The sequence below is a fragment of the Mesorhizobium marinum genome (genome assembly GCF_040813675.1).
In the GTDB taxonomy this organism is placed as follows: Bacteria; Pseudomonadota; Alphaproteobacteria; order Rhizobiales; family Rhizobiaceae; genus Mesorhizobium_K; species Mesorhizobium_K marinum.
In genome coordinates, this window is sequence record NZ_JBFOCI010000003.1 from 57,221 (window position 1) to 114,891 (window position 57,671).

47 protein-coding genes (2 of these 47 running past the window's edge) are annotated in these 57,671 nt (G+C 64.5%); 19 read left to right on the plus strand and 28 right to left on the minus strand.

The features are described from left to right. Window positions 1-432: the 5' portion of a Gfo/Idh/MocA family protein gene (locus ABUE31_RS11185; RefSeq protein WP_367723681.1), read on the minus strand. 747 nt of this gene lie to the left of the window's left edge; 432 of the gene's 1,179 nt are visible here — the first part of the coding sequence; the start codon lies at window positions 430-432; its stop codon lies beyond the left edge, outside the window. 191 nt (window positions 433-623) lie between these two features. Between ABUE31_RS11185 and ABUE31_RS11190 the strand changes: the two genes are divergently transcribed. Beyond that, on the plus strand, window positions 624-1,667 hold the full coding sequence (locus tag ABUE31_RS11190) for an HlyD family secretion protein (protein ID WP_367723682.1): 1,044 nt from the start codon (window positions 624-626) through the stop codon (window positions 1,665-1,667). Window position 1,668: 1 nt separating this feature from the next. Next, window positions 1,669-3,645 (plus strand): glycosyltransferase family 2 protein, encoded by a 1,977-nt coding sequence (locus ABUE31_RS11195; RefSeq protein ID WP_367723683.1) that lies wholly within the window; start codon window positions 1,669-1,671, stop codon window positions 3,643-3,645. Here ABUE31_RS11195 and ABUE31_RS11200 read toward each other — a convergent pair. Next, window positions 3,634-4,737, minus strand: a complete 1,104-nt coding sequence (locus tag ABUE31_RS11200; protein ID WP_367723684.1) for a cache domain-containing protein — start codon at window positions 4,735-4,737, stop codon at window positions 3,634-3,636. The genes ABUE31_RS11195 and ABUE31_RS11200 overlap by 12 nt on opposite strands. 174 nt (window positions 4,738-4,911) lie before the next feature. Beyond that, the gene (locus ABUE31_RS11205) at window positions 4,912-5,157 is read right to left on the minus strand and encodes a hypothetical protein (protein ID WP_367723685.1); all 246 of its coding nucleotides are present in this window, start codon (window positions 5,155-5,157) and stop codon (window positions 4,912-4,914) included. Between the two features lie 57 nt (window positions 5,158-5,214). Between ABUE31_RS11205 and ABUE31_RS11210 the strand changes: the two genes are divergently transcribed. Beyond that, on the plus strand, window positions 5,215-6,588 hold the full coding sequence (locus tag ABUE31_RS11210) for an FAD-binding oxidoreductase (protein ID WP_367723686.1): 1,374 nt from the start codon (window positions 5,215-5,217) through the stop codon (window positions 6,586-6,588). A 626-nt stretch (window positions 6,589-7,214) separates the two neighbouring features. Here ABUE31_RS11210 and ABUE31_RS11215 read toward each other — a convergent pair. Continuing rightward, the gene (locus tag ABUE31_RS11215) at window positions 7,215-8,003 is read right to left on the minus strand and encodes a glycosyl transferase family 90 (RefSeq protein ID WP_367723687.1); all 789 of its coding nucleotides are present in this window, start codon (window positions 8,001-8,003) and stop codon (window positions 7,215-7,217) included. 295 nt (window positions 8,004-8,298) lie between these two features. Between ABUE31_RS11215 and ABUE31_RS11220 the strand changes: the two genes are divergently transcribed. Both ABUE31_RS11220 and ABUE31_RS11225 read left to right on the plus strand, forming a co-directional pair. Further along, entirely contained in the window at window positions 8,299-9,096 is a 798-nt protein-coding gene (locus ABUE31_RS11220; RefSeq protein ID WP_367723688.1) for a hypothetical protein, read from the plus strand. After that, window positions 9,083-10,219: a hypothetical protein gene (locus tag ABUE31_RS11225; RefSeq protein ID WP_367723689.1), complete on the plus strand. Its 1,137-nt coding sequence runs from the start codon at window positions 9,083-9,085 to the stop codon at window positions 10,217-10,219. Before ABUE31_RS11220 ends, ABUE31_RS11225 begins: the two co-directional genes overlap by 14 nt. 440 nt (window positions 10,220-10,659) lie before the next feature. Here the strand turns inward: ABUE31_RS11225 and ABUE31_RS11230 are convergent, their stop codons facing one another. Then, window positions 10,660-12,939 carry a DUF6165 family protein gene (locus tag ABUE31_RS11230; RefSeq protein ID WP_367723690.1) on the minus strand — a complete coding sequence of 760 codons (2,280 nt, stop codon included), beginning with the start codon at window positions 12,937-12,939 and terminating at the stop codon, window positions 10,660-10,662. A 61-nt stretch (window positions 12,940-13,000) separates the two neighbouring features. Further along, on the minus strand, window positions 13,001-14,125 hold the full coding sequence (locus ABUE31_RS11235; protein WP_367723691.1) for a nucleotidyltransferase family protein: 1,125 nt from the start codon (window positions 14,123-14,125) through the stop codon (window positions 13,001-13,003). 466 nt (window positions 14,126-14,591) lie between these two features. Between ABUE31_RS11235 and ABUE31_RS11240 the strand changes: the two genes are divergently transcribed. The 3 genes from ABUE31_RS11240 to ABUE31_RS11255 all read left to right on the plus strand — a co-directional run bounded on the left by ABUE31_RS11240 (window position 14,592) and on the right by ABUE31_RS11255 (window position 18,878). Further along, window positions 14,592-16,157 carry a winged helix-turn-helix domain-containing tetratricopeptide repeat protein gene (locus ABUE31_RS11240; protein ID WP_367723692.1) on the plus strand — a complete coding sequence of 522 codons (1,566 nt, stop codon included), beginning with the start codon at window positions 14,592-14,594 and terminating at the stop codon, window positions 16,155-16,157. Window positions 16,158-17,031: 874 nt separating this feature from the next. Then, window positions 17,032-17,700, plus strand: a complete 669-nt coding sequence (locus ABUE31_RS11250) for a recombinase family protein (RefSeq protein WP_367723693.1) — start codon at window positions 17,032-17,034, stop codon at window positions 17,698-17,700. 2 nt (window positions 17,701-17,702) lie between these two features. Beyond that, window positions 17,703-18,878: a tyrosine-type recombinase/integrase gene (locus ABUE31_RS11255; protein WP_367723694.1), complete on the plus strand. Its 1,176-nt coding sequence runs from the start codon at window positions 17,703-17,705 to the stop codon at window positions 18,876-18,878. 130 nt (window positions 18,879-19,008) lie between these two features. Here ABUE31_RS11255 and ABUE31_RS11260 read toward each other — a convergent pair whose 3' ends face one another. Genes ABUE31_RS11260 through ABUE31_RS11270 form a run of 3 tightly spaced genes read right to left on the minus strand, consistent with a single transcriptional unit; the run spans window position 19,009 to window position 20,740 of the window. Then, entirely contained in the window at window positions 19,009-20,010 is a 1,002-nt protein-coding gene (locus ABUE31_RS11260; RefSeq protein WP_367723695.1) for a serine kinase, read from the minus strand. Next, window positions 20,007-20,468, minus strand: a complete 462-nt coding sequence (locus ABUE31_RS11265) for a lasso peptide biosynthesis B2 protein (RefSeq protein WP_367723696.1) — start codon at window positions 20,466-20,468, stop codon at window positions 20,007-20,009. The genes ABUE31_RS11260 and ABUE31_RS11265 overlap by 4 nt, the downstream gene beginning before the upstream one ends. After that, window positions 20,465-20,740: a PqqD family protein gene (locus ABUE31_RS11270; protein WP_367723698.1), complete on the minus strand. Its 276-nt coding sequence runs from the start codon at window positions 20,738-20,740 to the stop codon at window positions 20,465-20,467. Before ABUE31_RS11270 ends, ABUE31_RS11265 begins: the two co-directional genes overlap by 4 nt. Window positions 20,741-20,996: 256 nt before the next feature. Here ABUE31_RS11270 and ABUE31_RS11275 point away from each other — a divergent pair, with 256 nt between their 5' ends. Beyond that, window positions 20,997-22,022, plus strand: a complete 1,026-nt coding sequence (locus ABUE31_RS11275) for a formyltransferase family protein (RefSeq protein WP_367723699.1) — start codon at window positions 20,997-20,999, stop codon at window positions 22,020-22,022. Here the strand turns inward: ABUE31_RS11275 and ABUE31_RS11280 are convergent. From ABUE31_RS11280 to ABUE31_RS11295, 4 genes are read right to left on the minus strand one after another with little or no spacing between them, the layout of a single operon-like run. After that, a complete protein-coding gene (locus tag ABUE31_RS11280) occupies window positions 22,019-23,296 on the minus strand; it encodes a nucleotide sugar dehydrogenase (RefSeq protein ID WP_367723700.1) in 1,278 nt (425 codons plus the stop codon). The two genes, ABUE31_RS11275 and ABUE31_RS11280, sit on opposite strands and share 4 nt — an antisense overlap. Before the next feature lies 1 nt (window position 23,297). Further along, the gene (locus tag ABUE31_RS11285; RefSeq protein WP_367723701.1) at window positions 23,298-24,326 is read right to left on the minus strand and encodes an NAD-dependent epimerase/dehydratase family protein; all 1,029 of its coding nucleotides are present in this window, start codon (window positions 24,324-24,326) and stop codon (window positions 23,298-23,300) included. Beyond that, the gene (locus ABUE31_RS11290; RefSeq protein WP_367723702.1) at window positions 24,326-25,573 is read right to left on the minus strand and encodes an FkbM family methyltransferase; all 1,248 of its coding nucleotides are present in this window, start codon (window positions 25,571-25,573) and stop codon (window positions 24,326-24,328) included. Before ABUE31_RS11290 ends, ABUE31_RS11285 begins: the two co-directional genes overlap by 1 nt. After that, complete coding sequence (locus ABUE31_RS11295) at window positions 25,570-26,379, minus strand: polysaccharide lyase family 20 protein (protein WP_367723703.1); 810 nt, start codon at window positions 26,377-26,379, stop codon at window positions 25,570-25,572. Before ABUE31_RS11295 ends, ABUE31_RS11290 begins: the two co-directional genes overlap by 4 nt. Window positions 26,380-26,611: 232 nt before the next feature. Here ABUE31_RS11295 and ABUE31_RS11300 point away from each other — a divergent pair, with 232 nt between their 5' ends. The 6 genes from ABUE31_RS11300 to ABUE31_RS11325 are packed head-to-tail and all read left to right on the plus strand — an operon-like array spanning window position 26,612 to window position 32,663. Then, window positions 26,612-27,817: a glycosyltransferase family protein gene (locus ABUE31_RS11300; RefSeq protein WP_367723704.1), complete on the plus strand. Its 1,206-nt coding sequence runs from the start codon at window positions 26,612-26,614 to the stop codon at window positions 27,815-27,817. Next, window positions 27,814-29,064 carry a glycosyltransferase gene (locus ABUE31_RS11305; RefSeq protein ID WP_367723705.1) on the plus strand — a complete coding sequence of 417 codons (1,251 nt, stop codon included), beginning with the start codon at window positions 27,814-27,816 and terminating at the stop codon, window positions 29,062-29,064. The genes ABUE31_RS11300 and ABUE31_RS11305 overlap by 4 nt, the downstream gene beginning before the upstream one ends. After that, a complete protein-coding gene (locus tag ABUE31_RS11310) occupies window positions 29,061-30,152 on the plus strand; it encodes a glycosyltransferase family 4 protein (RefSeq protein ID WP_367723706.1) in 1,092 nt (363 codons plus the stop codon). Before ABUE31_RS11305 ends, ABUE31_RS11310 begins: the two co-directional genes overlap by 4 nt. Window positions 30,153-30,172: 20 nt before the next feature. Further along, entirely contained in the window at window positions 30,173-30,745 is a 573-nt protein-coding gene (locus ABUE31_RS11315; protein WP_367723707.1) for a histidine phosphatase family protein, read from the plus strand. Continuing rightward, complete coding sequence (locus ABUE31_RS11320; RefSeq protein WP_367723708.1) at window positions 30,742-31,887, plus strand: glycosyltransferase family protein; 1,146 nt, start codon at window positions 30,742-30,744, stop codon at window positions 31,885-31,887. The genes ABUE31_RS11315 and ABUE31_RS11320 overlap by 4 nt, the downstream gene beginning before the upstream one ends. After that, a complete protein-coding gene (locus tag ABUE31_RS11325; protein WP_367723709.1) occupies window positions 31,884-32,663 on the plus strand; it encodes a polysaccharide deacetylase family protein in 780 nt (259 codons plus the stop codon). Before ABUE31_RS11320 ends, ABUE31_RS11325 begins: the two co-directional genes overlap by 4 nt. On the opposite strand, the gene ABUE31_RS11330 is transcribed toward ABUE31_RS11325, so the two are convergent. The 9 genes from ABUE31_RS11330 to ABUE31_RS11370 form a co-directional block, all read right to left on the minus strand. Continuing rightward, window positions 32,660-34,039, minus strand: coding sequence for an adenylate/guanylate cyclase domain-containing protein (locus ABUE31_RS11330; protein WP_367723710.1), 1,380 nt, complete (start codon window positions 34,037-34,039; stop codon window positions 32,660-32,662). The two genes, ABUE31_RS11325 and ABUE31_RS11330, sit on opposite strands and share 4 nt — an antisense overlap. Next, complete coding sequence (locus ABUE31_RS11335) at window positions 34,036-34,896, minus strand: MBL fold metallo-hydrolase (protein ID WP_367723711.1); 861 nt, start codon at window positions 34,894-34,896, stop codon at window positions 34,036-34,038. The genes ABUE31_RS11330 and ABUE31_RS11335 overlap by 4 nt, the downstream gene beginning before the upstream one ends. 5 nt (window positions 34,897-34,901) lie before the next feature. After that, window positions 34,902-35,357: a cyclic nucleotide-binding domain-containing protein gene (locus ABUE31_RS11340; RefSeq protein ID WP_367723712.1), complete on the minus strand. Its 456-nt coding sequence runs from the start codon at window positions 35,355-35,357 to the stop codon at window positions 34,902-34,904. Between the two features lie 40 nt (window positions 35,358-35,397). Beyond that, window positions 35,398-38,076 (minus strand): ABC transporter transmembrane domain-containing protein, encoded by a 2,679-nt coding sequence (locus ABUE31_RS11345; RefSeq protein ID WP_367723713.1) that lies wholly within the window; start codon window positions 38,074-38,076, stop codon window positions 35,398-35,400. Between the two features lie 89 nt (window positions 38,077-38,165). Then, a complete protein-coding gene (locus tag ABUE31_RS11350) occupies window positions 38,166-39,335 on the minus strand; it encodes an ABC transporter permease (protein WP_367723714.1) in 1,170 nt (389 codons plus the stop codon). Further along, window positions 39,332-40,330, minus strand: coding sequence for an ABC transporter permease (locus ABUE31_RS11355; protein ID WP_367723715.1), 999 nt, complete (start codon window positions 40,328-40,330; stop codon window positions 39,332-39,334). The genes ABUE31_RS11350 and ABUE31_RS11355 overlap by 4 nt, the downstream gene beginning before the upstream one ends. 106 nt (window positions 40,331-40,436) lie before the next feature. Next, the gene (locus ABUE31_RS11360) at window positions 40,437-42,317 is read right to left on the minus strand and encodes an ABC transporter substrate-binding protein (protein ID WP_367723716.1); all 1,881 of its coding nucleotides are present in this window, start codon (window positions 42,315-42,317) and stop codon (window positions 40,437-40,439) included. Beyond that, window positions 42,314-44,200, minus strand: coding sequence for a dipeptide ABC transporter ATP-binding protein (locus tag ABUE31_RS11365; protein WP_367723717.1), 1,887 nt, complete (start codon window positions 44,198-44,200; stop codon window positions 42,314-42,316). Before ABUE31_RS11365 ends, ABUE31_RS11360 begins: the two co-directional genes overlap by 4 nt. 121 nt (window positions 44,201-44,321) lie before the next feature. After that, a complete protein-coding gene (locus ABUE31_RS11370; protein WP_367723719.1) occupies window positions 44,322-45,464 on the minus strand; it encodes a DUF3095 domain-containing protein in 1,143 nt (380 codons plus the stop codon). Between the two features lie 134 nt (window positions 45,465-45,598). Between ABUE31_RS11370 and ABUE31_RS11375 the strand changes: the two genes are divergently transcribed. Next, window positions 45,599-46,852 (plus strand): adenylate/guanylate cyclase domain-containing protein, encoded by a 1,254-nt coding sequence (locus ABUE31_RS11375; RefSeq protein WP_367723720.1) that lies wholly within the window; start codon window positions 45,599-45,601, stop codon window positions 46,850-46,852. 19 nt (window positions 46,853-46,871) lie between these two features. Here the strand turns inward: ABUE31_RS11375 and ABUE31_RS11380 are convergent, their stop codons facing one another. The 4 genes from ABUE31_RS11380 to ABUE31_RS11395 all read right to left on the minus strand — a co-directional run bounded on the left by ABUE31_RS11380 (window position 46,872) and on the right by ABUE31_RS11395 (window position 50,397). Then, window positions 46,872-47,381 (minus strand): HPP family protein, encoded by a 510-nt coding sequence (locus tag ABUE31_RS11380; RefSeq protein WP_367723721.1) that lies wholly within the window; start codon window positions 47,379-47,381, stop codon window positions 46,872-46,874. A 127-nt stretch (window positions 47,382-47,508) separates the two neighbouring features. Continuing rightward, window positions 47,509-48,543, minus strand: a complete 1,035-nt coding sequence (tdh, locus tag ABUE31_RS11385; RefSeq protein ID WP_367723722.1) for an L-threonine 3-dehydrogenase — start codon at window positions 48,541-48,543, stop codon at window positions 47,509-47,511. 47 nt (window positions 48,544-48,590) lie between these two features. Beyond that, window positions 48,591-49,778: a glycine C-acetyltransferase gene (locus ABUE31_RS11390; protein WP_367723723.1), complete on the minus strand. Its 1,188-nt coding sequence runs from the start codon at window positions 49,776-49,778 to the stop codon at window positions 48,591-48,593. 139 nt (window positions 49,779-49,917) lie between these two features. Further along, complete coding sequence (locus ABUE31_RS11395) at window positions 49,918-50,397, minus strand: cupin domain-containing protein (RefSeq protein WP_367723724.1); 480 nt, start codon at window positions 50,395-50,397, stop codon at window positions 49,918-49,920. 236 nt (window positions 50,398-50,633) lie between these two features. Between ABUE31_RS11395 and ABUE31_RS11400 the strand changes: the two genes are divergently transcribed. Beyond that, on the plus strand, window positions 50,634-51,740 hold the full coding sequence (locus tag ABUE31_RS11400; protein ID WP_367723725.1) for a mandelate racemase/muconate lactonizing enzyme family protein: 1,107 nt from the start codon (window positions 50,634-50,636) through the stop codon (window positions 51,738-51,740). Between the two features lie 48 nt (window positions 51,741-51,788). On the opposite strand, the gene ABUE31_RS11405 is transcribed toward ABUE31_RS11400, so the two are convergent. Next, window positions 51,789-52,991: an acyl-CoA dehydrogenase gene (locus ABUE31_RS11405; RefSeq protein WP_367723726.1), complete on the minus strand. Its 1,203-nt coding sequence runs from the start codon at window positions 52,989-52,991 to the stop codon at window positions 51,789-51,791. A gap of 214 nt (window positions 52,992-53,205) precedes the next feature. On the opposite strand from ABUE31_RS11405, the gene ABUE31_RS11410 reads away from it, so the two are divergent. Next, entirely contained in the window at window positions 53,206-55,308 is a 2,103-nt protein-coding gene (locus ABUE31_RS11410; RefSeq protein ID WP_367723727.1) for a putative bifunctional diguanylate cyclase/phosphodiesterase, read from the plus strand. A gap of 89 nt (window positions 55,309-55,397) precedes the next feature. Beyond that, the gene (locus ABUE31_RS11415) at window positions 55,398-55,880 is read left to right on the plus strand and encodes a GNAT family N-acetyltransferase (protein ID WP_367723728.1); all 483 of its coding nucleotides are present in this window, start codon (window positions 55,398-55,400) and stop codon (window positions 55,878-55,880) included. Here ABUE31_RS11415 and ABUE31_RS11420 read toward each other — a convergent pair. Continuing rightward, on the minus strand, window positions 55,877-57,671 hold the 3' portion of the coding sequence (locus ABUE31_RS11420) for an oxidoreductase (RefSeq protein ID WP_367723729.1). It continues 248 nt past the right edge of the window; only the last 1,795 of its 2,043 coding nucleotides appear in the window; the start codon falls outside the window, past its right edge; its stop codon occupies window positions 55,877-55,879. The two genes, ABUE31_RS11415 and ABUE31_RS11420, sit on opposite strands and share 4 nt — an antisense overlap.

Here is a 57,671-nt window from a genome sequence, read left to right on the forward strand (position 1 = left end):
CGCGAGCGCCAGCGCCGGCACGCGCCGGTAGTTGTACCAGACCATGCTCGTGACGCCCGCCGCGTCGGCCGCGTCGGCCATGCGCATCGACTCGGCAAGCGTGCGGCCGAGCGGCTTCTCGCTGGCGATCATCTTGCCGGCCTTGGCGGCGGCAACCGCGATCTCGGCGTGTGTGTCGTTCGGGCTGGCTATGTCGATGAGATCGATATCTTCGCGCTCGACCAGCCTGCGCCAGTCGGTTTCATGCGAGCCGAAGCCCCATTGCCGTGCGAATTCCCGCGCCTTCACCCCGTCGCGCGAGCACACGGCCGCGAGCGCCACGCCCGCTTCGCCCGGAAAGAAGCGCTGGACCTGCTGGTACGCATTGGAGTGGGTCCGGCCCATGAAGCCCGTCCCAACGAGCCCGATTTTCAAGCTCCGGTTCGCCGGCACTTCATCCTCCCATGACTGCCAGGCGCGCAATCTTCACGGTCATCGTCGGGGAGTCAACGAAAATTGATATATTAGTGTACGGATTGGCGGAGCTCGAAGCTGAGGCCGGCCGTTAACGACAAATTATCTAGGGGGAACCAAATTGCAGCCGTTGGGGCTGGACAAAACTCGAACCTCTGCGGAGTGTCTTCATGCGGTTTGTCAGGCTGATCGTCGGCTTCCTCGTCATCGCCATCGCGCTATTCCTGATCGCGGGCGAGCAGCTGTCCGGAGCCAGCGCCGACGCCGTCGTCAACGCGCAGACAACCACTGTGCGATCGCCCATCTCCGGCACGCTCTCGCTTGAAAGCCGGACTCTCGGGTCAAGGGTCATGGCCGGCGAGACGCTCGGCTCCGTCGATACTCCGGCCGATGACGATGTCAGGCTGAACGATCTCCTCCTCGACCGCGCCAACGTCGGCGCCGAAGTCGGGCGCCTGAACGCGACAATCGCGCGCCATGAGGCTGCAGTCGCGATGCTGCAGTCGCGAACGGATCTCTATCGAACCTGGCGCATCCGCGAACTCGAAGCCGCGCTCGGCGCTGAGCCTCGGACCGGAACCGATGCCGTGGCTGAAATCGCGCTGGAGGCCGCCCGAGAAGGGACCTTCCTCGGCGACGGCTACAACGACGCGCCGGCCTCCGAGCAGAGGCTCTGGGACCTTTCTGTGCGCCTCGAAGAAATGCGGGCGCAGCTTGACGCCGAGAAGCTGCGGGCTGGAAACCTCGAAAAGCGCATCGACGAGGAGCGGCTGCGCAAGAACCGGCTCGATCTTGCGCAGTTGAAGGCAAACGTTGACGGCAGCGTTTGGGAAATTCTTGCGACCGACGGCGAAACCGTCCAGCGCGGTCAGGACGTGCTCCGGCTGGTCGATTGCGCTTCCACGATCGTTACGCTCAGCGTCGCTGAAAGCACATACAACAGACTGAGGCCGGGCGACTCCGCGATGTTCCGGTTCAACGGAGACGGCCGGTCGTTCCAGGGAACGATCACCCGGCTTGCCGGCGCCGGCGCCGCGACCATCTATCGCCAACTCGCCGTCGCGCCGAGCGGCCGCCACCTCGAGCGGTTCGACGTGGCCCTGCTCGTCCCAGCGCTCAGGCAGGACCCCGATCTTGCCTGCGGAATCGGCAGGTCGGGGAGAGCTTTCTTCGAAGCGAGGCCGTTCGACTTCCTGCGCCGGATCTGGGGCTGAGATGCTACCGCCGGTACTGCTGAGCGAATTGGGCTCAAGCCTGGTCCACATCGCTCTGGTGTTCTCAGCCGGCATCGTCGTGCCGATCGTGCTTAGCCGAAAAAGCGCATTTCATCGCGCGTTTTTGTTCGGCATCGCTGCCCTGCTGTCGTTACGCTACCTCTGGTGGCGCGCCACGGAGACGTTGGCGCCGGCCGGCCTGACGCTGGACTTTGTTGCGAGCGGATCATTCTTCGCACTGGAACTCGGCGCGACAATTTCATCGCTGAGCGCGTACCTCATCCTGTCGCGGCTGCGCATGCGAAGCGGCGAGGCGACCCGCAACCTGAACTGGTGGGGGGATGCAAAGGCGCCGCGCGTAGCCGTGCTGATCGCGACCTACAACGAGGAAAGGGATGTGCTCGAACGCACGATCGTCGGCGCGACGTCCATGAAGTACCCCGACTTCGGGGTTTACGTCCTCGACGACGGCCGGCGCGAATGGTTAAGCCGGTTATGTGCCGATCGCGGCGTTCACTATGTGACGCGTTCCGACAACCAAGGCGCCAAAGCGGGGAACATGAACAACGCCCTGTGGTTGCTGGAAGCCTCGGGAACGCCCGACTTCGTTGCCGTCCTGGATGCGGACTTCGTACCCCACAGCAATTTCCTGACCCGAACCATCGCCCTCTTCCACGACAAGGCCGTCGGCCTGGTCCAGACACCGCAGCATTTCTTCAACGCGGACCCGATACAGCACAATCTCAACCTGAGCCGTTCCTATCCCGACGAACAGCGCTTCTTCTTCGACCACATCCAGCCGGCGCGAGACGGCTGGGGGATCGCATTCTGCTGCGGCACGTCCTCGGTTGTCCGGTGGGCGGCTATTCACGAAATCGGCGGCTTTCCGACCGAGAGCATCACCGAAGATTTCATGCTGACCCTGGCGCTCCAGGATCGCGGCCATCGGACCGTGTACCTGAACGAGGCCCTGTCGGAAGGCCTCGCTCCGGAAGGCCTGAAGGAATACATCACCCAGCGCGCACGTTGGTGCCTCGGCCTGATGCAGATTGCGCGCAGCCGGCTCGGCCCGCTCGGCAGCAACAACCTGCGTCTGCGCGACCGCTGGAGCGTGGTGGACTCGGTGCTGTTCTGGACCACAACGTACAGCTTCAGGATCGCCGCTCTGGGTTTTCCGTTGCTCTACTGGTTCTTCAACATAACGGTGGTCGACGCCACGGTACCCGACGTCCTCAGCTATTTCGGCGTCTATTTCATCTGGGTTCTGGTGAGCCTCAACTTCATCTCCGGCGGCATGGTGGTGCCTATCGTCAACGACGTCAGCCAGTTGCTCGGCGCCTGGCCGATCACGCGCGCCGCCTATGGCGGTTTGTTTCAGCCCAAAGGCCACTCGTTTTCGGTCACGGCCAAGGGCGGCGACCGGACGCGAACCTTCGTGCAGTGGCGGCTCATCGCGCCTTTCGCCGCGGTCTTCGCTTTGACGTTCCTGGCAAGCATAATCGGTATCTTTTCAGATAGTTACGCCTTCAACGACGCGGGCGACGGGAAGCTCGTGATCCTAGTCTGGACGTTCTACAACCTGCTGGTCCTTGCCGTGACAATCATCGTTTGCATCGAGTTGCCGCGCCGTGAGCGGCATCTGGACGAAAAGCCGGAACAGGCGGCGATTGAAGTCAAAGGGCGCATGGTCCGCGTCTGGATCACCGGGCTCACGCAGAACACCGTACGCGTGCGCGGCGCTGCTTTGCCCGACGATCAGCCGGTCTCTATCGACATTGCCGGTATCGGAAAAATCCGGGCGATTGTCTCCTCACCTACGGCAGATGGCGCCCGGTTGTTGCTCGAACCCACGATGGAACAGCACGACGCCCTGTTTCGCCGCTTCTATGGATCGGGTTCCGCGCCCGGCATATCGCAGACCCGCTATGGAACCCTGCTCGCCGACCTTGGCCGCCGATTCTCGTTCTCAAGAGGATGAAGCGACAGCAGGGCTTTCGTTCATCTGATTGTGCTGCAGGCGTGCGATCGCGGCGCTGAGCAGCGCTGCTTCTTCCGAACTTCTCGTTTCAAACGGATAGACCTCATCCCCCCGCAATATGATTGCGGCATTGTTCGCCAGGCGGCGCAGCGGTGACAGGAAGGTGGTCACAAAGACTGCAGTCAACACGCTTAGGAGGAGTCCTATTCCGGCCAGATAGAGGGCTACGTATTGTGAGATCGCCAGGCCACGTTTCGAAAATGCGCCGTCATCGATGCGCGCAACGAGGCTCCAGCCAAACGATGGTAGGTCCGCGTAGCCGAACTTCGGGAGCACCGTCGTGAAATAGCTCTTGCCGTCCGGCCAGGTTTCAAGCGAGGTCGCGGCAGCGCCAAGCTGGGCAGCGCGGATGCTCGGCAGGTCGAGGGCAGTTGCAGGATCGTCTGTGGATGAAAGCATCACGTTGCCGCTTGGATCGACGAGGAAGGCATCGATCCCCATCGCCTTGGCTGACTCGGCCACATGCTTCTTCGCCCAGGCCGCATCCAGATGCAGTCCGAGCACTGCAACGGTATCGTTGCCGATCTTGACGGGCGTGGAAAGGTCGAGGAAGCGGCGCGGTTCACCGTCAATCGACGGGAGCAGCTTCGCCAAAAGCAGTGCGTCATGGACGTCGCCGGCGAAATCCCCTTCCAGGCCGCGCTGAAACCAGGGCCTCGAAGAGACGTCCTGGCCCTCGAGCAGCCCACCTGAAGCGACCGTGACCCGGCCGTCGATCGCCGCAATTCCCGCCCAGGAGACCCGCGACCCGTCGCCGACGACGAGGTCCAGCGATGAACGCACCGCCTCAAGATCGCGCGGCGCTATTTCGCTGGCGATTGTGCGGGCGCCATTCCATTCCTCGTGCAGCGCACGCGCGAAATCGAGCGCAAGCCCTTGTGATCTCATGGTCACCGCTTCGGCCAGCGCATCCTCGGTGGCTGCGTTCAGGCGATCTCGAAGCAGCATCACTGCCGCGCCAGCGGCGATCAATGCTCCGACTAGCACGAAGCCCCACAGTGCCGTGATCAGGGACGTAAGGCGCGGCCGCATTTTTCCTCCGCAACAGTCGCCCCAAGCCCAGCCACCCTTAAACCATCGCAACGGATGACTTGGAATTCTTGAGCGAACAGGTTGTCGTTTCGTGGTTAACGCAGCCGGGAGGCGGTCCCATAACTGCCGCAGCGCCTCGGCTTGTTGCACATCTGGCACTACGTGCAAACAGCTTCACAGCCGAGCACATTCGGATTGGCGTCCGAGACCCCTACCTCGCCTAAGATTCCCCCAGCCTTCGGCCGGATTCGACGGATCCTGATAGAGATATTGCCGAAAGGAGTAGGCAGCGTACCAGCGGTTGTGCTTCTGCGAAAAATCCTGGGCTTCGGGCGGCAAAGCCAGTTCGGGGATATCCCCGCGCACCAGTCCGGTGAATGCGGCAACGTCGACCGGATTGCCGTCCTGGTCTATGGTCATTTATTGGCAGCTTGCTGGGCTCGGGTATTTCGCCGCAGTCTCAATGGGAGCGAGAACATGTCGCAAACACAGATATCGCAGCTTGTCGCCACGCTTTCCAGTTCGTTCAGCGGACGCCTCCTTGTCCCCGGCAATCCGGGTTATGAGGATGCGCGCAAGCTGCACAACGGGATGATCGACAAGCACCCGGCCCTTATCGCGCAATGCCGGAACACCGCCGACATCGTCGATGCGGTGAAGCTGGCGCTTGCACAAGGCCTAGAGATCGCTGTGCGAGGCGGCGGCCACAACGTTGCCGGACGGGCGACGGTCGAGGGCGGCTTGATGATCGATCTGTCGCCGATGCGAGGCATTCACGTCGATGCGAAGAAGCGAACCGCCCGGGTGCAGGGCGGTGCCACCTGGGGGGACGTCAACCGCGAGACCCAGCTTCACGGTCTTGCCGTGACCGGTGGCGTCATTTCCACAACCGGTGTTGCGGGACTGACATTGGGCGGCGGCATCGGTTGGCTGATGGGCAAACACGGATTGTCGCTCGACAACCTCATTTCCGTCGAACTGGTCACAGCCGAGGCCAAGGTGCTGACGGCTGATGCTTCCACCAATGCTGATCTGTTCTGGGGATTGCGCGGCGGCGGTGGAAATTTTGGCGTGGTTACCTCGTTTGAATTCGGCCTGCATCCGGTCGGGCCGATCGTCACCGGTGGCATGGTCGCCCATCCCTTCGCCAAGGCGCGCGAAGTGATGCAGTATTTTCGAGGCGTGACCAAGTCGCCGCCCGACGAGTTTGGCGCTTTCAGCGCGCTGGTGAAAGCCCCCGATGATCCGGGAGCCAAGATGGTGGTCCTGGCTGCGGCCCATTGTGGCGACCTGGCCGCTGGCGAAGCGACGATGCGCCCGCTCAAGGCCTTCGGACCGCCGGTGATGGATGCGATAGGTCCCATTCCCTACAGCACGCTCAACACTATCCTCGATGCCGGCAACCCGAAGGGTGCGCTCAACTACTGGAAGTCGAGTTTCCTCGGCGAACTCAGCGATGCTGCGATAGACACGATGATCGACTGCTACGCCAGATGCCCGGCTCCGATGGGAGGTATGCTGGTGGAACATTTGCATGGCGCGGCCTGCCGGGTTGCGCCGGATGCAACGGCATTCCCGCATCGCGCCGAAGGCTTCAATCTTCTTGTCCTCGGGCAATGGTTGGATCCCGCCGCAACACCGGCCTGCACGGCTTGGGTGCGCGAGACCTATACCGCCATGCAGCCGTTCACGAGTTTGGGGCGTTATTCCAACTATCTTGGCGATGACGAAGCAATCGATGCCGCCGCGGCGGCTTATGGCGTCAACTACCCGCGGCTGCAGAAGATCAAGGCCAAGTATGATCCTGGCAATGTCTTTCACCTGAACCAGAACATCCTGCCGAAGGCTTGAAATGCCATCGCCCATTGGAAGGACAGCGCGGCTGTGAAACCACCGCATCGGGTGGCCCATTTCCTGGATCGCTTTGCAATCTATTCGGAACGCGGCGATCCTGGACCCGATCCCGTCTCGGTCAGCACTCGCGGATTGACCGAGGAAGGCTAATCTGCCCAACGTGCGAAGGCAGGCTGGGCACCAGCGGTCATTCGGTGCGTGCGCAAACCACGCGTCATTTGGGGGATGGCAGCTACCTTTGAGGTTGGGCCCGCTGAAGGGCAAGATGCGGTCCTCGACGCCCAGAAGCGGACGGTCGGACACCGGCCCCGAAGCTGCCTGACCGGAATGCGCCCCCAATCCGGACGTTCGAGGATTCGTGGCTGCGACTTGAAACCGGACGTTCCGGCTAATCGAATGGCGGCTTCACCACCAGTTTTCGGAGTACTTCCACCCAGCCAGCGGGCGCGCGTCACCGCCTTGGTAAGATCGCCGTCACCAAGACCTGTGACGTTGCCCCCAAATTGCCTGACTGCGATGCGTCCTGAGAACGGTTGCCCAATCAATGGTCGTTGACAATTTGCACGATAGCGCGCGAAAGGCGGGGGGCACCAAAATCACGCTGGTCTTGCTTGGCTCAACTCTTAGCGCAAGGCCTTTTCTGTCGCCGTGATCGAACTAACGGCTATCGACGTTTCGCTCTCGAGCGTCATTGTTCTTGCAAATGCTTGCCCATGTGCAGCGATCTCACGAGCGCTGCCGTCGTTGCTGCGGACCCAGTCGATCTGTTCGAGGAGGTCTGAAAGGTCTGCCTTCACCGGGACGTAGTGCTCCCAAGGGCGGATGCGGTCATAGTACCACTGGCGATAGCCTGAAGCACTGTCGACTTTCAGGACACAGCAGCCAAGATGGAGGCGCAGGAGGAAATTGCTCCAAGTGTTGGCATTGCCGTCGATATCGACGGCAAACTTGTCCCCGATCCATGTAAACTGGTCCAGCCATCCCCTCCAAAGCCCGGCCTGCTCAAGCAGTTGCTGGGTCTGCTTGCCGCGAGTGCTATAAATGAAGGCGGCGTCGCATCCCGGCAAATTCTTGAGCATCAATGCCAAGCGTATTCGAGGAAGGACGTCGGCATCCAACGTGATTTTGTCCACCCGGCCCTGACCGGTCGTGCTTCCGCGCCATCGGATGATCTCGGAGCGAGTTGTCCAATCAACCGGATTGTCCTCAATGTACTCACGATAGCGCCTGAACCCGCGCGACCAGAAGAAGTAGGAGTCCGGAAGCGCAGTGACGTTTGGATCGCGCACCGACATCGCGTAGCGCGCGCGCGACCGGCGATTGCCATCCGACAAGTCGCCGAGGATGTTGTCGATCCATGGAGGGCAAAGCGAGAGCCAGTAGAGATAACTATCTATACGGATGATATCCAAGTCAGGCGTATCGCTTACGCGGACCCTGTATCCAGTCTCATCACGACTGATACCGCAATCGTATGGATATTCCGTAGCCCCCGTGATCTCCAGTTTCGGCCTGGGCAGCGCTACGCCACATCCCTGCCAAACTGCCCGGAAATGAGGGCGCAGGATCCAATCGTAACGGAGTCTCGTCAGCAGCCTCATTTCGCCTCAGTACACGGGGATCGTTGACATAAACGGTCCGGATTCGAGAGAACTGTCCATTCGGCTGCTCTCTATCGGCGGGAATGTCCGCGCTTGGGGATCTTGTATGGATGTCTCAGTCAAAGTGTCGTTGCAAGGTGGGCACCAATGGGAATTTGTCGCCGAGGCAGGCAGCCCGATGGTGACCGGGCTGGTGTCTGCTCTGCCAGGCGCCACGGTGGATGCGTCCCTGCCACCTGACGGCCTCATCCAACTTGAGGCAAAATCCGGCGAAAGGCTATTCGTCACGCGTTCGTCGCTCGTTGCCGTCTCGATCACCGAACTCGACAGCCAAGGGCGACATTCCGCTTTTGCCAAACCAACGTTTGCCGGCGCTTCGTCGCCTGCACCGTTCGTGCTGGTCTCCAACTTCTTCACGCCCGGCACGCTTGCCAACCTGCAGGCGGCAATTTCGATGGCCAACTCTTCGCCGATCGCCGCAAACGTTCGCGAGTTTTCACTTGATCGTCTGCCGATCGACGCCGAACGGGCTTTGATCCGCGCGATCGATGACGCGCTGACGGCGTTTGGAATAGAAACAAACGATGCTGATCGTCACCTCAATCTCAGAGCGTTGCAAGCGAATGATAGCTCTGCAGTCGGCTTGAACGTGAGGGGTTCGATTGTCTCTTTGGTCGCCTTGCTACCGCTCACGAAGTCAGCAAAGGTGTTCGGAAGCATAAACCTGCGCGATCAAATAGCTGACGGTGCGTTGGCGGAGGGAGTTCGCCAGGTAAGCTTGGAGTCCAACAATCTGCTCATCTATCCAACGGCGGTAGGCAATGACGCGCTGCACGTGATGAGTGACAATGCCGTGATATTGGAGGGTGTGCTGTGCGGGGGTGGCGCCGTTGGGAGCGAGTGAGTTCCGGCGTCTGTTTCGCGAAACAACGTTCCACCCGGTAAATGGCGGAGGTGTAGTCTACCACCGCAAAGCACGGCGGCTTTTCGCGCTCAACGACGCAGCGGCATTCGTTTGGCTCGGCTTGCGTGATGGAAAGGTGCCTGCAGCGCTCATCGTCGATCTAAGAGAGACGTTTGGGGTGGACGGCACCGTTGCGGAACTATGGGTTGGCCAAGCGATCAGTGACTTCAAGGTCATAGGCGATGTCGCGGTATCGCCGAGCCCGGAGTGGCCGCATCAAGATAAGGCCGAAGTCGGCGCGCGCGGCGTCGACTATCAGTTGCTCGGACAGACGCTTCGCATAGACGCGGGCGTGTCTACTCTAAAGTCAATCGATTCTCTCTTGGGAGGGATGCGGCGCCAAAACTCGGGAACGCCTGATATTGCTGTCGAAATCACAGATGAAGTCGATACTTGCCAGGTCCACTTCCACCAGAATGTCTTCGGCATCGCAACCAGAGATCGAATCGTCCCGGAGATGGAGCGGTTCGTGTACGAGGAAATGGTACCCCGTGTCCGCCATTTCCTCGCGTTTCACGCCGCGCTTATGCAATGCGGCGATATCGGCGTGCTGTTCGCCGCTCCATCAGGTTCCGGAAAGTCGACCCTCAGTGCCGTGCTTTCCTCAAGGGGCTGGAGATACCGTTCCGACGAGATGGCGCTCCTCGACCGCGAACTGGGCTGGCGCGGGGTGCCGCTTCCACCTTGCATCAAATCCGACAACTATTCCCGCATCGAGAAATGGCATCCAAGCCTTCGGGACGTGTCCGAGCACATACGTTATGGACGCAAGGTGAAATACCTGCCGGTTCAGGCAGAAGGAAATGCGGCCGACGTTACGATTGTCGTTTTCCCCCGCCTCGGCGAAGCGGAGGCAGCGGGTCTGACTGCGATCGACCCTCTTGCGGCATTGACGCAACTGCTATCGTTATGTGTGTACGTCCCGCTCGGGTTTACGGAAAGCGATGTTACGCGACTTCTGCTGTGGCATGAGCGAACTCGCTATTTCGAGTTGGCCGTAGCTGACCCGTCTGAGGCTGCTGTAGCGCTGGAAGACCTTTGCATGAATGCGCGAGGGTGGTAATCTAGATGCTGTTCTGAGGGGCTCGCCATGACTGACAGGGAAATCGATAAGGCCAACGCCGAGCGTCGGCTCTTTTTAGAGAAGGCCGGTCGATTTGCGGCGGCTACGCCGCCTGCCGTCGCCTTGATGCTTTCGGCGACCGGTTCGGCACGCGCCCAGGCAGGATCGGCGGGCACAACGACCACTACGGTCACGACGACCACAACGTTAGCGACAACGACAACGATCGCATTCACACCCACGCCTCCGTGAGGGTCAAGCTATGACTGACAGGAATGTGGACAAGGCCGATGCTGAGCGTCGATTGTTTCTTGAGAAAGCTGGGCGATTTGCCGTGGTTACACCGCCAGCCGTCGCCTTGATGTTGTCCGCAACCGGTTCCGCGCGGGCCCAAGCTGGATCAGCGGGCACCACCACCACTACGACGACGACATTGACAATCATTCCAACGCCGTCTGCGGACTAGCGGATTCGGCTGAGTATATCTTTTCTTCGACGATCGTGGAGCCTGTCGCTGCGTTTATTGCCCTTTTTATCGCGGCGCGCTCGTCGTTCAAACGATAGACGCTTCGGGCAAGTTCCACGAAACCGGCATCGAATAAGCCTTGGCGCTCGTAGCCTCGCAAATCATCCTCGACGCGCCATAGCGTCTCATTGACCGCTTTTAGCCGCTCTCTCAGTTCGTTCAGTCCGTGATCAAGAGGCTGAAGGGCCGAGATTGCCTGATTCAGGGCTGCAAGCTCGGTTTCAACGTTCTTCAATGTCTGCCCTGTCTTCGCGTGGCGCGCCTTGATTTCTAGTATTGTGGCCTTGTCCAAGCACTCGCCCCAAGACACAGGAACTCGCGCCACATGCGGGGTCGCGCCTTCCGGCTTGGTTCGCGGCCGCGCCTGTTCCGCCAGCCGAGCCTTCAGTTCGTTCGCCATTTCTTGAAATACCCCGTCCCAGTCCCCGCGTGTCTTCTGACGGAAGAGCCTGGCATTGGCGTACCACGACGTCTCTCGACCGGAGCGGCGCCACCGCCACTCTGGAGCCTCGTTGAGGGCGATCCAGACCTCCTTGCCAAGGCCGCCGGCCAGATGGGCCATCGACGTGTCGCAGGTGATGATGAGGTCCAGGTTGGTTATCGCCCCCGCGGCATCGACAAACCCGTCGTCGCCCGCGTCGAAATCGACGCCCAACGATTCCACCACCATCCCTGGGGGCAGCGTGTCGAGTTGCTCTTCACCCTTGCCGATTTGCAGGCTGATAAGGCGGACGCTAGGCAGTTGCGCGACAGGCATCAGTTGATGCAGCGGATAAGATCGCTCCGATTGCTGGCCGGCATAGACTGCTCCCTGCCAGGCGACGCCGACTCGAAATCCCTCCGAACCAATCACCTTCGACCAGCGTTCGATCACGTGCGCTTCAGCTGCCAGATACGGCGGGTGAGGTACGGGCCAGCCCTTTTCGTGAAAGCGCCACGGAAGGCTCGCGAGATGGCATTGGTAGTCGAAGCGGCGGTCGAGCGGAAACTCGCTTAGAAACTCTGCGGTTGCTGAAGTGGTTTTCAGCAAGTGCTCGAGTCGCTTGGGCCCGATATAGGTAATCGTGGCGCCTGAATGGCGCGAGAGCGGCTCCAAGTATCGGATAAAATGAAAGTAGTCGCCGTTGGCCTGTTCACCAAGGACGACAATGGATTTTCCCTCCAGGTCTTCACCGCACCAAGGCGCGGCGAGCAATTCCTTTCGGACGGTCGTGTCCTTGTCGTAGAACCGAAATTCGTAGAGCGGCCAGCCTTCGTCTAGGCGCCCCATTGAAAGGTACAAGGTTGCAAGCGTGAACTGAGCATTGCGCGACCACGGTTCGATCGTCAGCGCCTGCTTGCAGATTTCGATCGCCTCCTCCACGCGACCAAGGCCGGACAGGCATATTGCCAGGTTGCAGCGGGCGACGACCGAGGTTGGTTCGATCGCTATTAGGCGACGGTTGCAGGCGCTTGCCTCGGAATATCGACGCAGATCGAGCATCACGAAGCTCAACTCCGAGAGCACCCCAACGTCGTCCGGGTGCCGTTCGGCCAGCGCCGTCACGGTGGACACCGCTTCTGCTGCTCTCTTCAGATCGCGCAAAACACTGCTGAGCGCAACACCAGCGTCACGGTGATCCGGTCGACATTCCATCGCCCTGCGGAGAAACTCGATTGCTTCCTCGCTTCGCTTCAGTTCTGCCAGCGCCTTGCCGCATTGGAAAGCGGCGTCAGCCGAAAGGGGATCGGATTCCTGCGCCCTGTTCGCCTGCTGCAGGGCAGCCTCGAACCTTCCGGCGCCACGCAATGCCGCAGCCAAGCCGCAAAGGGCGGCGACGTCGTCCGGATCAGGCCCAAGCACGTCCTCAAAATACACACGAGCTTCGGGAAACCGCGATTTTTTTAGATGCGCCTCGCCCAGGCCAAGCTTTGCCGACCGGGGGTCGGCGCCAAACTGAAGCGCCCGCTCGAATGCTTGGACCGCGTCATCGTGCTTGCCCATCGCAGCGAGGACCGCTCCGAGTTCTGCAGCGGCGTCACCGTCGTTGCCGCGGGCTGCAAGTATGGCACGCCATACCTCGGCCGCCGCCGCGTTGTCGCCGCTGCGGCTGAGGCCCCACGCCTTTCGGCGCATGTCCATGTTGAGCGGGTCTACCGCCTCCGCGCCACCCGCGACAGCACTCGACGCTCCGGGTGGCATGGCGATCTTCATGGCGGTCTCCGGAAAGCAGTTGGCGGCAACGCTAGACACTGCTCTCGTCGCCCGCAAGACTTCACGCTCCCTTCAGAGAGCGAGCGAGCATGCTCCTGATACGGTCAATCCGGCGCCTGTTGACCTGGAGATGAGCGTAAAAGCCACGCTCATCTCCCAGGCCGAGAGCGTAGCTGTCGCGCTGCCAAGCGAGTGCCCGGCGAAGGACGCCCAGGCGACCCATTCCACCTTCCAGCGCCGGCCAGCGCCTCTGGAAAAGGCAGCGCGCGGCATGCCGACGCCCGCGGATGTCGTCGGCGAATACATCCGGAAGCGGAGCGCCCGTGAACTGCGATGCCTTGTGCAAAGCCCCGGAAAGCATCGGGAAGAAACCCCTTGCCCGAGCGGTATCCAAAAGCGCCTGCCAGTTGATCTCGTCGCTGTAATCAACGACCAACCGCGATACATCCAGACTATCGCGGAGACTTACGGTGCCGCCAAAATAGTCGCCATTGACGATTTCGGCGTGGATGACCGCATGGGTCAAGCGATGCGTCGGCGATGGAATGGCAAGGCCTCTGGCAACGGGTCGCCCATCCTCGAGTACCTCGACAGCTGGCAAAAGGCTTGTGCGCGTCGCGAGTTCGTAGTGGACTTCTACGTTGACCAAACCATTGGGAGTTGCCATCGGAGCCTCATGGATATGGCCCGGCTCGCGGATCAAATTCGGGACGTCACGATAGCCGCGTTCGCGCAATGCAATACGAACCGTATCAGCCCGCCTGCGATCGACGAGTAGATCAATATCGCGGACCATCCTGTCGGCGACGGCCGGCCCCGCGTCGTAAAACCAGGCTGCGCCCTTGAGAAGGACGCCTTGCACGCCAACAGCGGCGAGTGCGCTACCGATCTCATCGCATTGCCGGCGTATCTCGACGTTGCAGCGTGCATTCTCGGTATGAAGCATCTGCAGGTAGTCCCGAACATCGGCGGGTAGCGCATCGGCAATTCCCAGGTCCGAGAACGCCTGCGACAAGGCCGGTCCGACGAAATCCCCGTTGGCGCGCCTCACGGTTGCCATCCAATCAACGACAGCATCCGAGAGGTCGATCGCGGCAGTAGGGGTGCGCCGCACAAGGACGCTGGAAATAAGCGCCTCGCTAAGACGTTGCCTTGGAGTAGAGGTTGAAACGGACCTGATTGTCATCTCGCATCGGTACGGTACCACACAAGGGCCCCTTCGAGCACTGGCAGCCAGCGTCGATCAGAAACCAGGCATGCTAGCGCGCAATGGTGCAGACGTCGAAGCCGATCGAAACTTGATCCAGCCGTCAGGTTCAACCAAGCCGCGCTTGGNTACACAATGGCCCTTCGAGCACTGGCAGCCAGCGTCGATCAGAAACCAGGCATGCTAGCGCGCAATGGTGCAGACGTCGAAGCCGATCGAAACTTGATCCAGCCGTCAGGTTCAACCAAGCCGCGCTTGGTGCAGTTGGAGGATTTTGGACCTGCCGGGAGACTTCCGCCACGAGGCTGAGAATTAGCACGGCTAGGGCTGGCGCAATTTTTTCAAGCGCAGAATTTGCCACCTGAAGGTGTCGGGCAATCGTTTGATCAAACTGTGCCGACCACTGCTTGCAATGGGTGGAGAGCCTCGCGCAAAGACCTAGTGTATGCTGCGCGACGGGATCCGTCATTCGCAAAGGATCGTCATGGTCGGTTCGCCAACAACTGCTACCCTTGTCCTCAATGACAGGGTTGTCATCGACCTGGAAGGCGAGACGCTCCGTCTTGGCAACGGCGACGCAATCGCCCTTAGGCCGCAGGCCTTTGCCGTCCTTCTTCACCTCGTCCAGAACGCGAACAGGCTGGTCAGCAAGGCGGAGTTGCTTGAAGCTGTATGGGGTGGCACCGCCGTTACGGACGACAGCCTCGTCCAATGCATCCACGAGATCCGGCGAGCGCTCGGCGACGAACGGCATGCGGTCTTGGCCACGGTTTCGCGGCGGGGCTACCGTCTGCTGCTGGAGCGTGGTGACGAGAGTACACTCGGGGGCCCTTCGATCGCCGTTCTGCCGTTCGCCAGCATGGGCGGCGACGAACCTCATGATTACTTCGCCGATGGCCTGGTCGAGGACATTATTACCAACCTCTCGAAGATTCCGGGCTTGTTTGTCATCGCTCGCAATTCCTCTTTCTTCTTCAGGGGCGAGAAGGCTGATCCCCGCACAATCGCTGCTGAACTACGCGTTCGCTACCTGCTGCAAGGCAGCTTGCGGCAGTCTGGAGGAAGACTGAGGATCAATGCGCAGCTTATCGATGGCTCATCGGCCACTCATGTGTGGGCCGACAGGTTCGAGGGCGCAGCAACAGACGTGTTCGACCTTCAGGATCGGCTAACGGAGCAGATTGTCGGATCGATCGAACCGAGCGTCCGCCGTGCAGAAATCGAACGTGCGCGCCGCAAGCGCCCTGAAAGTCTGGACGCGTACGATCTGTATCTTCGAGCACTGCCGCACGCACATGCAAATTCGCCCGTCGAGACGGACAAGGCCTTGCAACTGCTGGCGCGCTCGATTGAGCTTCAACCGGACTATGTTGCTGCACATGGCTATGCTGCATGGTGTTACGAACAGCGCTACCTCCGAAATGGGTTGAATCCTACAGACAAAGCGGCCGCGCTCAAACACGCTGACATAGCATTGGGCATCAACAGCGACGACCCACAGGCGATGAGCATCGGCGCATTCGTCCGCGCGAACCTCACCCGTGACTACAACGCCTGCATCGAAGTGCTCGACCGGGCCATCGCATTGAACCACAATTCGGCCTTAGCCTTCGGCTTCAGCGCGTTGGTCAGTGCCCACAGCGAGCGGCACAAGCGGGCGGTCCAACATGCGCACAAGGCGCTGCGACTGAGCCCTCTCGACGATCCGCTGAGCTACCATCCTTACTGCGCCCTCGCGCTTACGTACCTCTTTGCCGGCACCTTCGCCGACGCGGCCAGATACGCCGCGCTGGCGGTCCGTGCCAACCCCGGCTTCAGCATCCCCTACGCCTATCTGGCCGCCAGCCACGTCGGCCTTGGCAATGTCGAAGCTGCTAACGCAGCGGCAAAAAGACTAATCGAGGTGGCGCCGAATTTCACGGTCGGCAGCTACGTGCGAACGAACCTGTTTCGGCCGGACTTGATGGAAGCCCTTGCAACTGCGTTGCGGACGGCAGGGGTCCCTGAATAGGCTCTGCTATCGTGGCTGAGCCGAACACGGGTAACGACGGCCCCACCCCGCTGTTTTCCAACTGCCTTCTCGACCATGTGCTCCGTCAGGCACATCGACCCATTAGGCCGCGATACAGATAACCTTCTGAAGCGCGACAATTGGTCGGAGGAAGATGCTGATCGGGGAAATTTCGCATTTTGATCGGAATCCGTTCGTTACATCCGGAAGGACCTCACTCACATTTGCTAGCGGACTTGCGATCTGCCGTCTCGGAAAACGAAAGATGAATCGCGCTTGCCGTTTCTCAGCTATCGTGGCGACGCTGTCTTGCTGGAATGACGCGGCCGCCCACGACAGCAAGTCAGGATGGACCTATCCACCCGCTTGTTGCCAAGGAGACAAGGAGCTAGGCGATTGCCAAGAAATTCCGAACGCCAGCGTGAGAGCCGCTCCTGACGGTTTCAGAGTGCTGCTTAATCCGGGCGACCATCACCTCGTCACAAAGCAACACTTGTTCCGAATTTCATATGGCGACGTCATTCCCTCCGGCGACAGCCATTTTCACATTTGCCTGCATCCAACAGAAGATTACGCGAACTGCTTCTTTGCCCCTCCCGACGGATTTTGATGCGCGTGGCATCGAACACGCCGCTTCGCCGCTCGTCGAGCGGAAGCTCCAGGCCACGAGGTGGTACGGAACTCTGACTTTGCCCTTACGACCGACCACATTGGGTCGGCTGCTGACCGGCAGCTAGTCCCGAATTCCTGTCCATACCGGACAGACCGGATACGGCCCCAAACCGGACATTTCTCGAAAAGCCTATAGACCAAGAAACGGCTATTGTAAGGATTTTAAACAGGCATATAATGTCCTTACAAACGAGGTAAGGACATGTCCGAAGCCATTGCTTACATCCGCGTCTCTACTGCCCAGCAAGGCAAGTCTGGGCTTGGTTTGGAGGCTCAGCGGGCAGCTATAGCAAAATTCGCCGCGTCTGAGGGTATCGACCTGATCGCGGAGTTTCAGGAGATCGAAACCGGAAAAGGCTCGGACGCCCTCAATAAACGCCCGCAACTAGCGGCGGCGCTATCACTGGCAAAGCGCAAAGGCTGTGCGGTGGTGGTTGCGAAGCTCGACCGGCTTTCTCGTGATGTGGCTTTCATATCATCTCTAATGGCGAAAAAGACTCCCTTCGTTGTGGCGGAGCTCGGCGCGGACGTCTCTCCATTCATGCTGCATATCTATGCAGCCGTCGCAGAACAGGAACGAGCGATGATCTCTCAGCGGACAAAAGAAGCCTTGGCAGCCGTCAGGGCTCGGGGAGTCAAGCTAGGCAACCCTAACATCGGTCCAGCGCAGAAAGTGGCTGCTGTACGGCGCTCGGAGATCGCTGACGATTTTGCGGCCAACGTGCTCCCCATCATTCGCGAAATCCAGTCTGCTGGCCTTTCGATGCGGAAGATCGCTGCTGCACTCAACGCACGTGGCATTCCTACAGCACGAGGCGGCACTTGGGCCGCAACACAAGTTAGCGACATCTTGAAGCGAGCTGGAGAATAGAAATGTCGATCCGCAAACGCAGATGGATCAACGGAAGCGGCAACGAAAAAGAGGCTTGGGTTGTCGATTATGTCGACGCCAAAGGAAAGCGAAGACTGAAAACTTTCGGTCGTAAGAAGGATGCCGATGCGTTCCGTGATCAAGCAGGCGTCGAGATCAGGCAAGGTATTCACGTGGCGGATAGCCAAAGCGTAAAGCTTTCGGTCGCGGGCGAATTGTGGATCAGAGGCACAGAGGAAGATGGACTCGAGCGCGCCAGCGTCGCGGCCTATCGGTCGCATCTGGACCTGCACATGAAACCATTCCTCGGCAACGAGCGGCTTTCTGACCTGAACGTCCCTGCCCTGAGAAGCTTTGAGGATATGCTGCGCGACAATGGTAGATCGCCGGCAATGGTGCGGCGCGTCATGGTGAGCCTCGGAACGCTCCTAGCCGATGCTCAGGAGCGCGGTCTTGTAACGCGCAATGTAGTGCGGGATTTGAGAGGTCGCCGCCGCCGTGGAGAACGCCTGGATAAACGCCACAAAGGCAAACTAAAGGTTGGCGTGGACATTCCGACTCGGGACGAAATAAGAGCTATTGTGCAAGCCGCAGCGGGGCGGTGGCGACCCTTGCTACTCACAGCCATATTTACCGGTCTCCGCGCGTCTGAATTGCGGGGCCTTCGGTGGGAAGATGTGGACCTCGACAGGCGGGACTTGAGTGTCCGTCAACGTGCCGACCGGTTCAACGCCATTGGCAAGCCAAAGTCAGTTTCCGGAGAGCGTTCGGTTCCACTGCCTCCAATGATCGTCAACACGCTCCGCGAATGGAAACTGCGTTGCCCCCGCGGGCAACTCGATCTCGTTTTTCCAAACGGCAGTGGTAACATCGAGGGTCTAAGCAACATCATTCGTCGCGGTCTAATCCCGACACAGATCGCAGCCGGTGTAACAACTGTCGGCGCTGACGGGAATAAAGCCGCAAAATATACGGGCATGCACGCCCTACGGCACTTCTACGCTTCGTGGTCCATCAACCGGCAGCAGGACGGCGGCTTGGGGCTTCCTCCAAAGATGGTCCAGGAGCGCATGGGCCACTCGACTATTGTGTTAACGATGGATCGCTATGGCCACCTGTTCCCTCGCGGTGATGACGCGGAAGAAATGGCGGCTGCGGAACGCGCACTACTGAGCTGATGCGACACACACGCGACATGAGCAGAAATAGCTGAACCTTTTCAAACGTCACTCACGGTTTTGTAAACCGAAGGTCGGCGGTTCAATCCCGTCCGGGGGCACCAGAAATTCCGATATCGTCGATTTCAGGCTACGGGCCAGACGCAGCTTTTGCACGGCCGAGCGCCTCGACGATCGCGGAGGCGGCCGAACGCGGCTCCGAGCCGACCGTCAGCCTGTAGGTCGGCACGGTCGAGGCCAATCCAGCCAGGCAGGCGAAGCGGCGACGATGCGAGGCCAGCAGGCCCGCCCTGCCCGTCCTCACATTGTCGGCGGCGAGCGAAACCAGCGTATCGGTCTGGCTCATCGGATCGGCCCGGCTTCCGGCGGTCTCGCCGCGCTCCAGCATGAAGATGCCGGCGATCGGCCGACGCTCGGCCTTCTCGATCCTGACGCGATCGGAAAGCGCGGCGCGCGTGAGCGCCTGCTCGTCCTCGTCGTTCCATTTGTCGCCGAGATACTGGTGCAGCCAGGGCATCATCGCCGCCGTGTTGCGATGCACCTTGAGGTCGCGCGGCAGGCCCCAGCCCGTCGCCCGACCGTCTTCGAGGCGGATCACCATCGTGTCGTCAGCGCAGAGGCCGAAGCCGCGATCGGCAAGGGCCAGCGACGTGGTCGACTTGCCGGTGCCGCTCGGCGCGAAGACCAGGACCTGTTCGTCGCGGCCCGGAAGCGTCAGGCCCGCGGCATGGAGCATGAACTGGCCGGACTCGTCGATAGCCGCGTCGAGCGCCAGCACGCCGGCCGTGGCGCCCGCCCGCGCGACATCGTTTTCGGCGACGACGATCTCGGCCGCCTTGCGGTGCGGATCGACGACCAGCGACACGCGGTCGGGAAACAGCAGGTGCAGGCGGTCGCCGTCGGACACGTAGGTGCAGTCGCCCTCCCAGAAGACCGGCCCTTCATAGACGAGCACGGCCGAGGCCGGGATCGGCGCCGGCGCCCCGCGCCTCACCGAAAGCGTAAATGCCGGGTTTCGCGCCGGCTCGACATCCATTCCCCGCATCAGGACGGCGAAAGCGTCGACCAGCGCCTGCTCTTCGGCCTCGACGTTGAGCGTCGATCCGATCAGGTCGAATCCACGAACGATCAATGGACCGCTCCGCCGCTTTCCGGCCCGGACTGCGGGGGGCGGTGTATGAAGATTGTCACCTGGTCGCCCTGCCGGTCGCCGACCACCGGCCTGCCGTCCAGGCAGACCCAGCAATGCGCGGAGATCCTGTCGGAGGCAATCGAGTCGGGATCGACCGCGAAATGCAGTTCGGGGTCATATCCGGCCCTGCGCAGGAATTCGAAGCCGAGAAGGCCCTCGCGCAGGCAGCGCCGGTCGCGCATCAGCCAGGGGCGGCGCACGGCCTTGCGCACCCGCCGCGAAACATAGTCGACCGGCAACCCTGCATAGTCGACCCGTCCGCCGGGCGTCGCCATCGCCAGGATCTGCTCGAACGACTTGCCGGCGACGCGCCAGGGCAACGATTTCGCGGCGAGCCAGAGGTCGATGCGAAACCGGCAGGCAGTCAAGCGGTTGGCGGGCCGTGCAGAAGCTGTCATGTGCCGCTGACGATCACACCTTCGTTCTTCAGATTGGCAGCTAGTTCGGCGAGATCGGCCTCAAGCACGTCGCGTTCGACCTCATACTCGTCGGCCATCAGGTCGACGATCTCGGCGAGCGTGCGCTTGCCGTCGACATGGCGCAGGAACGCCTGCGAGGTGTCGTTGCACGAGTAGAGCTGGCCGCTGTCGGCCAGGAGCACCACGGCGCCGTCTCCCACCGACTGGAACGACGCCACAGGCGAAAGCGTCAACACTTCATCGAGCGACATCAGGACCATCCTCAGGCAGGCGACGTGCCCTCGTGGCGTCTATTTTCGTAGGCCCGAGCGTCGGCGGGCCCTGTCAAGATCAATCCACCACCCCTGACGGCAGCGGCTTGGCTGCGACCGCCGAGATAAGCTCGCGCTTGACAAGCGCCGGTGTCACATATTGCTTCTTCACGCTAGATCTCCCCGCTTTCCCTAACGCTCCCCCTATAATCTCCAAGGGGCGTCGCGGTCAAACCCATAGAGGAATGCCAGATCCTTGGCGGACGAACGCCCAACTGCCTTCACAGCGGTGTTTTTCCTGCACCTCTCGGCAACCACCCTCGCGACGATGCAGGCCTGGCTCGACGCCGGTCACCGTATCAGCGCCGTCGTCGCATACCGGCAGGGGCGCCCCAGCCCGCTGACGTCGCCCCGGAAATGGGTCACCTTCCAATGGCGCATCGTCAGGATGCTTCGTCGCCACCGCATTCCGCTGGTCGAGCCTGAAAGCCCCCTCGACTGGGACCGGCTGCGCGCCGACCTTGAGGCAGGCAAGCCCGACGTGGCGATCACCTACGGCTTCATGCGGCTCGTGCCACAAAGTGTCACGTCGCTCTTCCCGCTCGGCGCGCTCAACTTCCATCCGGCACTCCTGCCCTACTATCGCGGCCCGAAGCCGTTCCACTGGCTGGCGCTCGACAATGCCTGGCGGCGCCACGGCGGCGTCACGCTGCACGAGATGACCGGCGGCTTCGACGAAGGGCCGATCGTTGCCCAGGCGGCGATGGCGGACGCCGGCAGGGTCGGCGACGCCTCCGGCTTCCTCCACGACGCGATGGTGCGCATGGTGACGGAAGTCGTCCCGCGCTATTGCTCGGGCGCGCTGCGCGGATGGCCCCAGCCGCCGGGCAGCTATCCCTATGCCCGCATGGACGCCCCTCGGCCCGTCGTCCAACCGCACTGGACGCGGGCGCAACTCGCATCGATGTGCAGCGTGTTCCGCAAGCGGCCGGGCGTGACGATCGAGGTCTCGGGAAAGCGCGTTCGCCTGCTGGCGGAGGCGCGAAGCCTGGGGCGGCCAACAGGCGCGCGCCCATCGGCGCGCCTGGCAACGGTCGAATTCGACCTCGCGGACGGGCGCGTGGCCTACTGGCGGCATACGCCGCTCACCAAGTTCCTCAACGAGGCTGTCTGGCGCGGCGGGAGCGCGGATCCCCCGGGACAAGCGACGCCGATCCGGCTCGGGCCGTTCGACAGACAGGATGAGGCGCACGAGGCGACCGCCGGTGGTTCCGGCTCCTAGAGCCGGCCGTCGGTCTCGTCCTTGGCGAAGATGCCCTTGACGTCGTAGAGCACGGCGTTCTCCTTGCCCAGCGCACGAATTCCAGTTGCGCCGCCCGCGACGAACTCGCGATGGCCGACGGCCACCACCACGGCGTCGTAGACGCCGGCTCCCGGCAGCGCGGCCAGGCAGTCGAGCCCGGTCTCTTCCCGGCAGGCGCCGGCCGATATCCAGGGATCCCAGATATCGACGGCGGCATTGAACTGCTGCAGCTCCTTCACGATGTCGATCGCCTTGGAATTGCGGATGTCCGGGCAGTTCTCCTTGAACGCCAGCCCCATCACGAGGATGCGGCTGCCGACGACCGGAAAGCCCCGCTTCATCATCAGTCTCGCGACCCGGTCGGCCACATAGCGGCCCATGCCGTCGTTGATGCGCCGCCCGGCGAGGATGACTTCGGGATGATAGCCCGCCTCCTGCGCCTTGTGCGTCAGGTAGTAGGGATCGACGCCGATGCAGTGGCCGCCGACCAGGCCCGGCCTGAACGGCAGGAAGTTCCATTTTGTCTGCGCGGCCGCCAACACCTCCAGCGTGTCGATGCCGAGCCGGTTGAAGATGATGGCCAGTTCGTTCATCAGCGCGATGTTGAGATCGCGCTGCGTGTTCTCGATGACCTTGGCGGCCTCGGCGACCTCGATGGAACCCGCCTTGTACGTGCCGGCGGTGACGATCGAGCCGTAGAGCGCGTCGATCGCGGCGGCGGCTTCCGGGGTCGATCCGCTGGTGACCTTGACGATGTTGGTCAACCGGTGCTGCCGGTCGCCGGGATTGGCGCGCTCGGGGCTGTAGCCGACGTAAAAACCCTCGTTCAGCTTCAGGCCGGAGAGCTCCTCGAGGATCGGTACGCAGATCTCGCGCGTACAGCCGGGGTAGACCGTCGATTCGTAGATGACGACGCCGCCCTGCGCGAGCGCCCTGCCGACCGTCTCGGTGGCGCGGATCAGAGGCGCCAGGTCGGGACGGTTCGCCGAGTCGATCGGGGTCGGAACCGTCACGATGAAGATGCCGCATTGCCTGAGCGCGTCGGGATCGTCGGTGAATTCCAGCCGGCTGGCGCGCTTCAGTTCCTCGGGATCGGCCTCGAGCGTGGAGTCGCGCCCGTCCAGAAGTTCGTCGATGCGGCTGCGCCGGATGTCGAAGCCGACCACCGGCCGCGTCTTGCCGAACTCCAGCGCCAGCGGCAGCCCGACATAGCCGAGGCCGATGACAGCGATCGTCTTGCCGTCGAGGTCCATCTCAGCGCGCCGGCCCCGCCGAAGGATGCATCTCAGCCACGTACCAGTCGACGAAGCGCGTCATGCCCGCTCGGATGTCCGTCTCCGGCTGGTATCCGGTCAGCGCCTCGAGAAGCGCCGCCGACCCGGAGGTGCGCATGACGTCGCCGGCCTGCATCGGCAAGAGGTTCAGCCGCGCCTTCTTGCCGAGAATCTCTTCGATCGTCTCGATGTAGCGGATCAGGCCGACGGTGCGGCCGCCGGCTATGTTGACTTCGCGATAGGGCGCGATCGCCGACAGCGTGTCGACCACGCCTTCCGCGTCGACCGGCCGGCCGATCTCGGGAATGCAGCCGGCCAGCCGCGTCACCGCCTCGACCAGGTCGCCGACATAGGTGAAATCGCGCTCGTGCACGCCATTGCCGAAGACGTCGATCGGTTCGTCGTCGAGGATCGCCTTGACGAACTTGAAGAGCGACATGTCGGGGCGACCATAGGGGCCGTAGACGGTGAAGAAGCGGCACACCGTGGTGGGAATGCCGAACAGGTGCGCATAGGAATGCGCCATCACCTCGCCCGACTTCTTGGTCGCCGCATAGAGCGATACCGGTCGGTCGGTCGTGTCGGTCTCGACGAATTCGGGCTTGTCCGACATGCCGTAGACCGAACTGGTCGAGCCGAACAGAAAATGCTTTGGCTTCACCTCGCGGCAGAGCTCGAGCACGTTGACCATGCCGACGAGGTTTGCGCTGGCGTAGGCGTGCGGCTGTTCCAGGCTGTAGCGGACGCCGGCCTGTCCGGCCAGGTGGACGATGATGTCGGCCTTGGCGGCCTCGGCTGCTGCCCGCAGCGACGGCGCGTCCTCCAGCATCGCCTCGACGGCGACGAAGGCCGGATACGTGCCGAGGATTTCGTGTCGCCGCCGCTTCAGGCTGACATCGTAATAGGGCGTCATGCCGTCGAAGCCGACTACCGAGTGCCCGTCGTCGAGCAGGCGCCGCGCAAGGTGAAATCCGATGAACCCGGCCGTCCCCGTGATCAGGAAGCGCATCACCGGCCCGCCTCCGGCGCGAGCAGGTAGTTGGCGTGGCCCTTGTCCGGGAAGATGCGTACGACGTCGTAGCGCGCGCCGTCGAGCCAAGCCGTCAGGGCCGGCGTGTTGTCGTTCGCCACCTCGATGAAGATCAGCGGCCTTGAGCGCTCGATCAGTTGCCGTGAGCCTGCCAGCACGCTCATCTCCATTCCCTCGACGTCGATTTTGAGCAAATCCACGCGATCCGATACCATCGAATCGAGCGTGGCAACACCGATTTCGCCTTCCGGATCCGGCGCCAGCCCGGTCGCTCCGAGCCCCCCCTTCTCCGAGCGGACAAACCTCGCCCGCCCGGCAACGTCCGAGATGCCGATCCCAAGTCGAGAGAGGTCGACATTGGAAAGACCGTTGCGCTCGACGCCGGCGCGCAGGGCGGCGATCGCCGCGGGCATGGGCTCCAGCACGAGCACCGACTCAGCCTTCATGGGGCCGGCAAAAAAGATCGCGTGGTTGCCGGTGTTGGCGCCGACGTCGACGACGCGCGCTCCGGGCCTGACCATCTTGCGCAGTTCCTCGAGTTCCATCGCCTCGAAGAACCGGCCCCGCGATTGCTCGCGCTCGATGCCCGCGTTCATGCCGGTATAGGGCAGTTCGTAGACCACGTCACCGTGCACGACAGGCAGGAAAACCGGGTGTCGCGCAAGACGTTTCAGCACCTGCATCCGGCCAGAGGCGTCCAGGGGCCGCGGCTCCGAGTCGAGATCGAGCAGTGGCTGCGCCGATTTCAGGCAGCGGGCCCTATCCCAGAGGTCGAACAGGTAGTCGAGCCTCGGATGCGTGCCTGCGCGGACGTCAATCCGCCCGATCGTGTGCGCCGCGACCTCCGTTCGCACCAGATGGGCGTCCGGCATCCACCAGTTCAGCAGGGCGTGCGGCAGCCTGTCGGGCGTATCGAAGGCGAGCCTGGTCAGCTTCGCCACGGCTTGCGGGCTCCCGCGCACATGGGCCGAACCGAAGATCGCGTCGTAGCGCCTGAGACCCGGGGCAACCAGTTCGAACGCGTCGTCGCGCAACGCCTCGCCCGGCCCCAGCAGAACCATCCAGTCCGCCCCGGCCCGCTCGGCCATCTCGACCGCCGCCTTGCCCGCCTGCGGGCCGACCGCATCGTGCGCCAGGGACAGGCGAAGGACGGCGTCGAACGCGCCGGCCCTCGGCAGCGCCGGGGCCTCCGCGCCCGGCATCGACACGACGGCGACGCTGCTCATGCGTGCTCCGCCGGCCCGTGGACGATGCTCGGATCGACCGCCGCAAAACTGTCGGAGCGGCTGTAGTTGTCGTGATAGGCGACCAGCGGTCCATCGATCTCGTCGCTCGCATAGACGCCGAGCTTGAAGTACGGGCCCTTGATCTCGTTGCGGTAGCCGAGCGGCCCCTCGAACCGGAACATCGGCTCGCCGCCGAGATAGGCGTCGATGCGCGAATCGCCCGTGCGCGACCAGTGGATGCGGAACACGAAATCCATCCAGGTATCGTGCGGTATGTCGGCGATCTCGTGGAAGACGTAGCGTATCTCCGGATCCTGGGACGCCATCTCGTCAAATGCCCCGGTGAAGCGCAGCGTCCCGTCGAGATAGCGCATCGCGAGCGGCGGCTTGCCGGCGGGGTCGCCCAGTTCGGCCTGGTCATGCCATTGCGCGAGCACCACGCCGACCCCTTTCGGCGGCGCGAAATGCGCTGGCAGGTAGGTCGAGAAGCCGTACCAGGTGTCTGCCTCGAACGGCGCGTTGTACCAGTCGCGCAGTTCCGCCCGCAGCCCCTGCGAGACGCGGTCGCCCGGCCTGATCTCGAAACGGCAGGCCTTGGACCCGGTCCGCACGACCTCGCCCTGCACGACCGCCGAATAGTCCCTGGCGAGACGCCTGACGCTCCAGCCGGTCAGGTCGCCGGTCTCGAAGTCCAGCCTTACGCTGCTGCCGCCACGCGGATCGGATTCGAGGGCTCGCACGATATCCTCGTGCTCCTCGGGAGTCCGCCCCGATGCAGCGATGCGTTGGGCATCGGCTCTGACCATGCTTGCCTGCCTTCTGGATCGTATGTAGGGTTCCGAAGCCGGCCCTGTGCGGACCCGCCTCGGTCATTTAAGGCCTTGGCGGCAATAGTGAAAGGCCCTCTGCCGCCCGCGAAGTTGCAGGCGCGTTTGCCCGAAGCTATTCACAAAGCGATGGCTGGCGTCTAATGGTACCGTTACCCTGGGGGGAACGGATTTCCATTGCACGGCCAGTTGATACGAGCGGAACCAATGCATGCGTGACGGAGTCCAGCAGGCCAACCGTGCGCCGCACATCCTGCTCTACAGTCACGACACGTTCGGGCTCGGGCATCTGCGGCGTTCGCGCGCCATCGCGGAGGCGCTTGTCTCCTCGATCGAGGGCTCCTCGGCGCTCATCCTGACCGGATCGCCGGTCGCCGGCCGCTTCACCTTTCCGCCCGGCGTCGACCACATCCGCATGCCCGGCATCGTCAAGACCGTCGACGCCGAGTACATCTCCGAGTCGCTCAACCTTGACATCGAGCAGACGACGGCGCTGCGCGCCTCGGTTATCCTGGCGGCCGCGGTCACGTTCAATCCGGATCTCGTCATCGTGGACAAGGAGCCGGGCGGATTTCGCGGCGAACTGGTCACCACGCTCGAGATCCTGAAGGAGATGGGGCGGGCCAAGATCGTCCTCGGCATCCGCGACATCCTCGATTCGCCCGAAGCGCTCAGCCACGAGTGGGAGCGCAAGGGCGCGCTGGAGATCGCCGACAAGTTCTACGACCAGTTCTGGGTCTACGGCGACCAGAGCGTCTACAACCCGCTCCAGAGCCTCGACATCTCGGAGGACTTCAAGCGCCGCCTGCACTACACGGGCTACCTGCGCCGCGTCGTCCCGCACGAGACCCCGGCGGCGCTGCCGGACAAGCCCTACGTGCTGGTCACGCCGGGCGGCGGCGGCGACGGCGAGGCCCTCGTCGACTGGACCCTGCGCGCCTACGAGAACGATCCGACCCTGCAGCCCGACGCCCTGATCGTCTACGGCCCGTTCCTGAACGGCGAGCGCCGCATGGCCTTCGACCAGCGCGTCGCTGCGCTCGAACCGCGCGTCAGCGCCGTCGGCTTCGATTCGCGCATCGAAGGCCTGATGCAGAACGCCATCGGCGTGGTCGCCATGGGTGGCTACAACACCTTCTGCGAGATCCTGTCCTTCGACTGCCGCGCGGTGATCGCGCCGCGCACCGTGCCGCGCATGGAGCAGCATATCCGCGCGTCCGTCGCCGAGCGGCTCGGCCTCATCCGCATGCTCGACCGCGAGCGCGACGGAAGCGGCCCCGAAGTGATGGCCCGGGCCATCCGCGAGCTTCCCATGCAAAGCCCGCCCTCCGGCAAGGCCCCCCCGGGTTTCATGGACGGCCTCGAGAAGATCATCACGCTGACCAAGTCGCTGATCAGCGCGCCCGCCGAAGCATGACCGAACGGACATCGTCGGCGGGGCGGCTGGCCATCGTTCTCAAGGGCTGGCCACGGCTCTCCGAGACTTTCATCGCGCAGGAACTCGTGGCGCTCGAAGCGCAAGGCCTCGAATTCGAGGTCTGGTCCATGCGCCACCCAACCGACAAGAAGCGGCACGCGCTGCACGACGCGCTGAAGGCACGGGTCCGCTACCTGCCGGAATATCTCTACCAGGAGCCTTCGCGGGTGCTGAAGGGCCTCGGTCATGCGATGCGGCTGCCCGGCTTCGGCAGGGCGCTGCGGCTGTGGCTCTCCCACCTGCTGCGCGACCCGACGCCGAACCGCGTGCGACGTTTCGGCCAGGCCGCCGTGCTGGCCCGCGAGGCCGCGCCCGACCTTGCGTTCGTCTACGCCCATTTCCTGCACACTCCGTCGTCGGTCGCCCTCTATGCGAGCATGATGCGCGGCGTCGGCTGGGGGTTCTCGGCGCACGCCAAGGACATATGGAAGTCGCCGGAATGGGAGAAACGCGACAAGCTTGCACGCGCCACCTTCGGCGTCACGTGCACCAGCCTCGGCGCGGAACATTTGCGCGACCTGTCCGTCGATCCCGCCCGCCTCTCGCTCGTCTATCACGGGCTCGACCTGACCCGCTTCCCGCCCCCGCCCCCGCCGCGTCCCCGCCGCGACGGGACCGGCGAACCGGTGACGGTGGTGTCCGTCGGCCGCCTGGTGGAGAAAAAGGGCTACGACCTGCTGCTCGAGGCGCTCGCCATGCTGCCCGAGACGACCAGCTGGCGTTTCGTCCATATCGGCGGAGGCGACCTCTCGCAGACGCTGAAGGACAAGGCGTCGAAACTCGGCATTGCGGACCGCATCGAATGGCGCGGCGCACGCGACCAGGGCGAGGTCATCGCGGCGCTGCGCGAGGCCGACCTCTTCGTGTTGCCCTCGCGTATCGCCAGCGACGGCGACCGCGACGGGCTGCCGAACGTGCTGATGGAAGCCGCCAGCCAGGAACTGCCTATCCTCTCGACCAGCGTTTCCTCCATTCCCGAGTTCATCGAGAACGGCAGGCAGGGCGTGCTGGTCGCCCCGGAGGCCGACGCGCTGGCGGCCGCGCTCGCTGGCCTGATCGCCGATCCCGAACGCCGCGCCGAGATGGCGACGGCCGCCCGCCTGCGGCTGGTCGAGCGTTTCGGCATGGATGCCGGCATCGGCCTGCTTGTTGGCAGGCTGCGCGACGCGCTGGCAGCCACCCGATGAGCGTCGTCGCCTTCTACGCGCCGATGAAGCCGCCGGACGATCCGGTTCCCTCAGGCGACCGGACCATGGCCCGGGCGCTGGTGGCGGCACTCGATACCGCTGGGCTCGGCGAGGTCCGGCTGGTCAGCACGCTGCGCAGCCGCGACGGCGCGGGCGAGGCGTCGGCGCAGGACCGCATCTTCGAGGCGGCCGAAATCGAGATCGAACGGCTTTCTTCGGGTCCCCGCCCCGACCTGTGGGTGACCTATCACAGCTACTACAAGGCGCCAGACCTTCTGGGGCCGCGCCTGGCGCGGCTCTGGGGCATCCCCTATGCCATCGTCGAAGGCACCCGGGCGTCGAGCCGCCTACGGGGGCCCTACGCGCGCTTCGCCAAGGCCGCGGAAGAGGCCTGCGACAGCGCCGACGTCATCTTCTACCTCACGGAATACGACCGCGAGGCGCTGGAACGCGACCGCGTACGCGACCAGCGGCTGGCCAGGCTGCGGCCCTTCCTGGCGGCGGAGACGCTGCCCGCCCTGCCCGAGCGCGCGCATTCCGACACTATTCGGTTACTTGCCTGTGCGATGTTCCGCGCCGGGGACAAGCTGGCGAGCTACCGGGCATTGGCCGAGGCGCTGGCGCATGTAGGATCGCCGGACTGGTCGCTGCGCATCGTCGGCGACGGGCCGGCACGGGCGGAGGTTGAAGCGCTGTTCGAACGCTTCGCAGGCAAGGTGCGCTTCCTGGGCGCGCTTGACCAGGATGGCGTGGCCGCGGAGTTCCGCGGCGGCGACCTGCTCGTCTGGCCGGGCGTCGGCGAGGCGTTCGGCATGGTCTACATCGAGGCGCAGGCGCAGGGCTGTCCGGTTCTCGCCGAAGACCGGCAGGGCGTGCGCGACGTTGTTGGCGACGGCGGCTGGCTGGTTCCCCCCGGAGACCGGCTTGCCTACGCAAGCGCCATCGACGCGCTCGCCGCCGATCCGGACAGGCGGGCCGCGACAGGGATTGCCGGGCGCAGGCGGATTGCCGCCAATCACCTTCTTCCCGCGGCCCGCGCCACCCTTCGTGGCGCGCTGGCGCCGCTCATCGGGGGACGACCCAGCTGATTGCCGCCCGTCTTGCGCTGTTGCGCCACGGCCATACCGCGTGGAACCGCGCCGGCCGAATACAGGGCCGCACGGACGAGCCGCTGGACGCCGAGGCGCGCCAGCACCTTTCGCGCCTGCGGCTGCCTGACGAGTTCGCCGGCGCGACGCTTTTCTCCAGCCCCCTCGTGCGCGCGGCCGAGACGGCCCGGATCGTCGGCCGGAGCGAACCCGTCATCGTCCCCGAACTGATCGAGATGGACTGGGGCCAGTGTGAAGGCCAGTACGGGGTCGAGATGCTGAAAGACCCGGCGTCGGGCTATCGCCACATCGAGGAGTGGGGATGGACCTACCGTCCGCCTGGCGGCGAGGCCCCGGCTGCGGTCTGGGAGCGGCTGGAGCCGTGGCTCCGCACCCTGGAGGGCGAGGCCGTGGTGGTGTCGCATATCGGCATCATGCGCGTCCTTCTGGCGCGCGCGACCGGCTGGGATTTTGAGGGCCCGCCACCGTTCAGGATCAAGCGGGATCGGCTCTACCGCATCGACGTGCAAGACAGCGGAGCGCTTTCCCACGACGGCAGCCCCGTTCGCCTCTTGGAAGTCCCCGGCTCATGAAGCGCGTCACCATCCTCGTCACGCACCTCCTGGGCACCGGGCACCTCAGCCGCTCGATGACGCTGGCGCGCTCGCTTCGCGACGCCGGGTTCGCGCCGCTGGTGATTTCGGGCGGCATGCCGACCAGCCACCTCGACCTCTCGGGGCTGGATTTCGTGCAACTGCCGCCGGTCCGCTCGGACGGCGCCAGCTTCACGCGGCTGCTGGACACGGCCGGAGAGCCGGTTTCGCCGGAATTCATGCAGGAGCGCATCGAGGCGCTCGAGGACGCCCTTCGCCAAAGCCCGCCCGACGTTCTGATCACCGAGCTTTTCCCGTTCGGGCGCCGGGTGTTGCGCCAGGAATTCGAGGCGGCGCTCTCGCTGACGGGCAGCCTCGACCCTGCTCCGCTTGTCCTCTGCTCGATCCGCGACATCCTCGCGCCGCCGTCCTCCGAGAAGAAGGCGAAGCAGACAGAGGCCTGGCTCGCCCAGTATTACGATGGCGTCCTTGTGCATTCGGATATCGATGTCGTTCCCCTGCAGGCGAGCTGGCCGGTGACACCGGCCATCGAACGGCTGCTCCACTACACCGGCTTCATCGCCCCGCCCCTGCCCGCGATCGAGCCGGCCGCCGGCGAGGGGCTTGGCGAGATCGTCGTCACGGCAGGTGGCGGGCCGGTCGGCCGCAGGCTTTTCGACACCGCCATCGAGGCCGCAAGGCTCGGCGAACGACGCTGGCGCCTGCTCGTCGGCGGCGGCGATGCCGCCGAGGTCTGCGCCAGGCTGAATGCAGCCGCCGCCGGCGCGCCGGCCTTCGCCGAGCCGTTGCGGGCCGACTACCGGTCGATGCTGACGCGCTGCGCCGCGGCCGTCGGGCAATGCGGCTACAACACGGCGATCGACTGGCTTCAGGCGGGCGTCCCCGGCGTCTTCGTTCCCTTTGCCGAAGCCGGCGAAGTCGAGCAGACGCTGCGCGCGGCCTCGCTTCGGCAGCGCTACGGTTATGGCTGCATCGCCGAGGACGAGCTGACGCCGCAGAACCTGGCCGACGCCGCGGACGCCGCCGTGCGACACGGGCGCGTCAGCGTCAACGGCCTGAAATTCGGCGGCGCGGCGCAGACCGCGCGGATCCTCGACGAACTCCTGCGGGCGCGCCGATGACCGCTCCGCTTGCAGCGACCCGCGTCGAACTGGCGCGCTGGCGCGATGCGGGCCTGACCCTGCCGGTCTGGTGGCGAGACGACGACGCGGTCGCGCCGACCCCAGCGCTGGAACGGCTGCTCGGTCTCGCCGGTCGCCTCCAGGCGCCGCTGCACCTTGCCGTGATTCCGGCGACGGCGACGCACGAGCTTGCGGATCGCCTGAGCGACGCCTCCGGTGTCTTTGTGCTCGTGCATGGCTGGCAGCACGCCAACCACGCGCCGCCCGACCAGAAGAAGGCCGAGTTCGGGCCGCATCGCGACACCGAAACGATGTGCGCGGAGATCGCGTCGGGACGAAGCTTGCTCAAGGAAATCTTCGCGGACCAGATGCTGCCCGTCTTCACGCCGCCCTGGAACCGGCTGTCACAAGACGTCGCCGACCGGCTCGGCGCGCTCGGCTTCCTGGCGCTTTCCACTTTCACGCCGCGCACGGCGAAATACGCGGCCCCCGGGCTCGTCCAGGTCAACACCCACCTCGACCCGGTCGCCTGGAAATCCGGCGGCGGATTGCTCGACCCCGGCCTGCTCGACGCGCAGATCGCCCGCCAGCTCGAAGCGCGCAGGAGCGGCGACGCCGACAACGCCGAACCCTACGGGCTCCTGACCCACCACCTCGTGCAGGACGACCCGACCTGGTCGTTCACCGAATCCATCGTCGAGACCCTGCTTGGCAGCGGCGCGGCACGCTGGACCCCACCGCTTCACGAATGCGCCCGGAGCCGACCGGACGCCTAGGGCGACGATCGCTCCGTCCTCGAAAGGCCCCAGGCGACCACCGGCGTGTTGCGCGCGACGCCCTCGATGCTGGCCGCGATGAAGTCCGGCCGATGCCGGGGGGCGTAGCCCTGCTGGATGGCGGTGTCGTAGGCATGCCTGGTGGCCACTGCCTCGGTGCCCAGGATCTTGTTGGCCTTCTCGAGCTTCGCCGAGAGATTGACGCTGGCGCCGATCACCGTCACCTCGAGACGGTCGCTGTCGCCGACCGCGCCGAAGACGATCGGCCCGGCCGAAACGGCGATCCCGATGCCCTGCCTGGCGACCGAGGCGAGTTCGCTCTCCTGCGGCCAGTCGCCAATGTCCCGGCGGATCGCCTCCATCGCGCGCAGCGCGTCGGCGGCATAGCTGTCCGTCGGCCGCACGGCCCCGAAGGTCGCCATGATGCCGTCGCCCATGAACTTGTCGATCACGCCGCCATGCGCCTGGATGATCGGCACGACGCGGCTCTGATAGGCCGCGAGCATCGCGATGACCTCCGACGGCGGCATGTGCTCGACAAGGTTGGAAAAGCCGCGAATGTCGACATTCAGGATCGCCGCCTCGCACGCGCGCCCCTCGCCTGGCGCGAGCGGGCTTTCGCCCGAGCGGATGTCCTCCACGACGCTGCTGTCGAAGAAGCGCGAAAGCTGCCTGACGGCGACCGTTTCGGTGGTGGCGCGGATGAGCAGCGACCTGCCGCGGTAGAGCGCCAGCGCCAGGATGCCCGTCACCAGCGCCATTGCCAGGATCTTCTCGAGTTCGGCGGTCGGCAGGATGACATTTCCGGTGAAATAGTCGGCAAAATTGTTGGCGATCACGGCGCCCGGGTCCGCCAGCGCGGCATAGGCCACCATGATCAGCCAGCCCAGCACGGCCGTTCCCCCGGCCACCAGCACGAAAGCCGGCTGGAACCGCAGCGCGCGAAGCGTGATGAACACGAAGACGAAGGCAAGCGTCGGGGCTTTCAGATACAGCGCCGCCGGCTGGTCCGCGAGCACGTGGAAGCGCCAGATCACCACGTAGAGAAGCGTCATGTCGAAGACGATGGAGAAGTAGACCGCCCAGTTCGGCAGCCGCCGCCGCATCGCCCAGAACAGGCCTATCCCGTTGACGGCGACGTAGATTCCGAGCGCGTAGGGGATGACGACGAAACCCTCCTGGCGGACCGGCGTCGACAGGAGGTAGAGCGCGCCCCAGGCGGCGGCGATGACCAGTTGGACAACCTTGGCCAGCACCTCGCCGCGATTTTCCTGCTCTAGGATCGCGACCTCGACGCGCGTCGGCATGGCCTTCGTCGTCCGGGGCCCGAGGATGGGCACCAGCCAACGCCGGTAGCGCATCGGCAAGGCAATCACGTGCCCGCGTTCTCCGTCCTTGCGGCGAGATGGAAGTGCTGCCCCTGCCGCACGGCAAAGGCGTTCGGGTATTCCTTGCGCGCGGCGTCCTCGATCGCCTGCTGGTCGATGTCGGCGCGCATGTGCATGTGGTGGAACATGCCCCATTCGCGCACGCCGGCCTTGGCGCAAAGGGCGCCGCAATCCCGCCAGGTCGAGTGGCCGAATTTCACGTAGCGCGGATATTCCTCGGGCGTGTAGGTCGCGTCGAGCATGGCAAGGTCGGCGTTGCGGGCCAGGCGAACGATCTCGGCGTCGCCCGCGCCGCCGTCGTGTTCGAAATCGGTGAGGTAGCAGAAGGTCGCGCCCTTGCATTCGACGCGGTAGCCGACCGCCCCGTTGGGATGGGTCAGCGAACCGGTGACCAGCCGCACGCCGGGCGACGGCTCCAGCACGTCGCCCGGCGTGAACTGCCGGTACTCGACGTCGGCGCGCATGTACTCCTTGGTGATCGGGAAGTAGGGCGGCCGGAAGATGCCGTCGACCAGTTGCTCCGGCGTCGAGCCGTCCTGCATGTGCCCGGCCCAGATGCGCAGCCTCGCCTTGTTCCAGAAGGCCGGCAGGAAATAGGGCAGACCGATGATGTGGTCGTAGTGGACGTGGCTGAAGAGGAGGTTGATCTCGGTGATGCCCTCCTCGAGCAGGGCCTTGCCCGCCGGGATGATCCCGCTGCCGGCGTCGAACAGCATCAGGCTGTCGCCGGCGCGCACCTCCACGCAAGCGGTATGCCCGCCAAATTCGAGCGCATCGGCGCCGACCATGGGGAACGTTCCGCGCGCGCCCCATACCCGTATGTCGATTGCAGACTGCGATTCCATGCCAATCACGCCTTTGCGGCGGACCGTAGATTCGCCAGCTCGCTGGTGGTTCGGGCCAGGCGGTCGGCAAGCGAGCGCATGACCTCGACGGTTACCTCCGGGAACTCCTTGAGCAGGTTCAGGAAATCCTGCTTGCCGATGCGCAGCGTCGAGACATCGGATACCGCGGTAACGGTCGCGGTGCGCGGCATGTCGCGCAGGATCGCCATCTCGCCGACGATGTCGTTGCGCTTGAGCCGCGCGACGGTCGCGACGCCGGACGGCGTCTTGATCTTCACGTCCGCCTCGCCGGAAACCACGATGAAGGCTTCGTAGCCCTCGTCGCCTTCCACGCACAGGTCCTGGCCCGAGGCAAACAGCACGCGGCTCGACGCCAGCGCCAGCAGTTTCAGACGCCGTGGCGCGACGTTGGCGAAAAGCTCCACTTTCGCGAGAAGCAACGCGTCTTCTTCGAGGCTCATGCGACCCTCCTGCATGCAGGCGGAATGTTCATCGGTCTTCTCATGCTGTCGTCTCGTCCGAAATCAAGGCACCGCGGGAAAACTTCAAAACCCTGTCGAACAGGGGCGCCTGGGCTTCCGAAGACGTGATCCAGAGCACGCCAAAACCGCCGGTGTTCGATTTTGCCATGTCCAGAATGCCCCGGACAACCTTTTCCACGGTCCGGTTGTCGAGCGCGTTCAGGCCTCGGTTCACGATCAGGAAGTCCGGCCGCCGGATCAGGACGCGCGCAAGGCCCAGTTGCTGGCGTTGCGACAGCGAGAGCCGGCGACCGCCCGACCCGATCTCGTATTTCAGGCCACGCTCCAGCACCACGTAGGAGAGCGAAAGCTCTTCCAGGATCGCCCTGAGAAGCGCGTTGACCCTGTCGACCGCGCCGGCGCGGCTGTCGACGATGCGGCCGAACAGGATGTTGTCCTGCAGCGAAGCATAGGGGTTGATTTCGTCGGGATCGTGGAACGAAAACTCGGCCGCGACATTGGGCGGGACTCTTTCGCGGAAGACCATGCGCGCCCGAACGATGGCCTCGCCGAGTTCGCCGGTCATCAGATCCAGTCGGTGGCGAGGCTCGTTGTAGCTCAGCGCAACGCGGATGAACCGCTGCTTGTCCGCAGCCGCCACGTCGGCGAAGGCGACGCCTTCCGTGCGCCCGAGCGCCGCGCTGTAGTCGGGCAGCTTGGTCGGGTCGATCAGGTCGAGGCGCTCGAGGATCTTGATGTTGTCAGACACTTCGCCGAACAGGTCGACGATGACGGCCGAGGCTTCCCGCCCGAGCCTGTAGAGCTGCTCGTCCAGCCCGTCATTCTGCAGGAACTGCCACAGCGGCGAGTCCGCGGGGAACTCGTTGGGTATCATGTCGGGCGACGAGGCCGCGCCGAACACGATGTTCTGGAACAGGGTAAGCTGCGAATTGAACTGCGTCAGCACGAACGGCTCGACGTCGGCCGCGTTGTCGCCGCTCGTCAGCCGCTCGAGGAACATGCGGCGGGCGTTGAGGAACATCTCCTCGCCGTCGCCCTCGGTCGCATCGGAAAGCTTGGTGCGCAGGCCGAAGGCGTAGAAGTCCTCCTCGAGATTGACCAGCGCGAGCACCTGGGTGATGCGCTTGGCCAGTTCCTCCTCGGTGGTCGCGCCGGTCGCCTCGTAGTCGATCCAGTCGGCCCGCCGGTCGAACGGCGGATTTCCCGATGCCGCGGCCTCCTTGAGGATCAGCGGCGTCATCGCCGAACCCGGGGGCGGCGGACGGAAGGGCGCGTGGCGAAGGCCGCTGAGCAGCGCCTCGCGCGCCGTGCCGTGCGCGAAGAAGGGTTCCGGGCCGACATAGCCGATGCGCCGGCCGGTCTGCCATTCCGGCAGCGACGAAAGCGCCGTGGAGCCGATGCTGAGGGTTCCCCCCGAAATCGGCGTCAGCCGGGCAAGCAGCTCGCCGATCACCTCCGCGCCGTCGCCGGCCGCGCCGATGGCGATGACGTTCTCGCGCAGCTCGATCGTCAGGTCGACGCCGCTCAGCAGCGTCTTGCCGGTCTCGTCCGCCGCCGCCACCTGGCGGAACACGAACGGCCCTTCCAGGTGCGGCACCCGGCTGGTCTGCAGCTCCTGCGAGTTCGCCGGCGCGAGCGGCGTGATGTCGAAGGCGTTGACCACCTGCGTGTATTTCACCTGCACGTCGAGCCGCTGGTAGTCCCAGTCGATCAGCTCCTTGATCGGCCCCGGCAGGTCCTTGTAGGCGGCGATGACGGCCACCAGCTGGCCGATGTCGAGGTTGCCGCGGATCGCCAGGATGCCGCCGCCGAGGTAGAAGACGAAGGGCGTGAACTGGGCGAGGAAGTTGTTGATGAACTTCACCATGAACTTCCACTGGTAGAAGTCGAAGCGAATGAAGAAGATCTTCGCCAGCCTGTCCGAAATGTCGGCCCGCTCGAAATTGGTGTTGTCGTTCAGGCGGATGTCGGTGGCGCCGTCGACGATCTCGCTGACGCGTCCCGACAGGTCGCGGGCGGTGAGCTGGCGCTGCAGGGCCAGGCTGCGCAGCCGCCCGCGCAGCTTGGGGATCAAAAGCGTCTGGATCATCAGGATCGCCAGCGTGACGAGGCCGAGCGCCCAGCTCTGAAGCATGATGAAGAGCAGCGCCGCCAGCGCCTGGCCGGTGAGGAAGACCGGCGTCGCAAAGGCTTCGCCGATGAAGCCGCCCAGCGGGTCGACCTCGTCCTTGATCATCGTCGCGATTTCGGAGCTGCGCACGCGGCGGTACTGCGGGAACGGAAAACGCAGCACCCGGTCGACAAGCTGGTAGCGCAGCCGGCGCAGCATCCGCTCGCCAAGCCTGCCCTTGTAGGTGTTGATGTAGAGCTTGAACGCGCCGTTGATGATCACGTAGCCGAGGAAGGCCAGCGAGAGCGCGATGAGCGCGCCCATGCGGTCGAGTTCGAAGCCGCTGAACAGGGTGAACGACTGGTCGCCGAACGGGTTGCCGATGGTGATCGGCAGCACGTTCTGAGTAGCGTCCGGAGACTCGAACCCCCTGCCCTGGATCGGCCCGTTGACGATCAGCTTGGGAATGTCGAAGGCCAGGAAGTAGGTCGGCATCGACAGCAGGACGATGCACAGAATCCAGACCTGCTGGCGCTTTGAATGGCTCCAGATGTATCTGAAAAGATTCTGCTCCATGCGGTCGTTCATAGACGGTTCGCCCAGGTCCGGAGTCGTCTTTCGCAAGCTTTCAAGGCCGTCCGCAGCCGGCCGTCATTGACCCAATTCCCGCCCCAGCCTCACTTGTAGGGGTCCGCGGCGTCGCGCAGGCCATCCCCGAAGAAATTATACGCGAGGACAACCAGAATAACCGGAAGCACCGGCCAAAGCAGCCAGGGATAGAGCGCCACGGCGTTGATGTTCTGCGCCTCCGACAAGAGCACGCCCCAGCTGGTGATCGGCGCCCTGAGGCCGAGCCCCAGGAAGCTCAGAGTCGTCTCGCCGAGGATCATGGTCGGGATGGCGATCGTCGCGGTGGCGATCAGGTGCGAGGCGAAACCGGGAACCAGGTGGCGAAACACGATGCGGCTGCTGTTTGCGCCCATCACCTGGGCTGCCGAGACATAATCCTCCTCGCGCAGCGCCAGGAGTTTCGAACGCACCGTGCGCGCAAGACCCGTCCAGTCGAGCAGGCCGAGGATCACCGTGATGCCGAAATAGACGAAGATCGGCGACCATGTGATCGGCAGGATCGCCGCCAGCGCCAGCCAGAGCGGGATCGAGGGCAGCGACTGGATGACTTCGATCAGGCGCTGGCTCAGCACGGCGAACAGCCCGCCGTAGTAGCCGGCCATGCCGCCGATGACGATGCCGAGCACGAGGCTGACACCGATGCCGAGCAGGCCGATCGTCAGCGAAATCCGGGCGCCGTAGATGATGCGGCTCAGCACGTCGCGGCCGAGGCGATCGGTGCCGAGCAGGAACAGCGTCCCCTTTTCGGCCGGGCAGACGATATGGAACCGCGCCTCGAACAGGTTCCAGAACTCGTACTTGTCGCCGCTGCAGAAGAAGCGGATCGGCTGGACCTTCTCGGGATTGGGCGCGTACTCGCGCTTCAGGTTCTCCATGTTCAGCTTGAAGTCGTAGCCGTAGACGAACGGCCCGACGAACTCGCCTTCGTGGAACAGATGGATCGACTGCGGCGGCGCGTAGATGTGGCTCGCGTTGCGCGTCTCGAGGTTGTACGGCGCCAGGATCTCGGAGATCAGGATCGAGAGATAGAGAAGTGCGAGGAAGATGCCGGAAATCAGCGCCGGCTTGTGGCGCTTGAACTTCCACCACATCAGCCGCAGCTGCGACGCCTCGAACAGCGCCTTCTGCGCATCCGTGTATTTGTAGATGGCGTCCGGATCGAACGGCAGGTCCGAGACCGTGTGCGGCAGGCGTGTCGCGTTTGCGGGAAGGGTCATTTGCGCGCTCCGCCGCTCAGCCGGATGCGCGGGTCGAGCCAGGCAAGCGCAATGTCGGAAATCAGGACGCCGACGACCGTCAGCAGCGACAGGAACATCAGGAACGATCCGGCCAGGTACATGTCCTGCTGCTGCAGCGCCGAAATCAATAGAGGGCCGGTGGTTTCCAGCGAAAGCACGATGGCGACCACTTCCGCGCCCGAGATGACCGCCGGCAGCAGCGAGCCGATGTCGGAGATGAAGAAGTTCAGCGACATGCGCAGCGGATACTTGACCAGCGCGCGGAACGGATGAAGTCCCTTGGCGCGCGCGGTGGTGACGTACTGCTTCTGCAGTTCGTCGAGCAGGTTCGCGCGGATACGCCGGATCATGCCGGCGGTGCCCGCGGTCCCGATGACGATGACGGGCACCCAGATGTGCTCGAGCACGGAGACGAACTTCGCCCAGCTCATCGGCTTGTCGATCAGCGCGGGATCGACAAGCCCGCCGATGGAGGTGCCGAACCAGACGTTGGCGAGATACATCAGGATCAGGGCGAGCAGGAAGTTCGGCGTGGCCAGCCCGAGCAACCCGAGGAAGGTGAAGCCGTAGTCGCCCCAGCTGTACTGGTGCGTCGCCGAATAGATGCCGATCGGGAAGGCGATCAGCCAGGTGAAGATGATGGTCGCCATCGACACCACGATGGTCAGGAACAGCCTGTCGCCGACGACCGCGGTGACCGGCAGCTCATAGGCGAAGGAGTAGCCGAAATCGCCGACGAACATGCCGCCGACCCAGGTGAAGTAGCGCTCCACCGGCGACTTGTCGAAGCCGTATTCCTTGCGCAGGTATTCGATCCGGGCGGTGTCGACCGCCTCGCCCTGCGCCTTCAGTTCGGCGATGTAGCTCTCGAGATAGTCGCCCGGCGGCGCCTCGATGATGGCGAAGATCAGCGCGCTGGTGATCACCAGCGTCGGGATCATCATCAGGACCCGGCGGAAGATGTAGTACAGCATCGCCTAGGCCACGCCTGCGGCAAGCCGGAAGGCTCCGCCCCCCTGCGCCCCGCCGGCGGCGGGGCGTGCGATAGGAACCACAAGGGGGCGGAAGGACTGCATCGCCCTAATCCATCCAGAAGGCGTCCATCTCGTGGACGCCGAAATACCCGTAGGGATCGAAGCTGGAGATGCCCTCGGCGGGCACGTTGTGCAGCTTGTTCGAGATGACGACGGGCACCAGCGTGGCGGTGACGATGCCGATCGAGAAGACCTGGTCCGCGTGGATGTCGAGGATTTCCGTCCAGATCTTGTGCCGCGTCTCGGAATCCTCCGAAACCAGCCACTGCTTGTAGAGGTCGACCAGCTTCTGCGCCGACGGATCGTCGATGCTCTGCCCGGCCGTGCCCTGCGTGCTGACATAGGTTCCCCACATCGGCCACTGCAGCTGGTAGGGGTCGCTCGGCACGAACTCCTGCGGGCTGAACTCAGCCGTCGGCGCGCCGTTGTCGACGCCGGCCCAGACCGACATGTTGGTCTCGCCGGCCGCAACGCGGCTGCGGAAGATGTCGCGCTGGCTGGTGCGGGTCAGAAGCTTGATGCCGAGCTTGGCCCAGTCGCTGGTCACCAGTTCGAGAACGTCCGCCTCCATGGAGCTCTCGCCGGTGCTCTCGACCACCAGGTCGAGCGGGCGGCCGTCCTTCATCGTGCGGATGCCCTTGGCGTTGCGCTCCAGCCCGATCTCGTCGAGCAGCGCGTTCGCCTTGTCCTCGTCCAGTTCGGCATAGGCGCTGCCGAGTTCGTCGCGGAACAGCGAGCTGCCGGGCAGGACGGTGCTGGCGCCTTCCTTGGCCAGGCCGGCAAACAGCACCTGGTTGATCTGCGAGCGGTCGATGCCGAGCGAAAGCGCGCGGCGGAAGCGCACGTCGCGGAACAGTTCGCGCCAGCCGGCGTCGTTGGTGTTGAGGTTCGGGAAGAGCGCGACGGCCGAGCCCTTGCCGACCGTCCACAGCCTGACGGTGTAGTCGTTGCGCTTCTCGCCTTCCTTCAGGAAGGTGTAGTCGGCGAAGCTCAGGTAGCGTTCCTGCAGGTCGGTCTCGCCGGACCCCGTCTTGGCCGGAATGATCGAGCTTTCGGCGATGTTGACGACGACCTGGTCGACATAGGGCAGCTGGACGCCGTTCTGGTCGACCCGATGATAGAAGGGGTTGCGCTCGAAGACGTAGCGGTTGGCGGGCGAATAGGTCCTGTTCGTCCAAGGCTGCAGCGTCGGCAGGTCGGGGTTCTCGAAGCGGTAGCTGCGCCCCTTGCGGATCTGCAGCCGGGTCCAGTCCTTGACCTTCTCCTTGGCAACCTCGGCGGCCAGCGCGTCGGCATCGGCGTATTTGGCGTGGAACTGCTTGAGGTAGGCCGAGGCGCTGTAGATGTCGAGCGGGCGGGCGCCGGCCAGCGCCGGCAGGAACAGCGGGTTCGGGTCTTCCCAGGTGTAGCGGACCGTAACCTCGTCGATGACCTCGAACTTCGGCGGCTTGCCGTTGGCCAGCAGTGCAGAATCGAGCCCGCCGCGATCCATGTCCTTGTCGGTCAGGATGTCTTCCCAGTGGAAGCGGAAATCCTCCGCGGTGAACGGCGAGCCGTCCGACCATTTGTGGCCCGGGCGCAGGTGCAGCGTGAACACCTTGTTGCCCTCGTTCTCGTAGCTCAGCAGGATGTCCGGCTGCATTTCGAGCGAACTGTTGTAGGCGACCAGTCGGGCATAGCCGTAGACCGTCATGAGCCGAAGGTCGCCCTGCTCGGCCATCAGCGTGCGGATGGTTCCGCCACGCTTGCCGGGAGTGCGGCCCGTCGAGTCGTCGATGGCCATCACGCGCGGTTCCTTGGGCAGCCGCTCGGCTTCCGGCGGCAGCTTTCCGTCCTTCACGAGAGGGGCGAGCAGCGGCGCTTCCTCGGCCAGGGCCGGCGCCGCCAAGAATGCCGCGAGGGCAAGAACTACAGCGAAGATTCTCATGCGTGAAACTCCCTGATATCCACCGTCTGTCGCGCCAGGACCTGATGTCCCCCGCCGAGGTCTATGGCTGCAAGATCGTCCATGTCGCCGCGGAATGCGTCCGGCCAGTTGCGCGGATCCGACGAACCCTTGAGCACGAGTTCGTCAAGCACCAGCGGGCGGTCGAGGTCGGCGAAGGGCACCGCCTTCAGCAGCGCCCGCGTGTATGGGTGCGTCGGCGCCTCGAAGATCGCGCGACTGGGTCCGATCTCGACGATGCGTCCGGCGGCCATCACCGCGACACGTTCGGCCATGTAGTTCACGACCGCAAGGTTGTGCGCGATAAAAAGATACGTAAGCCCGAGTTCTTTCTGCAGGTCCTTCAGCAGGTTCAGCACCTGCGCCTGGACCGACACGTCGAGCGCCGACACCGGCTCGTCGAGGATCAGAAGATCGGGGTTCATGGCGAGCGCGCGGGCGATGCCGATGCGCTGGCGCTGGCCGCCCGAGAAGCTGTGCGGATAGCGGTTCAGCGCGTTGGCGCCGAGTTCTACGGCCGTCAGCAACTGCTTGGCATGGGCTATCTGTTCCGAACGGCTGCCCTGGTTGTGGATCTGCATGGGCTCGCGCAGGATGTCGGCGATGGTCATGCGCGGGGACAGCGAACTCACCGGGTCCTGGAAGACCATCTGGATGTGCGGGCGAAAGGCCTTCAGGTCCTTTTCGTTGAGCTTCAGCACGTCGACCTGGCGCTGGCCGTCGTCGAAGACGACCGATCCGCTGTCGGCGGTGATCGCGCGCGTCAGGATCTTGCTGACGGTGGTCTTGCCGCTGCCGCTTTCGCCGACCAGCCCGAGGCATTCGCCCCTCCGGATGGTGAAGCTGACGTCGTCGACGGCGCGAATGACCCTCGCCTCGCCGCCCAGCAACGAGGCCTTGCGCAGATGATAGACCTTGCTGAGGTTGGAGACGGTCAGCAGCGGCCGATCGCTCGGCTGCTCGCGCTTGGCCCCGTTCTTCTTCGACTGCAGCATCTCGCGCTGGCCGCCGCGCAGCGCCACGAGCCGCTGGTCCGGCGCCATCTCGAAATGCGGCGCGGCGTTGAGCAGCGCCTTCAGGTAGTCGTGCCGCGGGTCCCTGAATATCTCGTCGACCGGTCCGGCCTCGACGACGCGGCCGTCATACACCACCACCACCTCATCGGCGAGGTTGGCGACCACGCCGAGGTCGTGCGTGATGAGCAGGACCGCCATGTCCAGCTTTGCCTGCAAGTCCTTGAGAAGTTTCAGGATTTGCGCCTGCACCGTGACGTCCAGCGCGGTGGTCGGCTCGTCGGCGATCAGGAGCGAGGGCCGGCAGATCAGCGCCATCGCGATCATCGCGCGCTGGCGCAGCCCGCCCGACATCTCGAAGGGATACATGTCGTAGGCGCGGTGCGGGTTGGGAAACCCGACCAGCCCGAGCGTCTCCTCGGTCGCAGCGCGCAATTCGGCCCGGCTCATGCCCTTGCCGAGCGCATGGATGCGCAGGCTCTCCTCGACCTGGTTGCCGACCGAATGGACCGGCGACAGCGAGGACATCGGCTCCTGGAAGATCATCGAGATCGCCGAACCGCGCAGCGAGCGCACGACCGGGCCGTTGGCCTCCAGCGAGGCCATGTCGACGATTTCGCCCGTCTTCGGCCGGAAATCGATCGAGCCGCCGACGATGCTGCCGTTCTTCGGAAGGATGCGCATGATGGCCTGGGCGGTGACCGACTTGCCAGAACCGGACTCGCCGACGACTGCCGTCACGGCGCCGGAGCAGACGCGAAAGCCGATCCCCTTTACGACTTCGACCGGCGACCCGTTGACGTCGAACGCCACCCTCAGATCGTTGACGCGAAGAACCTCACCCTCATCCAACTCGTCGTTCCCCAAACCCGCTGACGATGCGCGACCGCATCGACTACCTCAGGTGGCGGCTGATTAGGCAATCATGCCCCCCTGCAACCGCTTTGCGCACCTCTCGAATGTCGGCTTATGGTCAGGACTTCATGTTCTCCGCTGCCTGCGCATAGCCTCCGCCTGCCCCGTCGAGGAAATGAAAATGTGAATCCGACGTCGCAGATGGCACGTAGCAGGTCAGGATTGCACTATCTTGAACGCAAAGACCGTAGCGAAGTCGCTTCGCCACGCGTTCACCCTCAAGGAACTCATTCAGTCTGGCCAGTTCAGTCTCCCCCAACGATGCGGTCACACGCAATCCGTCCTGGAATTTTCTATAGTCCGTGTTGAGAGATGTAAATTCCCTGTAGTGCCTTGCGTTGAACGATCCGACGTTCAGGCCGAACGTCAGGATGATCCAGGCGAACAGTGTCCAGACGTAGAGCGCGATCCTGCGCAGGGCCAGCGAACCTTCGCCACGGGTAGCCCGCGCCTCCATTTCCAACCCCTCGGGCGGCCAGCGGCCGCTCGGCCCCTGCTTCGGCACCGGCGAACCGCCCCCGGCCATCTGCATGCCCACAAGGTTGAGCAGCGTTTCGGCCATTGCGGGAAAGCTGTCGCCGGCGGCTTCGCCGGGCTCGATGATGATCGAGACGATCTTGCCGTCATCCGGCTTTATCGGCGACCAGCGGCAGGAAAGGCCTGTCAGGTCGGGCCGGCTTCCGGGCGGCGCCGGTGCGACGGCATACTCGCCCTTCTTCATCAGCGCCTCCGCGCGCGACAGCCCGCCGCCCCGGAACGCATAGTTGTTGACCGCCTCGGACACCCGCGTGGCCTGCACCTGCACGTCGTAGCCCTCGGCCCTGACGACCGAAACCGGAACGAGCGCGGCGCGCAATTCCAGCCCGAGATCGTCCCGCACCCATGCCGCGGTTCGCGCCATCGCATCGGCAACGACGTCGCGGTCGGCTGGAGAGCAGATGATGGCGGCACCGTCGCCGCCGAAGATGTAGGGAAGCTGCTGGGTCTCAAGAGCGTTCATCAACGCGCTGATCAGCGCCACACCTGCCATGTTGACGGCCTTGTACCGGCCCGCCGCGATCGCCTTGCGCGATCCGACCACGTCGCTCACCGCGATCAGCCAGTCGTCCGGCGCCGGCCGGTACAGGTCGCCGTCGAGCACGGCGCGGAATTCGCCCCCAACCGGCAGCGATCGGGTGAAGATTGCGGTATCGGGCGTCACGGCGCGTTCTCCGGCTGAATGTCAGGATATACGAAAAAACTGCAGTCTCGTTTCGCCGGCGCACTTAAAAAAGCGGCTTGGCGATGCCACATGGTGTATTCGCGGACGGGTAGCGGATTCTCCTAAGGCCATTCATGACAGACGCAACGCTGGTAACAGGCATCAACGAGTGGCTGGTCGATCAGGCGCTGGGCTCACCTGACATCGTCACGATGTTCGAGGGGTTGTGCAACCGCATCCATGCGATCGGCGTCCCGCTCGGCCGCGCCAGGCTGACCTGGCCGACGCTGCATCCCCTGTTCCAGGCGGAGACGATCCTGTGGACCCGCGGCAAGGAGACCGAGTTCGAGCAGTTCGTGCACCAGGAGACCGCGTCCGAGGCCTGGCTGCGCAGTCCCATGAAATACATGATGGACGCCAACATCGACCTGTTGCGCCGCAACCTCGACGGGCCGTCGCGGCTGCTCGACTTTCCGGTCCTCGAGGAGGTCGCCGCCAACGGCATGACCGACTATCTGGTCATCCGCACCGGCCTGTCGGTCAAGAACGACACGGCCACGACCGGCCAGATCGGCATCATCGGCACCTGGTCGGCCGACCGCAAGGGCGGCTTCACCAACTCCGAACTTGAGGCGCTGCAGAAGATCCAGCGCCGTTTCGCAGTCGCCTGCAAGACCGTCATCCAGGCGCGCATCGCCCGCAACATCTCGGAAACCTATCTCGGCCGAGAAGCCGGCAGCCGTGTGCTCGCGGGGTCGATCCGGCGCGGCGACGGCGCCGAGACCCGCGCGGTCGTCTGGTACAACGACATGCGCAATTCGACCGCGCTCGCCGACACCATGGCGGGCCAGGACTTCATCGAGCTCCTCAACGAATATTTCGACTGCACGGCGACGCCGATCATCGAGGCCGGCGGCGAGGTGCTCGACTTCATCGGCGATGGCGTGCTGGCGATTTTCCCCTACAACGACGCCGACGAGCAGAAGGCGGCGGTCGGCGCCGCGACGACGGCGCTGCGCAACGTGCTTGCCGCGCGCGACCGGCTGAACGAGGCGCGGCGCGAAAAGGGCCTGTTCCCGGTCAGGTTCGGCATCGGGCTGAACACCGGCACCGTGATGTTCGGCAACATCGGCATATCGCAGCGGCTGGCGTTCTCCGTCATCGGCCCGACCGTCAACGAGGTCTCGCGCATTGAAGGACTCACCAAGGCGACCGGCGTCGACGCGCTGGTGACGCGCGACATCGTCGCGCTGCAGCCGGACCAGTGGGTCAGCATCGGCCGCCAGCGGCTGCCCGGCGTCTCCGAGGAAATGGAGCTCTTCACCTACGCCAAGCAGCCGATCAGCCTTGCGAGCGACCGTCAGCGCATCGAACTGACGACAAACTGACTGGAAAACGACGCCGGGATCAATCCAGCGGGATCTGACGCGGGTACTGCGCACGCGGCGGCAACCGGTGATGCACGACCGCCAGGCCGACGAGACTGACGCAGGCGATCAGGATCGTCGGGAAGAGCGTCGTTGCCTCCAGAGGCGACGCCAGCGCGACGAGCGGCACTGCGCCGGCCGGCGGATGGGTGATGCGCAGCATCAGCATGCCCGCGATCGCCAGTCCGACGGCAATCGCCGCGACCCACCACAGCCCCGGAAACAGGACCGCCGCCGCCACGCCGACCACGGTCGCCAGGAGGTAGCCGCCGAAGATGTTGGCCGGCTGGGCCAGCGGACTCGCGGGCTGTCCGAAGAGCAGCACCACGGTTGCCCCGAGCGGCGCCAGGAGCAGCGGCAGGCCGGTCGCCACCGACAACCCGCCGACGGCGCCGATGCCGAGCACGGCGCCCGCGCCCGACTTGAGATTCGAGAGCACCTGCCCGCTTGGCTCGTGCCGCGCGGTGTAGGTGCGGATATGTCGGCGCATGCAAAGCCCCAGGACCAGAGGACGGCTGAATAGCAGGAGACTCGGCGTTGCGGCAGGGTACCAGTTTGCGAAGTTCGCCCTGAAAGCGAAAAATCCGGTCACGGCCGCCGGCGACCGGCGGCAGGCCTCACCAGTCCATCACGACCTTGCCGGAATTCCCCGATTTCATCGCCTCGAAACCGGCAATGTAGTCATCGACGCCGATCCGGTGCGTGATCAGCCCCGAGACGTCGAGTGGCCCCTGCACCAGGGCGATCATCTTGTACCAGGTCTCGAACATCTCGCGGCCGTAGATGCCCTTCAGGTGCAGCATCTTGAAGATCACCTTGTTCCAGTCGATCTCGAAGCCGGTCGGGGCGATGCCGAGGATGGCGATCTTGCCGCCGTTGTTCATCGTGTCGATCATGTCGCGGAAGGCGTTGGCGGAACCGGACATCTCCAGGCCGACGTCGAAACCCTCGCGCATGCCTTCCTCGCGCATCACGTCGGCCAGCCGTTCCCTGGAGGCGTCGACCACGTGGTGGACGCCGAGCTTCCTGGCCAGCGCCAGGCGGGTCGGGTTGATGTCGGTGATCACGACCTTGCGCGCGCCGACGGCCTGTGCGACCAGCGCGCCCATGATGCCGATCGGGCCGGCGCCGGTGACCAGCACGTCCTCGCCGACCAAGTCGAAGGAGAGCGCCGTGTGCACCGCGTTGCCGAGCGGGTCGAAGATCGCAGCGATCTCGTCGGGAACGTCGTCGGGAATCGGCACCACATTGTGCTGCGGGATGGCGAGGTATTCGCCGAACGCGCCAGGCCGGTTGACGCCGACGCCCAGCGTGTTGCGGCACAGGTGACCCCTTCCCGCCCGGCAGTTCCGGCAATGGCCGCAGACGATATGTCCCTCGCCGGAGACGCGCTGGCCGATCTTGTATTCCGTTACCGCCGCGCCGAAGTCGGCGACCGTGCCGACGAACTCGTGGCCGGTCACCATCGGCACCGGCACAGTCTTCTGCGCCCACTGGTCCCAGTTGTAGATATGGACGTCGGTGCCGCAGATGGCGGTCTTCTTCACCTTGATCAGCACGTCGTTCGGCCCGATCTCGGGGACGGGCACCTGTTCCATCCAGATGCCGGGCTCGGGCCTCGCCTTCACCAGCGCACGCATCATGTTGGACATTCAAACATCTCCCGAATGCCTTGTTTGTGAATCCCTTTTGCCGGCGTTCAGGAAATGACGCCGAGTTCCCTGCCGACCGCCGCGAACGCCTTGATCGCCCGGTCGACGTCTTCGGGCGAGTGCGCCGCCGACATCTGCGTCCGGATCCGAGCCTGCCCCTTCGGCACGACGGGGAACGAGAAGCCGATGACGTAGATGCCGCGGGCGAGCATTCTTTCGGCCATCTGCTGCGCCAGTGTCGCTTCGCCCAGCATCACCGGGATGATGGGATGGTCCGCGCCGGCGAGCGTGAAGCCGAGCCTGGTCATGCCGGCGCGGAAGCGCTCGGCATTCGCGTAGAGGCGACGGCGCAGCCCATCGCCCCCGTCGAGCATGTCGAACACCTTGAGCGAGGCTCCCGCGATCGCCGGCATCAGCGTGTTGGAGAAGAGATAGGGGCGCGAACGCTGGCGCAGCCAGTCGACAACCTCGCGCCGGCCGGAGGTGTAGCCGCCGGACGCGCCGCCGAGTGCCTTGCCGAGCGTACCGGTGATGATGTCCACCCTGCCCTCGACCCCGCAATGCTCGGCAGAGCCGCGCCCATGGCGACCCACGAAGCCGACCGCGTGGCTGTCGTCCACCATCACCATGGCATCGTATTTTTCCGCGAGGTCGCAGACGCCCGCGAGGTTCGCGATGATGCCGTCCATGGAGAACACGCCGTCGGTGGCGATCATCCTGAAGCGGCTGCCCTCGGCCTTCTTCAGTTCCTCCTCCAGCGCCGCCATGTCGTTGTTGGCGTAGCGGAAGCGTCTTGCCTTGGAGAGGCGCACGCCGTCGATGATCGAGGCGTGGTTGAGCGAGTCGGAGATGATCGCGTCTTCCTCAGACAGGAGCGTCTCGAACAGCCCGCCATTGGCGTCGAAGCAGGAGCCGTAGAGGATCGTGTCCTCCATGCCGAGGAAGCCGGAGATCTTCGCTTCGAGCTGCTTGTGGACCTCTTGGGTGCCGCAGATGAAACGGACCGACGCCATGCCGTATCCGTAGCGGTCGAGAGCGGCCTTGGCCGCTTCGCGCAGTTCCTCGCTGTCGGCGAGGCCCAGATAGTTGTTGGCGCAGAAATTGAGCAGCCTTTGACCGCCGACCTCGATCTGCGCCGACTGCGGCGAGGCGATGACGCGCTCGGACTTGTAGAGCCCTGCCGCCTTGAGCCCCGCGAGTTCGTTCGAAAGATGGTTCAGGAACGTACCGGTCATCACGCGCTCCGCCGTGCATGGAGTCCGGGCGGACTGTTGCGCGATGCGCGGCAAAAATCCACGAAAATCCCGTCAGACGGCAGAATGGGCGAGACGTTGGGACGCCGTCTCGCCCATCCGCGCCCCTTCCCCGCCCTGGCTAGGTAAGGGGACCTCCGATGATATCGATCCCGTTGCGGGCGCAGGCGTCCCTGAGCGCCGCGATCATCGCCGGCGTCGGCTCCACCTGCGGCGGCAGTTCGGCGTTCAGCGCCGGCTCGCCCATCTCGCGGATCATCTTCTCGAGGTCGCCGCCCGACGTGATCGTCAGGCAGCGGGCGCCCTCGCGGGACTCGACGCGGAAGGAATGCGGCACGCCCTTGGGTGCAAGCACGGTCTCCCCGGCGCGGGCCACTGTCTCGACGCCGTCGATATGAATGAGGATCTCACCCTCGAGGACATGGAACACCTGGTCCTCGTTGCGGTGGATATGCAGCGGAGGCGACTTCCCGTAGGGCATCAGATGCTCGACCACGCTCACGCGGTCCTCGCCCGCATGCCAGGAGAGCCGAACGTTCACAAGCGTGCCCCTGAACCAGAACAACTCACTCGAATCACCGATCGTCGTATGGACGGTCATTTGCCTTTTCCTTCCCGTTCCGAACCGGAACCCCGCCTTCATAAGGGGTAGACCCCGGCTGTAACCGTTCGAACGTGACTGGAATCGGAGTTCGTATCCGTGTCCGATACAGTCTGGCAGGACCAGTTGGACGGCCGGGGCATGTTGGAAATGCGACGCCCAGGACCGCCGTTTCCTTCGCACCGCCGCACCGGGTTCGCGGCTAGCCTGACTCAGTCCACGGGGAGTTTCGCGCGATGACCATCTCCAGCATCACGCTGTTCAGGCAGTGGCAGCCGTTTCGCGACGGCACCTACCGATGTTCGGGCGGGCGCAGCGCCGAAGGCTTCGATTCGACCATCGTCGAGATCGTCTCGCGCGACGGCGCGACCGGATATGGCGAGATGGCCCCGCTCGGCAGCTTCTACGACCCGGCCTTCGCGGAAGGCGCGCGCGCTGCGATGCGCGAACTCGCGCCCAGCCTCGTCGGCGAACCGGCGGATGGGATCGACGCCCTCAATCGCCGCATGGACCTGCTGCTCAAGGGCCATCCATACGCCAAGTCGGCGATCGACATGGCGCTCTGGGATCTCGCCGGCCGCCGCTCCGGCCGGTCGCTCGCCAGCATGACCGGCGGCGCCGAAGGCGTGAGCCTGCCGCTCTACCGCTCGCTGGCGCAGGAGACGCCGGACGCGATGGCCGCGCGCGCAAGAAAATACGTGACGGAAGGCTATCGACGCCTGCAGGTGAAGGTCGGGCTCGACGTTCGCGAGGACATCGAGCGGCTGGAAGCGGTGCGCGCCGCCGTTCCCTCCGACACGGTGCTGATCTGCGACGCAAACGCAGCCTGGGGCACGGCCGAGACCAGGCAATTCCTGTCGGCCACCCGCGCCACCGACTATGCGCTGGAGCAACCCTGCGCGTCCTATGAGGAAAATCTCGCGATCCGCGCCGCCTGCGACCGGCCGCTCATCCTGGATGAGAGCATCGACGGCGTCGAAGCGCTGCTGCGCGCGCTCGCCGACGCGCTGGTCGACGGCATCACGATAAAGCTTGCCCGCGTCGGCGGCCTGACCAGGGCGCGGCTCATCCGCGACGTCGCCATCGCGCGAAACCTGAAGGTGACGATCGAGGACACCGGCGGGGCGCAGATCGACACCGCCGCCTATGCGGGGCTCATGCTGTCCACGCCCGAGGGCCTCAGGCAGCACACGGTCGACTTCCACAACTGGGTGACGGTAGCCAACGCGAAGGCCGATTTCCGGATCGCTGGCGGCAGCATGGCACTGCCTGGTGGTCCGGGCCTGGGGATAGAGGTCGACCGGAACGCCCTAGGCGACCCGGTGTTCAGTGCCTCAGCTTAGAAACGCCTCCGGCCGGGCTGTTGCCGGCCGGACCATTCCAGGAACGGCTTAGAAAAACGCCTGCAGTCCCGTCTGGGCGCGGCCGAGGATCAGCGCATGCACGTCGTGCGTGCCCTCGTAGGTGTTGACCGTCTCGAGGTTCTGCGCGTGGCGCATCACGTGGAACTCGATCTGGATGCCGTTGCCGCCGTGCATGTCGCGCGCCTGGCGGGCGATATCCAGCGCCTTGCCGCAGTTGTTGCGCTTGACGAGGCTGATCATCTCGGGCGCGAATTTGTGCTCATCCATCAGCCGGCCGACGCGCAGGCTTCCCTGCAGGCCGAGCGCGATCTCGGTCTGCATGTCGGCGAGCTTCTTCTGGAAGAGCTGGGTTCCGGCCAGCGGCTTGCCGAACTGCTTGCGGTCGAGGCCGTACTGCCGGGCGCGGTGCCAGCAGTCCTCGGCGGCGCCCATGACGCCCCAGGAGATGCCGTAGCGCGCGCGGTTGAGGCAGCCGAACGGCCCCTTCAGGCCGGAGACGTTGGGCAGCAGCGCCTCTTCGCCGACCTCGACGCCGTCCATCACGATTTCGCCGGTGATCGAGGCGCGCAGCGAGAGCTTGCCGCCGATCTTCGGCGCGCTCAGGCCCTTCATGCCCTTGTCCAGGACGAAGCCGCGAATCTGGTTGTCGTGCGCGGCCGACTTCGCCCAGACCACGAACACATCGGCGATCGGGGCGTTGGAGATCCACATCTTGGAGCCGGTCAGCCGGTAGCCGTTCGCCGTCTTCTCGGCGCGCGTCTTCATGCCGCCGGGATCGGAACCGGCGTCGGGCTCGGTCAGCCCGAAGCAGCCGATCCACTCGCCGGATGCGAGCTTGGGCAGGTACTTGCGGCGCTGTTCCTCCGAGCCGTAGGCGTAGATCGGATACATCACCAGCGACGACTGCACCGACATCATCGAGCGGTAGCCGGAATCGACGCGCTCGACCTCGCGCGCCACCAGGCCGTAGGTCACGTAGCCGGCGCCCAGCCCGCCATACTCCTCGGGCACCGTGATGCCGAGCAGCCCGGCGTCGCCCATCTCGCGGAAGATGGCGGGGTCCGTCTTCTCTTCCATGTAGGCGTCCTGGACGCGCGGGGCGAGCTTGTCGGCGGCAAACGCGGCGGCGGCGTCGCGCACCATGCGCTCGTCTTCGTTGAGCTGGTCTTCGATCAGGAACGGGTCGTTCCAGACGTAGTTCGAGGCGGCGATCTTGGATTCAGCGTTCATGTCGGTCCCGGAAGTTCTGTCCGTGAAGGCTTTAAACCCAAACGCGCCCGGCGTGAACTGCCTTGCGCGGTCGGTTGATTGGCGCAGATCGCACAAAAGCAGGCGAAAAGCAAAACAGTCCGATAACCATTGCCGCGAATTGCCCGGCGCGGGGCCGGGCCGGCAGGCAGGTCATGGAAACCCCGTTAACCGTTCGCCTGCCATGGATCGGCGCATGGATGCTGCTGTTCGCCCCAGACAACCGTTCGTCACGCATCAGCCCGTGAACGCCAGTTCACGCCGGCTGATCGTCCTGATCAAGGGTGCGTACTGGTTCGCGTTGCTGATCATCGCGGCGATGTCCATGGCGTCCTTCATCCTGCTGCAGCAGATGATGGCGGCGCAGGAACATGACGACGCCCTGATCACGCTCGCGAGCGCGCAAAAGACGCTTTCCCAGCGCGTGGTCTTCCTCGCCGGCGCGGTGCAGGACGCGCCCGAACGGGAAAAGCTCGGGCTGCTCTCGTCGTTGCGGACCGCCAACGCCGAGTTCGAGGCCAACTACGACCTCCTGCTGAAGCGGACCGGCGCCGATCCCGCGTCGCCGGCGCGCTTCGATCCCGCCTCCATCGAAAGCGTCCTCTACGGCAAGCCCTACCATCTCGACGCCCTGTCGATGAGCCTCGCCGACAATGGCTGGCGGTTCATCTCCGCGCTGGAGACGGAACTCGGCGTCGGATACGGCACTTACCTGGCCGGCAAGGAACGCGCCGTGCTCGACGAAACCGTGGCGAAGGCCACGCTGGAGGGCTTCACCGCGCTCAGCCAGCGCATCAGCGCCCAGGCCGACGCGCGCCTCGACAGCACGGCAAGCCTGCACAGGACACTCTTCTACGCCACCATCGGCGTCATCGTCCTCGTCGCGCTGTTCATTTTCCGGCCGATGTCGGACGTCATCCTGCGCAAGACCGACGAACTGATGGACGCCCGCAACTCGATGGCGTTCCTGGCCGTGCATGACGGCCTGACCGGCCTGCACAACCGCACCTTCCTGACCGACCATTTCGACACCCTCATCAAGGGTGCCCAGCGCCGCAGCGAACGCATGGCCGTGGTGCAGATCGACCTCGACCGCTTCAAGCAGATCAACGACACGCTGGGCCATGCGGCCGGCGACTACGTGCTGGTCGTCACCGCGCAGCGGATGCGCGAATCCTGCCGCGCCTCCGACATCTGCGTGAGGCTCGGCGGCGACGAGTTCGTCATGATCCTCCAGGGCGCGGGCAGCACCGAAGACATCAACATGGTGGCGCAGCGCATCATGCGGCGCATCAACGAGCCGATCAGCTTCCAGGGTACCACCATCCTGCCCGGCGCCAGCGCGGGCATCGCGGTCTATCCGGTCGACGCCGACAACGCCAACGACCTTGTCGTTCACGCCGACCTCGCCCTCTATTCGGCAAAGAAGCAGGGCGGCGGGGCGTTCTCCTTCTTCTCCGAGGAGCTTCGCCGCGAACTGGAGCATCGCAAGCTGCTCGAACACGACATGCGTATCGCCATCGCCGAAAAGTCCTTCCAGGTCTATTTCCAGCCGCAGGTGTCGCTCACGACCGGAGCCATCGCCGGCATCGAGGCGCTGGTACGCTGGAAGCACGAGACGCGCGGCATGATCCCGCCCGGCGAGTTCATTCCCGTCGCCGAGAAGTCGGGCCTGATGGCCGACATCGGCCGCGTCGTGATCGCCAAGGCCATCCGCGCCGCCGGCGAATGGCATCGCGCCGGGCTGCAGTTCGGCCGCCTCGCCGTCAACGTCTCGGGCACCGAGTTGCGCGAGGTCGATTTCGACGCCTTCCTGTTCGATACGCTGGAGGCGGAAGGCCTGCCGCCTCAGAAGCTGTCGCTGGAAATCGTCGAATCCGTCATCCTCGACGACGAGAAGACCGGCATCGCCGCCAAGCTGCGCCACATCCGTTCGGCCGGCGTGCACCTCGAGCTCGACGATTTCGGCACCGGCTATGCGTCGCTCAGCCACGTCAACCCGAACGAGATCGACCGGCTGAAGATCGATCGCCGCTTCGTCCAGAACATCAACTCGAACGGCGACAACACGAAGATCGTGCGGGCGATCACCGAGCTGGCTCGCGGCCTCGGCATTTCGATCATCGCAGAGGGCGCGGAGACCGAGGCGGAGCTCACCTCGCTGAAATCGATCGGCTGCGACCAGGTGCAAGGTTATTCCATCGCCTTCCCGATGCCGACCGAGCAGGCCCAGGAATGGCTGGCGTTGCGCAGCCCGAAGAAGCCGCAGCTGACGGTGGTGACGGGAAACCGCGCGTAGCGCGCCTGCTGGCACACATTAGTTCGCCCACGCTGGCGAAATCCGTGCGACAAGCGGGCCTTTCGCGTCCCAAGGCAGTCCGCACATCGATGATTGAATCCGTCACGCCGGAAATCGAACCCGACATCCTCGCGCTCAACAACGCGCATGCCGAGGAGTTGTCCTGGCTGGAGCCGGAAGACCTGTCCCGACTGCTGTCGGAGGCCTTCCATGCCAGGCGGATCGGCCGCGCCGAGGCATTTCTCATCGCCTTCGACCAGGACGGCGACTACGACAGCCCCAACTTCCTCTGGTTCAAGGCGCGCTATCCGCGCTTCGCCTATGTCGACCGCGTCGCCGTGGCGGCCGCGGCGCGCGGGCGCGGCCATGCGCGGCGGCTCTACGAGGACCTGTTTGCCGCCGCCGCCCGCGCCGGCCATTCGGTCGTCGTCTGCGAGGTCAATTCCGATCCGCCCAATCCCGGCTCCGATGCCTTCCATGCCGCGCTCGGCTTCTCCGAGGTCGGCCAGGCCTCGATCCATGGCGGCAAGAAGTCGGTGCGCTACTTTGCGCGGCCGCTGGCGCAAGCCTAGTAGCGGATGCCGAACCTGACGGCGTCGTAGATCGCCGCGTGGATGTTGCGCGCCGCGACCGCGTCGCCGATGCGGTAGAGGACAAACCCGCCGTCGCTGTTTGTCTCCGGGAAGATGTCGCCGCCTTCGACCAGCCGTTCGTAGTCCACCGCGCCGCCATTCTTCGACAGCGGTTTCAGCGCCAGGTAGAGATCGTCGAGCGGCAGCGTACCGTGCTCGACCACCACTTGGTCGACCCGCCTTTCGCCCTGCCAGCCCTGCGCGAAATCCGACGAAAGGGTCGCGACAAGCTGGTTGCCCTCTCGCCGCACCGCGCGCAGCCGCGTGTTGATGGTGATCGCCACGCCCTTCTCGTGGAAGGCGCGCATGTAGGGCGCATGGTTCATGCCCCCCATCTCGGGCGCGAAGAAGCGTTCCGGCGAGAGCAGTTCCAGCTTCGACCCGGCCTCGGCGGCCAGTTCGGCCGCCGTCATGCCCTGGTGACCGCCATTGTCGTCATAGAGCAGCACGTTTTCGGCAGGCTTCACCGCGCCGGCAATGATGTCCCAGCTCGATGTCACGAGGTCGCCGCCGGCTTCCAGCGGCGGGTTCTGCGGAAGGCCGCCCGTCGCGACCACGACCACGTCCGGCGACAGCGCAAGCACGTCGTCCTTTTCCGCCCAGGTGTCGAAGCGGATCTCGACCCCCAGCCTTTCCAGTTCCGCCAGCCGCCAGTCGACGATGCCGATCAGCTCGCGTCGGCGCTGGTTCTGCGCGGCGAGCCGGACCTGGCCGCCCGCCTGCCCCGAAGCTTCCAGCACCGTCACCGCATGGCCGCGCTCGGCCGCCACGCGCGCCGCCTCGAGCCCGCCGGGGCCCGCGCCGACGACGACGACCGACTTCGCCGGCCTGGACGACCGCTCGATCGACTGCGGGATCGTCGCCTCGCGCCCGGTCGCGGCGTTGTGGATGCAGAGCGCCTCGCCGCCCTCGTAGATGCGGTCGAGGCAGTAGGTTGCGCCGACGCAGGGCCTGATCTGGTGTTCGCGGCCTTCGATCACCTTCCGGACGATATGAGGGTCTGCAATATGGGCGCGCGTCATGCCGACCATGTCGAGCTTGCCCGACGCGATGGCGTGGCGCGCCGTCGCGACATCCGAGATACGCGCGGCGTGGAAAACGGGGAATTTCGTCGCCGCCTTCACCTCGCCGGCAAAATCCAGATGCGGCGCGGAACGCATGCCGGCAATCGGGATGACCTTCGTCAGCGCCGCGTCTGTTTCGATCGAGCCGCGGATGATGTTGAGGAAGTCGAACTTTCCCGAGCCCGCGAGCCGGCGTGCGATCTCGACGCCCTCGTCCCGCGAAAGGCCGGCGGCGAAATCCTCGTCGGCGACCATCCGGATGCCGACGATGAAGTCGTCCCCGACAGCCTTGCGCACCGCGTCGATGACCTGCCAGGTGAAGCGCAGCCGGTTGTCGAGCGAACCGCCATAGTCGTCGTCGCGATGGTTCGTCGCCGGCGACCAGAAGCCGTCCATCAGGTGGCCGTAGGCCTCGAACTCGATGCCGTCGAGCCCGGCCTCCTGCATGCGCTGGGCGGCGCTCGCATAGTCGGCGACGATGCGCTCGATGTCCCAGTCCTCGGCGATCTTCGGAAACGACCGGTGCGCCGGCTCGCGCACCGGCGAGGCGCTCAGCACAGGCAGCCAGTCGGCCTTGTTCCAGCCGGTGCGGCGGCCGAGGTGGGTAAGCTGGATCATCACCTTGCAGTCGTGCTCGTGGCAGGACGCCGCAATCGCCCGCATCCAC

Bases quoted from the DNA above. Each gene is read 5' to 3' on its own strand.
- ABUE31_RS11220 (WP_367723688.1), top strand. From the start codon at position 8,299: ATGGATGTCTCAGTCAAAGTGTCGTTGCAAGGTGGGCACCAATGGGAA.
- ABUE31_RS11355 (WP_367723715.1), bottom strand. From the start codon at position 40,330: ATGCTGTACTACATCTTCCGCCGGGTCCTGATGATGATCCCGACGCTG.
- ABUE31_RS11285 (WP_367723701.1), bottom strand. From the start codon at position 24,326: ATGCGCTTCCTGATCACGGGGACGGCCGGGTTCATCGGATTTCACCTT.
- ABUE31_RS11295 (WP_367723703.1), bottom strand. From the start codon at position 26,379: ATGGTCAGAGCCGATGCCCAACGCATCGCTGCATCGGGGCGGACTCCC.
- ABUE31_RS11400 (WP_367723725.1), top strand. From the start codon at position 50,634: ATGACCATCTCCAGCATCACGCTGTTCAGGCAGTGGCAGCCGTTTCGC.
- ABUE31_RS11340 (WP_367723712.1), bottom strand. From the start codon at position 35,357: ATGAGCCTCGAAGAAGACGCGTTGCTTCTCGCGAAAGTGGAGCTTTTC.
- ABUE31_RS11280 (WP_367723700.1), bottom strand. From the start codon at position 23,296: ATGGACCTCGACGGCAAGACGATCGCTGTCATCGGCCTCGGCTATGTC.
- ABUE31_RS11300 (WP_367723704.1), top strand. From the start codon at position 26,612: ATGCGTGACGGAGTCCAGCAGGCCAACCGTGCGCCGCACATCCTGCTC.
- tdh (WP_367723722.1), bottom strand. From the start codon at position 48,543: ATGTCCAACATGATGCGTGCGCTGGTGAAGGCGAGGCCCGAGCCCGGC.
- ABUE31_RS11410 (WP_367723727.1), top strand. From the start codon at position 53,206: ATGGATGCTGCTGTTCGCCCCAGACAACCGTTCGTCACGCATCAGCCC.
- ABUE31_RS11230 (WP_367723690.1), bottom strand. From the start codon at position 12,939: ATGAAGATCGCCATGCCACCCGGAGCGTCGAGTGCTGTCGCGGGTGGC.
- ABUE31_RS11360 (WP_367723716.1), bottom strand. From the start codon at position 42,317: ATGAGAATCTTCGCTGTAGTTCTTGCCCTCGCGGCATTCTTGGCGGCG.
- ABUE31_RS11210 (WP_367723686.1), top strand. From the start codon at position 5,215: ATGTCGCAAACACAGATATCGCAGCTTGTCGCCACGCTTTCCAGTTCG.
- ABUE31_RS11345 (WP_367723713.1), bottom strand. From the start codon at position 38,076: ATGAACGACCGCATGGAGCAGAATCTTTTCAGATACATCTGGAGCCAT.
- ABUE31_RS11310 (WP_367723706.1), top strand. From the start codon at position 29,061: ATGAGCGTCGTCGCCTTCTACGCGCCGATGAAGCCGCCGGACGATCCG.
- ABUE31_RS11270 (WP_367723698.1), bottom strand. From the start codon at position 20,740: ATGTCGCTCGATGAAGTGTTGACGCTTTCGCCTGTGGCGTCGTTCCAG.
- ABUE31_RS11255 (WP_367723694.1), top strand. From the start codon at position 17,703: ATGTCGATCCGCAAACGCAGATGGATCAACGGAAGCGGCAACGAAAAA.
- ABUE31_RS11375 (WP_367723720.1), top strand. From the start codon at position 45,599: ATGACAGACGCAACGCTGGTAACAGGCATCAACGAGTGGCTGGTCGAT.
- ABUE31_RS11240 (WP_367723692.1), top strand. From the start codon at position 14,592: ATGCTGCGCGACGGGATCCGTCATTCGCAAAGGATCGTCATGGTCGGT.
- ABUE31_RS11350 (WP_367723714.1), bottom strand. From the start codon at position 39,335: ATGACCCTTCCCGCAAACGCGACACGCCTGCCGCACACGGTCTCGGAC.
- ABUE31_RS11265 (WP_367723696.1), bottom strand. From the start codon at position 20,468: ATGACAGCTTCTGCACGGCCCGCCAACCGCTTGACTGCCTGCCGGTTT.
- ABUE31_RS11320 (WP_367723708.1), top strand. From the start codon at position 30,742: ATGAAGCGCGTCACCATCCTCGTCACGCACCTCCTGGGCACCGGGCAC.
- ABUE31_RS11405 (WP_367723726.1), bottom strand. From the start codon at position 52,991: ATGAACGCTGAATCCAAGATCGCCGCCTCGAACTACGTCTGGAACGAC.
- ABUE31_RS11415 (WP_367723728.1), top strand. From the start codon at position 55,398: ATGATTGAATCCGTCACGCCGGAAATCGAACCCGACATCCTCGCGCTC.
- ABUE31_RS11195 (WP_367723683.1), top strand. From the start codon at position 1,669: ATGCTACCGCCGGTACTGCTGAGCGAATTGGGCTCAAGCCTGGTCCAC.
- ABUE31_RS11290 (WP_367723702.1), bottom strand. From the start codon at position 25,573: ATGAGCAGCGTCGCCGTCGTGTCGATGCCGGGCGCGGAGGCCCCGGCG.
- ABUE31_RS11325 (WP_367723709.1), top strand. From the start codon at position 31,884: ATGACCGCTCCGCTTGCAGCGACCCGCGTCGAACTGGCGCGCTGGCGC.
- ABUE31_RS11305 (WP_367723705.1), top strand. From the start codon at position 27,814: ATGACCGAACGGACATCGTCGGCGGGGCGGCTGGCCATCGTTCTCAAG.
- ABUE31_RS11250 (WP_367723693.1), top strand. From the start codon at position 17,032: ATGTCCGAAGCCATTGCTTACATCCGCGTCTCTACTGCCCAGCAAGGC.
- ABUE31_RS11395 (WP_367723724.1), bottom strand. From the start codon at position 50,397: ATGACCGTCCATACGACGATCGGTGATTCGAGTGAGTTGTTCTGGTTC.
- ABUE31_RS11235 (WP_367723691.1), bottom strand. From the start codon at position 14,125: ATGACAATCAGGTCCGTTTCAACCTCTACTCCAAGGCAACGTCTTAGC.
- ABUE31_RS11390 (WP_367723723.1), bottom strand. From the start codon at position 49,778: ATGACCGGTACGTTCCTGAACCATCTTTCGAACGAACTCGCGGGGCTC.
- ABUE31_RS11200 (WP_367723684.1), bottom strand. From the start codon at position 4,737: ATGCGGCCGCGCCTTACGTCCCTGATCACGGCACTGTGGGGCTTCGTG.
- ABUE31_RS11380 (WP_367723721.1), bottom strand. From the start codon at position 47,381: ATGCGCCGACATATCCGCACCTACACCGCGCGGCACGAGCCAAGCGGG.
- ABUE31_RS11190 (WP_367723682.1), top strand. From the start codon at position 624: ATGCGGTTTGTCAGGCTGATCGTCGGCTTCCTCGTCATCGCCATCGCG.
- ABUE31_RS11205 (WP_367723685.1), bottom strand. From the start codon at position 5,157: ATGACCATAGACCAGGACGGCAATCCGGTCGACGTTGCCGCATTCACC.
- ABUE31_RS11335 (WP_367723711.1), bottom strand. From the start codon at position 34,896: ATGGAATCGCAGTCTGCAATCGACATACGGGTATGGGGCGCGCGCGGA.